Annotated in this window: 48 protein-coding genes (2 of these 48 only partly in view); 29 read left to right on the top strand and 19 right to left on the bottom strand. The window is 45.3% G+C overall.

The features are described 5' to 3' along the window. The 28 genes from NBH06_RS05685 to NBH06_RS05550 all read left to right on the top strand — a co-directional run. A protein-coding gene (locus NBH06_RS05685) for a glucose-6-phosphate isomerase family protein (protein ID WP_046412676.1) crosses the window boundary here: on the top strand, nt 1-261 show its final stretch. It extends 303 nt beyond the left edge of the window; the window shows 261 of its 564 coding nt (coding positions 304-564); its start codon lies beyond the left edge, outside the window; its stop codon occupies nt 259-261. A gap of 4 nt (nt 262-265) precedes the next feature. Further along, a complete protein-coding gene (locus NBH06_RS05680; RefSeq protein ID WP_195331484.1) occupies nt 266-1,243 on the top strand; it encodes an ROK family protein in 978 nt (325 codons plus the stop codon). Further along, nucleotides 1,221-2,999: a class I mannose-6-phosphate isomerase gene (locus NBH06_RS05675; RefSeq protein ID WP_195331483.1), complete on the top strand. Its 1,779-nt coding sequence runs from the start codon at nt 1,221-1,223 to the stop codon at nt 2,997-2,999. Before NBH06_RS05680 ends, NBH06_RS05675 begins: the two co-directional genes overlap by 23 nt. 6 nt (nt 3,000-3,005) lie before the next feature. After that, the gene (locus NBH06_RS05670; RefSeq protein ID WP_195331482.1) at nt 3,006-3,785 is read left to right on the top strand and encodes a glucose-6-phosphate isomerase family protein; all 780 of its coding nucleotides are present in this window, start codon (nt 3,006-3,008) and stop codon (nt 3,783-3,785) included. A gap of 27 nt (nt 3,786-3,812) precedes the next feature. Then, nucleotides 3,813-5,231: a sugar porter family MFS transporter gene (locus NBH06_RS05665; protein ID WP_040296073.1), complete on the top strand. Its 1,419-nt coding sequence runs from the start codon at nt 3,813-3,815 to the stop codon at nt 5,229-5,231. 187 nt (nt 5,232-5,418) lie between these two features. Continuing rightward, nucleotides 5,419-8,523: a SusC/RagA family TonB-linked outer membrane protein gene (locus tag NBH06_RS05660; RefSeq protein WP_250793238.1), complete on the top strand. Its 3,105-nt coding sequence runs from the start codon at nt 5,419-5,421 to the stop codon at nt 8,521-8,523. Between the two features lie 12 nt (nt 8,524-8,535). Then, the gene (locus tag NBH06_RS05655; protein ID WP_250793237.1) at nt 8,536-10,071 is read left to right on the top strand and encodes a RagB/SusD family nutrient uptake outer membrane protein; all 1,536 of its coding nucleotides are present in this window, start codon (nt 8,536-8,538) and stop codon (nt 10,069-10,071) included. 72 nt (nt 10,072-10,143) lie between these two features. Then, a complete protein-coding gene (locus NBH06_RS05650) occupies nt 10,144-13,329 on the top strand; it encodes an FG-GAP-like repeat-containing protein (RefSeq protein ID WP_250793236.1) in 3,186 nt (1,061 codons plus the stop codon). A gap of 29 nt (nt 13,330-13,358) precedes the next feature. Next, a complete protein-coding gene (locus tag NBH06_RS05645; protein WP_008861588.1) occupies nt 13,359-14,465 on the top strand; it encodes a T9SS type A sorting domain-containing protein in 1,107 nt (368 codons plus the stop codon). A gap of 15 nt (nt 14,466-14,480) precedes the next feature. Continuing rightward, complete coding sequence (locus tag NBH06_RS05640; RefSeq protein ID WP_250793235.1) at nt 14,481-17,168, top strand: alpha-L-rhamnosidase-related protein; 2,688 nt, start codon at nt 14,481-14,483, stop codon at nt 17,166-17,168. A 221-nt stretch (nt 17,169-17,389) separates the two neighbouring features. Then, entirely contained in the window at nt 17,390-17,917 is a 528-nt protein-coding gene (locus NBH06_RS05635; protein WP_250793234.1) for a hypothetical protein, read from the top strand. Nucleotides 17,918-18,019: 102 nt separating this feature from the next. After that, complete coding sequence (locus tag NBH06_RS05630; protein WP_250793233.1) at nt 18,020-20,452, top strand: hybrid sensor histidine kinase/response regulator; 2,433 nt, start codon at nt 18,020-18,022, stop codon at nt 20,450-20,452. 2 nt (nt 20,453-20,454) lie between these two features. After that, nucleotides 20,455-21,774 (top strand): sigma-54-dependent transcriptional regulator, encoded by a 1,320-nt coding sequence (locus NBH06_RS05625; RefSeq protein ID WP_250793232.1) that lies wholly within the window; start codon nt 20,455-20,457, stop codon nt 21,772-21,774. Nucleotides 21,775-22,065: 291 nt separating this feature from the next. Further along, nucleotides 22,066-22,392 (top strand): hypothetical protein, encoded by a 327-nt coding sequence (locus tag NBH06_RS05620; protein WP_021892676.1) that lies wholly within the window; start codon nt 22,066-22,068, stop codon nt 22,390-22,392. Nucleotides 22,393-22,744: 352 nt separating this feature from the next. Continuing rightward, a complete protein-coding gene (locus tag NBH06_RS05615) occupies nt 22,745-23,269 on the top strand; it encodes a UpxY family transcription antiterminator (RefSeq protein ID WP_021892675.1) in 525 nt (174 codons plus the stop codon). After that, nucleotides 23,266-24,414 (top strand): glycosyltransferase family protein, encoded by a 1,149-nt coding sequence (locus NBH06_RS13605; RefSeq protein ID WP_195491159.1) that lies wholly within the window; start codon nt 23,266-23,268, stop codon nt 24,412-24,414. The genes NBH06_RS05615 and NBH06_RS13605 overlap by 4 nt, the downstream gene beginning before the upstream one ends. Then, entirely contained in the window at nt 24,401-25,765 is a 1,365-nt protein-coding gene (locus NBH06_RS05605; RefSeq protein ID WP_046412657.1) for a lipopolysaccharide biosynthesis protein, read from the top strand. Before NBH06_RS13605 ends, NBH06_RS05605 begins: the two co-directional genes overlap by 14 nt. Beyond that, on the top strand, nt 25,758-27,008 hold the full coding sequence (locus tag NBH06_RS05600; protein WP_046414596.1) for a glycosyltransferase: 1,251 nt from the start codon (nt 25,758-25,760) through the stop codon (nt 27,006-27,008). Before NBH06_RS05605 ends, NBH06_RS05600 begins: the two co-directional genes overlap by 8 nt. Further along, on the top strand, nt 27,005-28,093 hold the full coding sequence (locus NBH06_RS05595) for an EpsG family protein (RefSeq protein WP_021892671.1): 1,089 nt from the start codon (nt 27,005-27,007) through the stop codon (nt 28,091-28,093). The genes NBH06_RS05600 and NBH06_RS05595 overlap by 4 nt, the downstream gene beginning before the upstream one ends. Nucleotides 28,094-28,127: 34 nt before the next feature. Next, entirely contained in the window at nt 28,128-29,360 is a 1,233-nt protein-coding gene (locus tag NBH06_RS05590; protein WP_021892670.1) for a glycosyltransferase, read from the top strand. 14 nt (nt 29,361-29,374) lie between these two features. After that, on the top strand, nt 29,375-30,397 hold the full coding sequence (locus NBH06_RS05585) for a polysaccharide biosynthesis protein (protein WP_008861603.1): 1,023 nt from the start codon (nt 29,375-29,377) through the stop codon (nt 30,395-30,397). 11 nt (nt 30,398-30,408) lie between these two features. Then, on the top strand, nt 30,409-31,557 hold the full coding sequence (locus NBH06_RS05580; protein ID WP_250793230.1) for a polysaccharide biosynthesis C-terminal domain-containing protein: 1,149 nt from the start codon (nt 30,409-30,411) through the stop codon (nt 31,555-31,557). Nucleotides 31,558-31,576: 19 nt separating this feature from the next. After that, nucleotides 31,577-32,710: a non-hydrolyzing UDP-N-acetylglucosamine 2-epimerase gene (gene wecB / locus NBH06_RS05575; protein WP_250793228.1), complete on the top strand. Its 1,134-nt coding sequence runs from the start codon at nt 31,577-31,579 to the stop codon at nt 32,708-32,710. Beyond that, nucleotides 32,679-33,932 (top strand): glycosyltransferase family 4 protein, encoded by a 1,254-nt coding sequence (locus NBH06_RS05570; protein ID WP_008861606.1) that lies wholly within the window; start codon nt 32,679-32,681, stop codon nt 33,930-33,932. Before wecB ends, NBH06_RS05570 begins: the two co-directional genes overlap by 32 nt. Continuing rightward, on the top strand, nt 33,925-34,326 hold the full coding sequence (locus NBH06_RS05565) for a WbuC family cupin fold metalloprotein (RefSeq protein ID WP_250793226.1): 402 nt from the start codon (nt 33,925-33,927) through the stop codon (nt 34,324-34,326). The genes NBH06_RS05570 and NBH06_RS05565 overlap by 8 nt, the downstream gene beginning before the upstream one ends. Nucleotides 34,327-34,680: 354 nt before the next feature. Continuing rightward, nucleotides 34,681-35,250 carry an RNA polymerase sigma factor gene (locus NBH06_RS05560; RefSeq protein WP_250793224.1) on the top strand — a complete coding sequence of 190 codons (570 nt, stop codon included), beginning with the start codon at nt 34,681-34,683 and terminating at the stop codon, nt 35,248-35,250. Nucleotides 35,251-35,308: 58 nt separating this feature from the next. Continuing rightward, nucleotides 35,309-36,274, top strand: a complete 966-nt coding sequence (locus NBH06_RS05555; protein ID WP_195632484.1) for a FecR family protein — start codon at nt 35,309-35,311, stop codon at nt 36,272-36,274. A 370-nt stretch (nt 36,275-36,644) separates the two neighbouring features. After that, the gene (locus NBH06_RS05550) at nt 36,645-38,411 is read left to right on the top strand and encodes a SusC/RagA family TonB-linked outer membrane protein (protein ID WP_250793221.1); all 1,767 of its coding nucleotides are present in this window, start codon (nt 36,645-36,647) and stop codon (nt 38,409-38,411) included. Between the two features lie 235 nt (nt 38,412-38,646). On the opposite strand, the gene NBH06_RS05545 is transcribed toward NBH06_RS05550, so the two are convergent. From NBH06_RS05545 to NBH06_RS05455, 19 genes are all read right to left on the bottom strand, one after another. After that, nucleotides 38,647-39,510 (bottom strand): DNA adenine methylase, encoded by an 864-nt coding sequence (locus NBH06_RS05545; protein WP_250793219.1) that lies wholly within the window; start codon nt 39,508-39,510, stop codon nt 38,647-38,649. After that, nucleotides 39,507-40,145, bottom strand: coding sequence for a thymidylate synthase (locus NBH06_RS05540; protein ID WP_250793217.1), 639 nt, complete (start codon nt 40,143-40,145; stop codon nt 39,507-39,509). Before NBH06_RS05540 ends, NBH06_RS05545 begins: the two co-directional genes overlap by 4 nt. Before the next feature lie 66 nt (nt 40,146-40,211). Then, complete coding sequence (locus tag NBH06_RS05535; protein WP_250793214.1) at nt 40,212-40,454, bottom strand: hypothetical protein; 243 nt, start codon at nt 40,452-40,454, stop codon at nt 40,212-40,214. A gap of 196 nt (nt 40,455-40,650) precedes the next feature. Then, complete coding sequence (locus NBH06_RS05530; protein ID WP_250793212.1) at nt 40,651-40,839, bottom strand: hypothetical protein; 189 nt, start codon at nt 40,837-40,839, stop codon at nt 40,651-40,653. A gap of 17 nt (nt 40,840-40,856) precedes the next feature. Continuing rightward, nucleotides 40,857-42,305 (bottom strand): hypothetical protein, encoded by a 1,449-nt coding sequence (locus tag NBH06_RS05525; protein ID WP_250793209.1) that lies wholly within the window; start codon nt 42,303-42,305, stop codon nt 40,857-40,859. Nucleotides 42,306-42,308: 3 nt separating this feature from the next. Further along, on the bottom strand, nt 42,309-42,656 hold the full coding sequence (locus NBH06_RS05520) for a hypothetical protein (RefSeq protein ID WP_250793207.1): 348 nt from the start codon (nt 42,654-42,656) through the stop codon (nt 42,309-42,311). Beyond that, nucleotides 42,640-42,879, bottom strand: a complete 240-nt coding sequence (locus NBH06_RS05515; RefSeq protein ID WP_250793205.1) for a hypothetical protein — start codon at nt 42,877-42,879, stop codon at nt 42,640-42,642. The genes NBH06_RS05520 and NBH06_RS05515 overlap by 17 nt, the downstream gene beginning before the upstream one ends. Nucleotides 42,880-42,898: 19 nt before the next feature. Further along, nucleotides 42,899-44,179, bottom strand: a complete 1,281-nt coding sequence (locus NBH06_RS05510; RefSeq protein ID WP_250793203.1) for a hypothetical protein — start codon at nt 44,177-44,179, stop codon at nt 42,899-42,901. Nucleotides 44,180-44,183: 4 nt separating this feature from the next. Further along, nucleotides 44,184-48,647 (bottom strand): tail fiber domain-containing protein, encoded by a 4,464-nt coding sequence (locus NBH06_RS05505; RefSeq protein ID WP_502800946.1) that lies wholly within the window; start codon nt 48,645-48,647, stop codon nt 44,184-44,186. Between the two features lie 45 nt (nt 48,648-48,692). Continuing rightward, nucleotides 48,693-49,157: a hypothetical protein gene (locus tag NBH06_RS05495; protein ID WP_250793197.1), complete on the bottom strand. Its 465-nt coding sequence runs from the start codon at nt 49,155-49,157 to the stop codon at nt 48,693-48,695. A 2-nt stretch (nt 49,158-49,159) separates the two neighbouring features. After that, nucleotides 49,160-52,906 carry a viral A-type inclusion protein gene (locus NBH06_RS05490; protein ID WP_250793196.1) on the bottom strand — a complete coding sequence of 1,249 codons (3,747 nt, stop codon included), beginning with the start codon at nt 52,904-52,906 and terminating at the stop codon, nt 49,160-49,162. Nucleotides 52,907-52,913: 7 nt separating this feature from the next. Continuing rightward, nucleotides 52,914-53,045: a hypothetical protein gene (locus tag NBH06_RS13525; RefSeq protein WP_284703182.1), complete on the bottom strand. Its 132-nt coding sequence runs from the start codon at nt 53,043-53,045 to the stop codon at nt 52,914-52,916. 92 nt (nt 53,046-53,137) lie between these two features. After that, entirely contained in the window at nt 53,138-53,626 is a 489-nt protein-coding gene (locus NBH06_RS05485) for a hypothetical protein (RefSeq protein WP_250793195.1), read from the bottom strand. A gap of 3 nt (nt 53,627-53,629) precedes the next feature. After that, nucleotides 53,630-54,121 carry a hypothetical protein gene (locus tag NBH06_RS05480; protein ID WP_250793194.1) on the bottom strand — a complete coding sequence of 164 codons (492 nt, stop codon included), beginning with the start codon at nt 54,119-54,121 and terminating at the stop codon, nt 53,630-53,632. Further along, entirely contained in the window at nt 54,111-54,446 is a 336-nt protein-coding gene (locus NBH06_RS05475; protein WP_250793193.1) for a hypothetical protein, read from the bottom strand. Before NBH06_RS05475 ends, NBH06_RS05480 begins: the two co-directional genes overlap by 11 nt. Continuing rightward, nucleotides 54,418-54,915 carry a hypothetical protein gene (locus NBH06_RS05470; protein WP_350449410.1) on the bottom strand — a complete coding sequence of 166 codons (498 nt, stop codon included), beginning with the start codon at nt 54,913-54,915 and terminating at the stop codon, nt 54,418-54,420. The genes NBH06_RS05475 and NBH06_RS05470 overlap by 29 nt, the downstream gene beginning before the upstream one ends. Before the next feature lie 10 nt (nt 54,916-54,925). After that, a complete protein-coding gene (locus NBH06_RS05465) occupies nt 54,926-55,387 on the bottom strand; it encodes an N-acetylmuramoyl-L-alanine amidase (RefSeq protein WP_250793191.1) in 462 nt (153 codons plus the stop codon). A gap of 3 nt (nt 55,388-55,390) precedes the next feature. Next, a complete protein-coding gene (locus NBH06_RS05460; RefSeq protein WP_250793189.1) occupies nt 55,391-56,446 on the bottom strand; it encodes a phage major capsid protein in 1,056 nt (351 codons plus the stop codon). A gap of 26 nt (nt 56,447-56,472) precedes the next feature. Further along, nucleotides 56,473-57,411 carry an HK97 family phage prohead protease gene (locus NBH06_RS05455; protein WP_250793187.1) on the bottom strand — a complete coding sequence of 313 codons (939 nt, stop codon included), beginning with the start codon at nt 57,409-57,411 and terminating at the stop codon, nt 56,473-56,475. A gap of 212 nt (nt 57,412-57,623) precedes the next feature. Here NBH06_RS05455 and NBH06_RS05450 point away from each other — a divergent pair, with 212 nt between their 5' ends. Further along, a protein-coding gene (locus NBH06_RS05450; RefSeq protein ID WP_250793185.1) for a terminase gpP N-terminus-related DNA-binding protein crosses the window boundary here: on the top strand, nt 57,624-57,671 show its 5' portion. The gene runs 417 nt beyond the window's last position; only the first 48 of its 465 coding nucleotides appear in the window; its start codon is at nt 57,624-57,626; its stop codon lies beyond the right edge, outside the window.

Below are 57,671 nucleotides of genomic sequence, written 5' to 3'. Positions count from 1 at the left end.
TATTGGGGGCTTGAAGGAGAGGGTATGTTGATTTTGATGGACCAGTTGCGTCGAGTGTGGGCCGAACGGGTTTTTCCCGGGAGCCTACATTATATACCGGGTGGTGTGGCTCACCGTATGGCAAATACGGGAAATACTTTATTTTCTTTTGCAGCTTGTTGGCCGTCTGATGCAGGGCATAATTATCGGGAAATTGCCGATCATGGCTTTGCAGCCAGATTGTTGGAGGTCGATGGGAAGCCTCAATTGATAGGAGTATAAGGTTATGGGGGAAAATTATAGCGTCGCAATAGATTTGGGAGGAACTATCATAAAGATAGGTTTGATATTGGATTCTGAGATTGTTCGGTTTACCACAATCTCTTCGGATTCGGTGAAGGGTTTATCTCACATGCTTCCCAAGATGGAGCATGCAATTGATTCATTGTTGTCTGAGGAAGGAATATCTTCGACGGATTTGGCATCTATCGGATTGGCGTTTCCGGGTATGGTGAATCCTGTCGAATGCAGAGTGATTTCTACCAACGACAAGTATGATGATGCTTGTGATATCGATCTCTGTCATTGGGCCGATAGTCGTTGGGGCGTTCCTTTCGTATTGGAAAACGATGCCCGTCTTGCTGTCATCGGAGAGTGGCTCTACGGTGCAGCGAAAGGTACGGGAAATGTGGTAATGATGACTATCGGTACAGGAATAGGAACAGGTGTTATATTAGATAGCAAACCGTTGGTGGGTCATCATCATCAAGCTGGTTCCTTAGGAGGGCACATAGTTGTCGATTATCGTGGAAGACGTTGCAGCTGTGGAAATATAGGTTGTGTAGAGGCTATGGCTTCTTCATTTTTCTTGCCGGATATTATTCGGTCTAACGAACGTGTATCGCCAGATTTTAAGATTGCGGCATCCGATATGGATTTTAAACAACTGTTCGGTTTAATGAGACAAGGCGATGAGAATGCTATTATTATTTGTGAAGAGTGTATGAATGTATGGGCAGCAGCCATTGTCTCTTACATTCATGCTTATGACCCTGAGGTGGTTGTTCTGGGTGGCGGAATCATGAGAAGTGCGGATATTATTTTGCCTTATATCAATAAGTGGGTCGAGGATCGAGCTTGGACTCCTATCGACCGGGTGCATATTGTGCTTTCCGAATTAGGAGACAATGCCGCTTTATTGGGATTGAATTATTATTTGACAAGTGTAAAGAGGAGAAGAAATGAAAAAGTATTCAAATTATAAATCTAATTATGATAAGTATCCGGTCGTACAAGTATCGGAAACATCTGAAAATGTTTGTTGGCAAGGTTGGCCGGAAATTGTATCGCAGTTGAACAAGTCGTTGGAAAACGTTCATAAACCGGTGAAGGTATTGGTTGTCGAATGTTATCAAGGTGTTTATGACGAGGAGGTAAAATCGGCGTTGAAGGGACAACTTCCCCATACATTATGGTTGGATGCTTCTTCGGCCATGAAAACTTCGGAAGAGATCAATTCGTTTTTGAAGTCCGATATAACCGATGATGAGATTTTCGGTTATATGACTCGCTATCATATGGATTGTTATTTCGATGAAAAGAAGGTTGCCGAGCTGCGTGAAAAGGTTGCCGGTATATCTGCCGGTGTTGTAATCGTATATGGAGTAGGGGCTGCTTACGTGATGCCCGAAAGCGATGTATTGGTATATGCCGATATGGCTCGTTGGGAAATACAGATGCGTTTTCGGAGAAACGAAATTTCGAATGTCGGTGTAGATAATCGCATGGAACGGGCTTCGTTGCAATATAAAAGAGGCTTTTTCGTAGATTGGCGCATTTGCGACCGTTTTAAGAAAACGTTGATGAACAAATGGGATTATGTCTTGGATACGAATGTGATGGGCGATCCTAAGATGGCGACTGCGGCAATCGTGGATGCTGGTTTGAAAAAGGCTTCGAAATCTCCTTTTCGAGTAGTTCCGTTTTTCGATCCGGGTCCGTGGGGCGGTCAATGGATGAAGGAAATATGCGATTTGGATCGTGAAACTCCCAATTTTGCATGGTGTTTCGATTGTGTTCCTGAGGAGAATAGTTTGTATTTGGGCTTCGGAGAAGTCCGTTTCGAAATACCGTCTATCGATTTGGTATTTTCTTATCCGCGTGAGTTGTTGGGTAATCCGGTTTACGGACGTTTCGGGGACGAGTTCCCTATTCGGTTCGACTTCTTGGATACGATGGACGGCGGTAATTTGAGCTTACAGGTGCACCCGCTGACACAATATATACAAGAAAAGTTCGGTATGCATTATACCCAAGACGAGAGCTATTACATTCTCGATGCCGAAGAAGATGCTTCGGTTTATTTGGGAGTGAAGGAAGGTATCGTACCGGAGGAGATGATAAATGCCTTGACCGAAGCACAACATACAGGGCATTTCGATGCAGAAAAGTATGTCGGGAATTATCCAGTGAAAAAGCACGACCATGTACTTATACCTGCGGGTACTGTTCATTGTTCGGGGCGTAACAGTATGGTTCTCGAAATCAGTGCTACTCCTTATATTTTCACTTTCAAGTTGTGGGATTGGGGGCGTTTGGGATTGGACGGCCGTCCCCGACCAATCAATATTGGGCATGGCAAACATGTGATCCAATGGAATCGTACGGAGCCGTGGGTTCGCCGTGAAATTTATAATAAGATAGATAAAGTGGCCGAAGGAGACGGTTGGATTGAAGAACATACCGGTTTGCATGAATGTGAGTTTATAGAAACTCGTCGGCATTGGTTTACCAAGCCAGTTCTTCACAAAACAGATGGAAGTGTGAATGTGCTGAATCTTGTCGAGGGACGTGAAGCTATCGTTGAAAGTCCCACCGGCGAATTTGATCCGTTTGTCGTACATTATGCCGAGACATTTATTATACCGGAATCGGTGAAACAGTATACGATACGGCCTTATGGAGAGTCGGAAGGAAAACAGTGCGCTACAATAAAAGCTTTTGTTAAACATAATGTATGAAAAGATATGGAATTCAATCCCGGTTTTGATATAATTCCTACTGTAAATCCTATGGGATTTAAATATGGTGCAGATGTGTTCGGTCCCCAAGTGGAGAATCGTTATTTGCGAGATATTCGGGGAAGTTTATCCGACCCTCAGTGCGATGGCCCTGAAATCGTTTATTCCATAGCTATGGACGTGGGGAAATGTAAACACAGAGAAATGCTCGAACGGATGCATTTGCTTTATGGGGTCGTGACCTATGCTGCCGGTCGATTGGGTAAAGAGCCTATTCGCAGTCAAGGTCATATCCATTGGGTTTCTAAATATAGCGGTTGGTCTACTCCTGAGGTTTACGAAATATGGACAGGAGAGGCTATCATTTACATGCAGGAATATGCCGAAGATAATCCCGGTCGTTGTTTTGCCGTGTATGCTAAGGCCGGCGATGTGGTTATCGTTCCTCCATATTGGGCTCATGCGACTATTAGTGCTAATCCTGATAAACCTCTTACTTTCGGAGCGTGGTGCGATAGGGAGTATGGTTTCGAGTATGATGGCGTGCGTCGCCATAAGGGAATTGCTTGGTTCCCGGTTTTTAATGATGCAGGAAAGATCGAATGGCAGGCGAATCCTTGTTATCAGCCCTCGGAACTTATTTGTAAATCTCCGGCCGAATACCCGGAACTGGGTATTGTAAAAGGGGAGTCTATTTACCGAACTTTCGAGAAGTCGCCAGATACGTTTTTATATGTTCCGAACCCCGGATTGAAAGAAGAGGTTTGGAAGAATTATGAACCTTGATTTTAGAATAAATTAAAATTGGATATGATGAAAAATACAATTATTTATGTAATAGCTGTTATCGCTGCGACCGGAGGCCTGTTGTTCGGATTCGATACCGGTGTTATATCGGGGGCTATACCTTTTTTCCAAAAAGATTTCGGTTTGGATAATTCCATGGTGGAATTAGTTACTTCGGCGGGATTGGTGGGTGCTATTCTTGGCGCTTTGTTTTGTGGAAAGATAACCGATATATTGGGACGTAAGGTAGTTATCTTAGCTTCGGCGGTTATTTTTACGATCGGTGCTCTTTGGTCGGGATTTGCTCCCAGTATCGAGCAGTTGATTATAGCCCGTTTATTTTTGGGAATAGCGATCGGGGTATCGTCTTTTGCAGTACCTCTTTATATAGCCGAGATTTCACCGGCTAATAAACGGGGCAGTTTGGTCTCGATGTTTCAATTAATGATCACGATAGGAGTGTTGGCATCCTATTTATCGGATTTGATGTTTGCCGATGAAGGCGATATGTCGTGCTGGCGTCCTATGTTTTATATCGGAGTCGTTCCGGCTTTAATTCTGTTGATAGGTATGGCATTTATGCCAGAGAGTCCACGCTGGTTGATAAGCCGGGGTCGAGATGAAGAGGGAAAATCGGTGTTGGCTCGTATCGAAGGGAATGAGGCAATGGAAGATTCGTACAAAACCATCAAGAATGAGCTGATAAAAAGTGAAAAAGATAAGTCGGGTATTAAAGAATTGATGAAACCGTGGCTGCGTAATGCCGTAATTATCGGTGTGGGGATTATGTTCTTTCAACAATTCGTAGGTATCAATACGGTTATCTATTATAGTCCCAAGATATTCTTGATGGCCGGTTTCGATGGGGCGGTTTCGGCTATTTGGGCGGCGGTCGGTGTTGGGGTCGTCAATCTGTTGTTCACTATTGTTTCGGTCTATTTTGTCGATCGCTTGGGCCGAAGAAAACTATATTTTACAGGTTTGACAGGTATTTTTGTCTCTCTTCTTTTACTCGGTATCTGTTTTACTCATTTTTCTTATCTCGGAGAGATGGGCAAATGGTTGTCTATTATTCTCGTGTTCGTCTACGTCGCTTTTTATGCGATCAGTATCGGCCCGCTCGGTTGGCTCATTATTTCAGAAGTATTTCCTCAGAAGGTAAGAGGTCTCGGTTCCTCTTTGGGCTCGTTATCGGTTTGGGTGTTCAATACAGTGGTAACGTTTACATTCTTCAAAATAGTGAAGGCGTTCACTGTAGAAGGTACTGAAATTTATTTGGACGGAGAAAACTTGGGGAATCCGGCAGGTGCTTTTTGGTTTTATGCGATAGTAGCTCTTGCCGCAATCATATGGGGATATTTCTATGTTCCCGAAACCAAAGGCGTGACATTGGAGAAGATAGAGGAGTATTGGAGAAAAGGAGGAAAGCCCCGTCATTTGAGATAAAAAATAATGGTAAATATCCAAAAAATAGATTGGTTTGATTTATTATGGTAAGATACCATAATTCTTGGCTAATATGTTGGAAAGGCAGTATTACCAGAACATCTAATTTAGCATCACATAAGGATATTTCTTAACCCAATACCATTTTTGCAAAATGAAAAAATAACATAGAGAAAAACACGTTGCTATGACAAGGAAAAAACAAAGTAAAAGAGGTTTGAGAGTATGTTGCCTCATGGGGTGTATGGTACTCTTGTTTTCCCAACCGTTTGGGATTTCTGCACAGCAGACAGAGCAGGGCGGTCCCGGCAAAGTTTCGGCCGCTGATTCGCAACAGTTTATTTCGGGAAAGGTTATAGATGCTTCGGGTGTACCTATTATAGGTGCGACAGTCCATTTGAAAGATTGTAAAAATGTGGCTGTGACCGACATGGACGGTAATTTCTCGATAAAATCGGATCAAAAAAATCCAATACTTAGAGTTTCTTATATCGGTTATGATGCCGTGGAAACGAGTGTTAAAGGGAATAAACCTGTACGTATCGTTTTGAAAGAAAATACCAAAGCACTCGATGAGGTTGTCGTTGTAGGTTATGGAACGATGAGACGTTCAGATGTTACGGGTTCTATATCTTCTGTAAAGGGAAGCGAACTCGTAAAGAATTCGACTTCTAATGTGGTACAATCTTTGGCCGGAAAAATGTCGGGTGTACAGGTGGTTCAAAATTCCGGAGCTCCCGGCGGAGATGTTTCTATTTTGATTCGCGGTGTCGGTACGATTAACGATGCGTCTCCTTTGTATGTTATCGATGGGGTTCCCGTAAATGGCGGTATGTGGTATATAAATCCGGCAGATGTAGAGTCTATCGATGTCCTTAAAGATGCTTCCGCCACTGCTATTTACGGTTCGCGAGGTGCAAACGGTGTAGTTATGGTTACTACTCGTCAAGCCAAAGAGGGAAGAACAGAAATTAATTTAGATTATAGTTTCGGTATTCAACAATCTGCAAAGATGTTCGATATGCTGAATGCATCACAATATGCTGCTTTACATAATGAAATGAGGTCGAATGCGGGTTTATCGTTGAATCCGTTGTTTGCCGACCCTGAATCTCTCGGTGCTGGTACGGATTGGCTTTCTCCGTTATTCCGTACGGCTCCGATGCATAAAGTGAATCTTTCTATTTTGGGCGGTAATTCCAAGATTAATCATGCGACATCGGTGGGTTATTATGCACAAGACGGTATTATGAAAAATTCGGAATTTAATCGACTGAATCTTCAATCCAATATATCGTCACAAATATTGAGCAATGTAAAGGTAAGAGCAAACGTAAACCTAAGTGCCGAGAATCGCCGTACTCAGCCTATATCGACTGTTATTCAGAATGCCATGCGCATGTTGCCTTCCATTTCTATTTATGACGACGAAGGTAATTATAACGGTCCTACCGGGAATGCCGAGTTGAATGGAGATGCTTTGAACCCTGTGGCTATCGTAAACGAACAAAAGTATCGTATGAAAGGATTCAGAATGTTATCCAATATTTCGGCCGAGTGGGAGATCATCGACGGTTTGGTTGCTAAAACTACCGGAGGTGCGGAACTGGGATATGAGTATAATAACAATTATATACCTAAATACAAATGGGGTAATAAAGAGCAGACCAATACCTCGCAATCATTGTCTTCGGCTTATGAAGAGTTGTATTTGTGGGATAATTCACTTACTTATGACAAGGTATTCGGCAAACATAAATTGAATGCCATGATAGGAACGTCTTACCAAGAGTATAAGAAGGAATGGATGTCTGCTGCCGGTACGGGACGTGCCAGCGAGATGACGACGGAATTGGATAATGCGACGAAAGCTACTGATGTGGGCGGTAATTCTTATTCTTGGGCGTTGATGTCGTATATGGGACGTGTTCATTATTCGTATGACAACCGATATTTCTTGACGGCAACTTTCCGAGCCGATGGTTCTTCCAAGTTCGGAGCCGATAATCGATTCGGGTATTTCCCTTCGTTTTCAACAGCATGGAATGTGTCTAATGAAAGCTTCATGCAAGATGTCCCCTGGATATCGATGTTGAAATTGCGCTTAGGGTATGGATTGACCGGTAACCAGAATATCGATGCGTATGCATTTGCCGATAAGCTGGAAGTGAACGGCGTTTATAATTTCGGTTCGCAACGAGGATTTGAGTCGGAACAAGTATCGCTTATATATCCGTACAAACTATCCAATCCGTCTATTAAGTGGGAGTCTGTCGAACAATACAATGTCGGGTTGGATATAGGTTTCTTGAATGACCGAATTGTCGCTAATGTCGATTTCTATTTAAAGAATACTAACGATATGCTTACCAAGAAGCCTGTGCCTCAAACTAGTGGAACATCTTTGGAACAAGCCGATTGGCCTCCTGTGAACATCGGTAAGGTGAGGAATAAGGGTATCGAGTTTAATTTGAATACTCGCAATTTTGTCGGAGAATTTACTTGGGAAACCAACTTAAATATGACTTTCAATAAGAATGAGGTTTTGAAATTGGGTGGTCCCGAAATCCTCAGCGGTGTAAGTTTGATTCGGGAAGGTCTGCCTATCAACTCTTTCTATGGTTATAAGATGGGTGGTATCTATCAGACGCTGGACGAAGTCTTTGCGGGTGTTCCTATGGAAAACCGCGCTCCTGATAAAGCATCGCATAATTCTCAGGTCAATACGTCACCGGGCGATATTTGGTTTGTCAATGTGAATGGTGATGATGTAATCAATGATTTTGATCGAACAGTTATCGGTAATCCTCAACCTGATTTTATTTTTGGGTTTAACAATCAATTCGGATATAAGAATTTTGATTTGAGTATATTTTTCCAGGGTTCGTACGGGAATGATATATGGAATGGCGTAAGAGTGTCTCATGAGGGCATGGAGAGTACTTATAACCAATTTACCTCTACATTGAATCGATGGAATGGGAAAGGATCCAGCAATACAATGCCTCGTGCCATTTATGCCGATCCGAACCGAAATAACAGAGCTTCGACTCGTTGGGTAGAAGACGGTTCTTATCTGAGGTTGAAAAATCTTACTTTCGGTTATCGTTTTACTCAGGATTGGTTGAAAAAGATCGGGGCCAAATCATTACGGTTGTATTTGAGTTTCGATAATTTGTGGACCTTGACCAATTATTCGGGTCTTGACCCCGAGGTGGGTCTTTGGGGATTGGATTATGGAATTTATCCTACTTCCCGAGTCTATATGTTTGGAGCATCTGTAAAATTCTAAATCTTTCGAATCATGAAAAGGACAATTATATCTACTATATCTGTTGTCGTTCTTTCGACTGTCTTGTCGGGCTGTATGGATAAACTCGAAATATTGCCGAACGACCAAATCATTACCGAAAACTTTTTCGAGGAGGGTTCTCCCGAAGAGATAGAGAGTGGTGTCAATTCTATGTATCAGCGGTTACAGAGTTCGTATATGTATAATTTGCGAATGTGGACATTGGATATTGTCGCCGGAGAGGGCCGTGTTGGAAATGAAGCCGGTGGAAACGGTCTTGAAACGACGCAGTTGTCTAACTTCACAGCGACCAGCGATAACTCCGGGGCTAAGGAATTATGGCGCGGACCCTGGGCGGGAATCAGTCGAACGAATTGGATTTTGACGAATATCGATAAATCTCCGAAGATTTCTGATGCAAAGAAAACCCAATACAAGGGAGAGGCTCATTTTTTAAGAGGGTTGTATTATTTCAATCTGGTACGGTTGTTCGGCGATGTGCCCTGGATAGACAAGCAACAGACTGCAAGCGATGATTTGCAGGTGTCGAGAACATCGAAAGATATAGTTTACCAGCACATCATTGATGATTTTTCTGATGCGGCATCGATGTTACCGGCTGTTTATGAAAATACGACCGACATAGGACGTGCGACGAAAGGGGCTGCATTCGGGTTACTCGCAAAAGTTTATTTGACATTGAAACGGTATAACGAAACTTTGGTTGCTATCGACTCGGTGACGAATCTTGGAGTTTATTCTCTTAATCGGAAATATGAATGGAATTTCAGCGATTTGCGCGAAAACGGTCCAGAGAGTTTATTTGAGGTTCAGTATGAAAAAGATGTGACAGCATACAGTGAATTTGATATATTGGGACAAGGAGGGTGGCATCACGAGTATATGGCTCCTTTGGCAAGTATCAATATCGGAGGACCGTGGGGAAATTTCGGTTGGTTTGCTGTTTATCCCGAATTTGTAGAAAGTTATGAACCAGGCGATTTGCGTAAGTCGGTTTCTGTTTGGTGTGAAGGAGATGTCTATCAAGGCTGGTCTTATGATCCTACTTGTTCGCAGACGGGGCATAACGTGAAAAAGTTCTTGTGTGAAAATATAGGTGTCGACCGGGCGATGGATAGCCCACTTAATTTCCCGGTATTGCGATTTGCCGATGTTTTGTTGATGCAAGCAGAAGCGTTAAATGAGTTGGGGCGTTCGTCCGAAGCGGCTGCTCTGGCATCTTCCGAGAATGATGGCGGTCCGTTGAATCGAGTACGCGTGAGAGCTGGTTTGCCTAATGTGACCACTACCGACCAAGTAGAATTGAGAGAAATTATCAGGCATGAACGTCGTATGGAATTAGCGTTCGAGGGTGGACACCGATGGTTCGATTTAGTTCGATACGATAACGATGGCGAGTATGCAAAGACATTTTTCCAAAGTATAGGTAAAACTAATTTTACTACACCTAAGCATTTGCTGTTGCCAGTACCTATCGACGATATAGATGCCAATCCTAATTTGTTGCCTAATAATCCGGGGTACTAAAATCGGGATTAGTTTTCCCACAGAGAGAAAAAGTATTGAGTGAAAAGCTTGTTTGATGTAAAAATGTAAATCATGAAAATACGAATTCTAACATTATTGTTTTCTGCTTTTATCGTAGGAGCGAGTTATGCTCATGACGATCTTGTGTATAGAACCGCTTCGGAGTGGAGCTTCGATGCTGGAAATCAGTCGACTATTTCGGAAACGTACGGTTCGGTATTCTTGGGCGGGGCGGTGGTTGCCGATTATAATGGCGACGGAATTCCCGACATTTGTGAGATAGATACATCGGGCGAAGAGATACGTTGGATATGGAAACTGGGTAACGGCGATAATGAATGGAGCGAGATTGAGGCTATAACGTTTGGAGAAACAGCTACCGATAAATGTGCGGTAGGTGATTTTAACGGTGACGGGAAAGCCGATATTGCCGTGATGAGATCAGGCTCTTCTTTGGCTACGTGGTATATAGATTATGCTCCATGTGACGGACAGTTCGATGAAAAGGGGAGATTCGGTTTATCGGGCGATATTCCGTTGTCGGGCGATTTCAATGCCGATGGAGTAGATGATATTTGCGTATATCGCCCCTCTTCCGGTACTTGGTATGTTTGTTTCGCCGATATATCGGGGTATCCAGAGTTCGAGAGCCATTTGGCTATTAATGGAGTTTTGTTCGGAACGTCGGGCGATATTCCTTTTGTGGGCGATTTTGATGGCGATGGGTATGACGATATGGCTTTGTTACGAGCATCGGAGAACCGCGTATTGGTTAATCTATATGATCGAAAGAAACCTAAATATGAACATTATGCCGATCTGAACGGTGTCGGAGTTTCTGATTTGGAGATTACTGTTCCAGTACAGAATGTAGTGGCTGTTTCGGCGGCAGACATTGATTTGTCCCGTCCTAAATCATTGCCTTTGGCTACGCAGGAAGAGGTGGGATCAGAGGTAAATCTGCGACATGGCTGGACTTGTATTTTCGATAATTCTCTTGATGTGGATAAATGGGCTGCTGCGTTGCAATATGCGGGTATCAATACATTGGAATATCACCCGTGGATGAGAGCTCATGAGGAGGTTGCACCGGAGACCGAAACATGGAATACGTATGTCGGTGATGACCGTTTGTGGACCAGCAAGGCTATGATGAAACAGAAAGTAGAGAAGTTTCGATCGATAGGAGGGCGTTCAATTTGTTATACAGGTATTTATGCCAGTACGTCAGCTTTTGCTCTTGCACACCCCAGTTGGGCCATGAAAAATGAGGCTGATAAAAGTTTCATGACATACGGGGGATCTTATCTGTATTTAATGTCTACTAACGAGAATGTGAACGCTCCTTATGAGGTGAACGGAAAGAATTATAAGAGCTTTAATGAATATTTCATAGCGCAGGCCGTCGCTGCTCAACAGGAATATAATTATGACGGTTATCGTTGGGACTGGTATGGTTTGCCTGAAACGTATGTTTGTGACGGATTGGCCGGTACGGGAAATTTTTCTTATGAAATGGCACAATTTGTCACCCAATTGGATATTGCTGTTAAGGAAGTAAGGAGTGATGTTACGACTACGGCATTGCAACTTCCTTCGACTAGTGGAAATGTGCCCCATTTGACGACGGGAGCGGTAGTTAATCATCAGTTTATGGAACTTTGGCCGTATGGTACGGGAACAAAATATAGTGACCTGTATCGTGATATTTATGATGCTAAATCGCGTTATCCCGATAAACCTGTGTTCGCTAATTTTTATCCTCCGACGGAAATGAATTTATCGACCAGTTGGCCGGTTGAAAACATAGATTATCAATTCGCTACCTGTCTTTCGGCAGGAGGATACCCGTCTGCGCAGGTGGTCGACGGTGTTGCCGGATTTACCGATCCTGTACCGTTTCATGCCGTAAATTATCCGGCAAGCGTACTCGAACGTATCGCCCAGTGGAATAAATTTGTCGCTGCTTATGGTGCTTATTTCTATTATTCGAACCCTGCTTATCTTATTACCGATTATGTCCGGGGAGACTTTACGGTTTCGGGGAGTAATAGCGGAGTGCTCGGGACGTTGAAAAAGCGTTATGATAAAAGGACACGTGAGATAGATGCTTTTGTCGTGGATCTTGTGAACTATGGTAACAGCCGAGATTTACGTTGGGACGAAGTTAATACAGTTCCTTCTTCTACACAGGTTTCGGTTTCATTTACTTTACCCGATGGTTTTGTCGCAGATAAACTGTATTGCATTACTATCGACGGAAGAAACGAAGTTCCCTATTCCTTGAACGGCAATAAAGTGGAGGTTTCTCTTCCATCGGTGTCGGTATTTGCTTCGTTGGTACTGACTTCGACAAAATCGCAAGAGCTCCCTTCGGAACCGAGCGGGGTAGGAAGTATGCCAGAATTGTTTACATTCGGTTATGATGCGAAAGTCGAGACTTTAAATAAAGATGAGGCTACCTATATCTCTGTTATGCAAGAGGGGAAACCTTATGTAGTAGCCAGCGAGTTCGGCGGGAATGTGGCCGAGTGGTATGAAATCACAGATGCTTATCAGGGAGAATCCGCTATTCGCGTGACTGCCGGTGATATTCGGTTCAATACGACGGACAACGGAGCAATTCGGATTCCTATCGAAAAATTCAACCGGTTCAAACTTGCTGTTCGTTCGAATAATACGACTACCTCATGGTTCGGATTCCGGCTATTGAAACCGTCTGAAACATCGTCTGTGTGGGAATCGAGGGACTTGTATTATCGCATAGGTTATAGTCAGCCTAATATCGCTTATATCACATTGACTCCTGTGAAACCGCAGAACGGAGTATGGGTAGAATATGAGCGGGATATTTTGAGCGATGTGATTGGTCTGTGGGGTGCGGAATGGGCAAATGCGATCGTAACCGATGTGCATTACGGACCGGTAGATAGAAATAGTGCAGACTATGATAACTTGATTTTTATGTCGCCCGATTATAACAGTGGAATCGATAATCAAAAAAAAAACGATAAAATAAAGTGTTGGACTGAAAACGGCAGAATATGCATTGAGGTTTCCGATTTTTATCGGGGGAAAGAGTTCCGTCTACAAATTACCGATTTGTCGGGGCGGGTAATTGGTATGGAAGACTGCATTGTAGATAGTTATCGATTATTATCCGAGACGATACTTTCGATGCCGGGTGCATATTTTATACAGGTCATAGATAAAGAAACTGATGTGACGGTGCTGCAGATCCGTTGCATCGCAAATTAAAATAATGTATAACAATAAAAGTGATTACCATGAGAAAAATTGTCTTTTTATTAACAGCTTTATGCTTATCCATGAGTGCATGGAGTCAGGACGGATTGGTATATTGGTCGCAAGCCGACGGTTACAAATTCGATTTTGATTTAGATGGAACGGTAGATTTTTCGTTACCGACACAAACGACTGATAAAGCTATTTCGCAAGTATTTGTGTTCGATGCGAATGGCGATGGGTATTTCGACCTTTGTGAGCTCGATTTAAACGATAATCTCATTAATTGGATTTTTTATTATAATGATGGGAATAATAACTTCGTAGACCCTCAAACAGTCATATATGGCATGTCGGAAGGAGATAAAAAATTGGCCGGAGATTTTAATGGTGACGGTATCGGCGATGTGGGTATCCGTCGCGATAATGAGTTTGGCCTTTGGTGGCTGATTACGTTCCAAGCGATGGCTCCTGATGTAAACCAACAGTTCGGAATTAGCGATAAAGACTTATTGGTTGCCGGAGATATGAATGGAGACGGGCAGGACGATATAGTGTGCTATGATAAGGGTTCTTGGTTATGCTCTTTTACTCCGTCAGATACGGAATATAAGACTCCCGATTTTGTCTCAAAAGATGTGCAGGTGACTTTCGGTACATCGTACGATATACCTGTGTTGTGCGACGTGGACGGTGACGGGTATGCCGATATGGGGTTGTGTTCTGTCGATGACGAGGAAGTTAGTTTTAATCTCCATAGTGCGACGAAAACTGCAAATAACGGATATAGCAGCGATAATGGTCGAGGTACTTTCGATAAGGTTGTACTTATGCCTTCGGGTATAAATCCTACTTGTGTATGTGCTGTAAAGAGTAAAGGAACGACCGGCATCGAATCGGAGCATGCCGTGGCAAATGTCAGTGTATATCCTACCTTAGTACGGGCTGGGGATTCTTTTACCGTGAAAGGTAACGATGTGACGAAAGTGAAAATATACGGTATGATGGGACAACTTGTTAAGGAAATCGATACCGACGGTAGCATGTCGACGGTTGTCGTTTCGGTCGATGGTTGGGCTCAGGGAACATATTTTGTTTGTTGCGAAAGTGAAGGTGCCGTTTCTTCGTCTAAATTAATCGTTCAATAAGTGAATTGAGTCTGTATGAAAATCTATTTGAAATATATATTTCTGTTTCTTATTGCCGGGAGTATCTTTTCTTCGTGTAACCAAAAAGATGAGAAGGTGTATTCTTTTTGGGCACTTCAAAATAGGGCGACGGGAGAATATTTGTATGAAGACGACGGCGAATGTAAATTCAGCCGTGAAAAGCAAGGCGATAAGTCTTTGTGGAAAATAGCGGCTGCTGAGGGCGATCATGTTTGTATCGTAAATAAGAAGAGTGGTAGATATTTGTCTCTCGATAATGGGCAGGTCGTTTGTTCTGTGGTCGATCAACCGGTTACCGAATCTGCCGAATGGTACTACGGGAATTTCGATTTTGTTACTCAAACTAATAGCGGCTGGTACACAATTTCGAATCGTTCGGCCGAGTCGAATTTGCATTTGGTGGAAAAAGATGGTACACTTTGCATGCAGGATAACGCAAACAGAAATACCGATTTTTCTGCCCATTGGACTTGGGTGAGAGAAGAGGGTACTCCTTTGCCTTATTCTTTTACTCCCGATGGAGTTACGGATGCTTCTTTTTTGGGAATACGAACGGCTAAGGCTATTTCTCCAACCGAGATACACTCCGATTATCACGGAGAGAAAGTATGGAAATTATCTCAGGATATTTCGTCTTTTCCGAAATTTTCCACTGAAAACAATTTGTTGATAGAGGCTCTGTACAATATGGCATTGGAAGAGATGTTGATGGATGTGCGCAGCGACAGCACATTTAGGGCCGGCGCTCTTTGGCCCGATACATGGACTCGTGATGCCGTGTACAGTATATGGTTCAGCTATGCATGGATTATGCCGGAAGTGTCTCGGAAAACTCTCGATAAGCAGACTCTTCGTAATCCTCGCGAGGCCTTGCAGGACACAGGTAGCGGAGGTTCATGGCCTATATCGACCGACCGTGTGGTGTGGGCACTCGCTGCTTGGGAGTACTATCTGTACACAGGAGATAGTTCGTGGCTCGAAGGTGCTTATGAAGGTTTGAGCTATACGGCTCGAAAGGACATTCATGTAGCATTCGATAAACGCATAGGGCTGTTCAAAGGGGAGACTTGTTCGATGGACTGGCGTACCCATACTTATCCGAATTGGTTTACCAATGTGACGATAGGCAGTTCGTTTTCTTGTGGAACAAATGCGCTGCACATGTTCATGTATGAGTTTTTGTCGAAGACGGCCGGCATACTCGGTAAACCAGAAAGTGAGAAAACATATTGGGAAAGTTTCAGGAATGTGTTGAAGGATTCGATAAACAAACATTTCTGGAACGAAGACAAAGGTTTATACGAGTGTTACTTGTATCCCGAAATTTCGGGGTATAAGGCTTCGGAACGGGTCGGTGTCATGTCGAACGGACTGTGTGCTGTTTTGGGAGCGAGCACCGATGAGCAAATTCGCCGTATGGTCGGTAATTTCCCGCTATATCCATACGGGGCTGCTGTTCTTTATCCTTCTATTCCCGACGATTTTGCATACCACAATAAAAGTGTTTGGCCGGTTTGGCAAACACCGTATATGTATGCGGCTCGTCAGGTGGGCAATATATCGGCAGTGGAACACATGGCGGCTTCTTTAACGAGAGCTTCGGCTCTTTTCCTGACACATAAGGAGAATATGACTTACGACACCGGATATGATCGGGGTACAGCTTTGAATTCGGATAGGCAACTGTGGTCGGTTTCTTCCTATATCAGTTTGGTGTATAGAGTTTTGTTCGGCATGAATTTGACGGAACGAGGAATCGCATTTAATCCTGTCGTACCCGATATAGTGAACGGCTGGCTTTCTTTGTCGGATTTCCGCTATCGCGATGCGACGATAGATATAAAGGTATCTGGAAAGGGAAATCGGGTGAAATCGTTGAAAGTCAATGGCGAGAAACAAGCATTGCCTTTTGTCCTTCCAGCCGATAGTAAGGGGGAATATTCGATCGAGATAGAAATGATGATCGATGAACCGAAAGGCAAAATAAATTTGGTGAAGGCCGGACCCGGGAAATGTTGGTCGCCGGTAGAACCTGTTTTGGTATTGAACGGTTCGACTCTAAGTTGGAAGGAAGAGGAAAATATGAAGTACTACCTTCATTCCAATTTTTCTGAGGTGGATAAACTGGTAACCTCTCCTTACGATTTAATTGGGGCTCCCGATGGATTTTATTCGGTTTATGCTGTCGATGAAAAAGGATTTGCATCGGATATGTCCAATGCGGTTGTTTATTCTACTTGGCAATCGGTTTGTGAAGCGGAGCAGAGCTCTCATTCAGGAACGGTTTCTAATCTTCACAAAGGATTTTCGGGGAGTGGCTTTGTTATCGATTTGTTTGCACGTCCGGCTAATGTGAAGTTTCAGGTACAAGTCCCCGAGGCCGGCGATTATGCCATAGCCCTTCGGGGTGCTAACGGACACGGGCCGCATGGTACATGGTGCGCCATACGTTCGGTGGCAGTGGACGGAAACGACGCCGGTACATTCATTTTGGAAGCAACAGGCGATTGGAAACAATGGTTGGATTCCAATTATATTGTTCTTCGAGGGTTGAATGCCGGAGAACATACGGTGTCGCTTTCTATCGATCCTGAGAAGAAAGGATATGACTTTAATATGTCGCATGGACGGGAAGACGCTAATGATTGCCATATCGATTGTTTAAAGTTGATTCGACTTTAATAAAGTCTTATTGTTTATTTAGGAAAGAGAATATCTTGCTATGCAGGGTATTCTCTTTCTGTTTTTAACGGACTTTTTATGATCCTGCCAAAAATCTATTTGTCGGCGGTTTAATCATTGGAAGAATAAGAAAGAATATTTTTAAATTTAAGAAAATAATTCCTATATTTGACTAATAGATTGTTCGAATAGGTCTTAGTAGTGATAATAAAAATTTCAATATGGAAATGAGAAGAATATTTTCGGTCGTTGTCTGTGCGGTGGGAATTTTTTTCTCCATGACAGCCGGGAGCAAAGACGAGTGCTTGAACAGTTACGTATCGGCAGACAGTTTGCTTCTGTACGAATATTACGAAACGTATGTTATGATTCGGCCTTTGAATTATCCTCGGATATTTCCAGAGCAGAAAGCTGTTGCGCCTGACTGGTTTCATTATCGGGATAGGGTGATAGAGACCCGTGTCTTTGCGCTGAGGAAGCAGATTAGGGAGGAGTATTTGCGAGATTATCCTTTGGAGAGAGGATCCGTACGTGTGTGGCTCGTTTTTTCTCTTCGTACGGGTGAGTTGGAAACTGTGGAGGTAATGTTTAGAAAGGGGATATTAGAAGATGCCGACAGTTTCCCCGCACGGGAGATTATTGCGATGTGCATGAATTCCGATTGGAGTGGAAGCACGTATATAATGGAGCATGAACCGGATAAATATGATAGCATGTACACGGAGTATTTTTTTTCGCTATATTATTAGCGTGAAGAATAGGAGTAAGTCTCGTAATTGCATAAAAAATTGAAGGACGAGTGTGAATAGGTTTTGTGAAAATGTTTTATCTTCACCGCCAAATAATGAATTATGGCATCTTATTCCAGAAAATCGACCCGTAATAAAGCTCTTTGGGGATATCTGTTGCTTATTGCCGTTTTGTTGTCATCTTCGTGGTTTGTGTATCATGAGATAAATTTGCTAGTATCGATAAAAGCGGTCGAGGCGGATATGAGGCTGAAACGTCAGGAGATGTCTTCCGCTTTATCGGCTCTGTATAGAGCGGAGACGGTGGGACAATCGCTCGTTTGGGGACAGTTTTCGGATTATCCGGTATATAGGAGAGTGACGAATGATGCCGTAACATGTGTGGATTCGTTACGTCGTATTACATCGGACTCTGTCCAGCTGTCCCGAATCGATAGTATTATCGGTCTGCTGAATCGGAAAAATGCGGTTATACGGCGATTGATGGGAACCACGATTGATGTGGCCAAGGAGCAAAACCGGAAAATAGAGGATATGATGAAACAGCAAGATTCGTTGATCCTTATTCAGAATCGTCAGCAAAGATTGGTTCGACAGAGCGATTCGCTGATAGAGAAACGCCGCTGTAAAAATGTGTTCGGACGAATAGCCGATGCTATTTCGGGAAAATCACCTACTCGGTTAGATAGCATTCGGATAGAATCGAAACGTATAGGAGCGTTGAGCGATTCGTTGGCTGCCGATTTGAAAGCGATGGAAAGCGGTTATAACGAGATCCGGGAGTTGTCTCAACAGGCTCTCGAACGGGAGCGGTGGCGATTGAGAAACGATAATCAACGGTTGAACGGTCAGATCAATCGTCTGATGAATAGCTTTGAACGAGAGCAACTTATTGTATCGGAGAAGATACAAGAACGAAATGAACAGATTCGTCAGGAGTCTATGAGAGCTTTGGTCGCTGTGGCTTCCGGTGCTATTTTATTGGCGGTTATTTTTGGGGTATTGGTTTGGAAAGGTTGGTTAAGGGACGATCGTTTTCGTAGGGCATTGGAAGAAGCTCGGAGACGAGCCGAAGATTTGTTGGAGGCTCGGGAAAAGTTGATGCTGACGATAACGCACGATTTTAAGGCTCCGCTCGGTTCTATTATCGGATATGTGGAGTTGATGATGAGGCTGGATAATACCGAACGGCAAAAGTTCTATTTGCAAAACATGAAGGCATCATCGGATCATTTGCTTTCGCTGGTAAGCGATTTGCTCGATTTTCACCGTTTGGAGTCGCATAAATTGGATATAAATCATATTGCTTTCAGCCCCAAAGTATTATTCGATAAAATAGTATCTGCTATGCAACCTGTGGCGGATAAGAAACAACTGAATCTGGTATTGAAAGTTGAGAAATCGGCCGATGCCAATTTTTCGGGCGATCCGTTAAGGATTAAGCAAATTGTCGATAATTTGTTGTCCAATGCTTTGAAGTTTACAGCCCGGGGTACGGTGACGATTCATGTGTTTGTGCGTGTTCGATATCTTGTTTTTTCGGTTAGCGATACGGGACGGGGAATAGCCCGAGATGATTTGGAACATATATTTCAGGCTTTTACACGGCTTTCTTCGGCACAGGGAGTCGAGGGATTCGGATTGGGGTTGGCTATTACTCGACAGCTCGTCGATTTGATGGGCGGGCGTATAGATGTCCGCAGTGTGGAGGGTGTTGGCAGTACGTTTACCGTGGAAATTCCATTGGAAGAAGTCTCGGAGAAGACCGGCGATACGAAGGCTTTTTCGGGGAAACGTTGCCTATTGCTCGATGACGATAAATTACAATTGACACTTTTTGAGAATCAGTTGAAACAATTGGGTATAGAATCGGTTGCCTGCATGAAGGCCGAGGAGATTTTGGGTTATCTGGAACATGAGCATTTCGATGCTTTGTTTACCGATATGCAGATGCCGGAAATGGACGGAGTGAGTTTTTTGAAATTTTTGAGGGAGTCTCATATCGCTCTGGCGAGAAAGCTTCCGGTTGTAATGGTTACGGCGAGGAGCGATGCAGACCAATTCCTTTCGGAAGGTTTTTCGGGAATTTTACACAAGCCTTTTTCGTTGGCGCAATTATCTTTTTGTTTATCGGGGATTTGGAATGAAGAGGCAACTCCCCGTGAGATAGAAGATGAGGGTGAAAGAGGAGAGGCTCCGTATGATTTTGCGGCTCTTACGGCTTTTGCCGAAGATGATGCGAAGGCTCGCCGGAAAATATTGGAGACATTCTTTCAGGAGATAAATAGCCAGATAGAGGAGTTGAAAGGGGCCGCGGCTCGTCGCGATGGGATTGTGGTATCACGTATTGCTCATAAGTGGCAACCGATTTTCGCCATGTTGAAAATTTCGGATATGTTGCCGGTGTTGTCTCGATTGGAAGAGGAAGGTGCGCATAAGTGGACCGATGAGCTGTCTCGAAATCTTGATAAGTTGTTGGTCTGTGCTGAGAAAATACGTACAGGCCTTAAATTGGTATTGGCAAAGGAGGAATAATTATGAAGCATATTCTCATTGTAGAAGACGATACGACATTTGCTGTTATGTTGCAGACGTGGCTTTCCAAGAAAAAATTTTCGGTAGCATCTGTTTCGGGAATTGCAGCAGCGAAAAAAACTCTTATTGAAAGTTCGGTCGATTTGGTGCTTTGCGACTTACGTTTGCCTGATGGAGACGGCATCGATTTGTTGGAATGGGTGAGCAATCGGAGTGTAAATGTCCCTTTGATCGTAATGACGAGCTACGCGGCTATCCCGTCGGCTGTTCAGGCGATGAAACTCGGTGCGAGAGATTATATATCTAAGCCGGTGAATCCGGAAGATTTATTGCAAAAGATAAACGAGGTTTTTAATGCGGGTGTCAAGACTGGGAAACAGATTCCTGTGTCTGAATCTGTACCGGAAGAAACAAATTATTTAGAGGGGCAGAGTGAAGCTGCCCGTCAATTGTATACTTATGTGAAGTTAGTGGCTCCGACCTCTATGTCTGTGCTGATCAATGGGGCCAGTGGGACAGGAAAGGAATATGTGGCTAAACGGATACATCAATTAAGTAAACGTTCGGAGAAACCGTTTGTCGCCATCGATTGTGGAGCCATTCCGAAAGAATTGGCTGCTTCTGAATTTTTCGGGCATAAGAAAGGTTCGTTTACAGGAGCGATTGAGGATAAAGTCGGTGCTTTTATAGAAGCTGATGGGGGAACGATTTTTCTTGATGAAATAGGAAATCTGAGTTACGATGTTCAGGTACAGTTGCTACGTGTGTTGCAAGAACGCAGAGTGAAGCCCATTGGGACTACAACGGAAGTAAAAGTCGATGTGAGGTTGATTGCTGCGACAAATGAAGACTTGAAGGCGGCTATAAAATCAGGTGCATTTAGGGAAGATTTGTATCATCGAATCAATGAATTTACGATCTATATGCCGCATTTGTGCGAACGAGGTGAGGATATACCGTTGTTTGCTAATTTCTTTTTGGATCAAGCCAATCGAGAACTCGAAAAGCCTGTTCCCGGATTTTTGCCGGAAGCGATGGAACGGATTTCTCAATATACTTGGCCGGGAAATTTAAGAGAAATGCGTAATACTGTTATGAGGGCGGCTTTACTTGCTCAGGGGAATCCCATACGTGTGGAACATTTGGGCATAGACATGAATATAGACAAGTCGATAAATATTTTACACGATCCGGATAGTGAGCGGACTAAGATTGTATCGGCATTACAGAAATGTTCGGGTAATAAAAGTAAAGCGGCTGCAATGTTAGGCATAGATAGAAAGACATTGTATAACAAGTTGAAATTGTATCAAATCGAGTAACTTATATATTTGTAGAATATAGGATACGGTTCGTCATAGTCAAGTCGGAAATCTTATTTTCGCTTGCCTTTGCACTTATCTCTCACTGTATTTGAGGATAAAAGGGTGTGGAATTTTTCCACACCCTTTTTCTTTTTATTCTACAAATTTCCACATAAGATTTTTGTATTCTATTTATTTAATTTATTTATAATCAGTTGTTTGTGTATTCTTTGGAAGTGTTGGCATAACGATTGTTGTTTTATAGTCGAAGAATGGAATATAGAATGTATAACTAAAAAAGTTAGAATTATGAAAAAGTTAATGTTATCAGTAGCTGTGTTCATGATGGGAGTATCTACTCTTGGTTTGTATGCACAAGATTCCAATGTAGAGCCTGTAAAGAAAGATAGTGTCCCAACCGAAGAACCTAAGAAAGAGGAGCCTAAATCAGAGGCAGCTTGGGTTTGTATGAGCGAAGAACCTGCTAAGACAGACAGTGTGCCGTCTCAGGAACCCAAGAAAGAAGAACCCAAGACTTCATCGGTTTATATGAATGAAGAACCGGCTAAAACCGATAGTGTGCCTTCGCAGGAGCCTAAAAAAGAAGACGTTCAAAAGATATTTTCTATCAGATAACTTTTGTGAAAGATATTTTATAGGCTAACCCTAAAAAACGTTCTTATTTTTTATCTGTTTTAGTGAAGATGATGATGGTCCCGATATCTCCTATAAGGAGGTATCGGGATTTAATTTTCTAATATTTAGTTAGATAGATAGAATGTCGTGAATATATAATATGATTAGTAATAATAACTAAATAAATAATTCTAAATAATCCATGCATTTTACATATATTTGTACAATAGAATTTGTATTTTATAACTCTGTTTAAGAGGAAGAAGTGCAAAAGTTCGAGGGAGAGGCTGATTTTATCGAGGATAACGTATTGTTGTCTGGAAGCTTAGGCTTTGCCTAAACTAAAATAGCAATGGTGGAAAACGACAGTATCGGGTGGTATGTAGCGAAAACGTATCGGCAGGAACGTAAGATCAAAGACCTTCTTGCCCGTATGGGTATAGAGCATTTTGTACCTTTCCATCAAGTCGTAAAGGAGATTAACGGGAAGCGAAAAAAAGTAGAAGAGCCTTTTGTGAACGGGTTGATATTTGTTCGAGGAAATAAAAAAAGTTGCATTGAGTTGATTAACGAATATGGGTATCCTATGAGATATTTGCGGGATTTTTCCACTCGTTCGCTTTTACGTGTACCCGATAAGCAAATGGAGGATTTTATCTATTTGGTAGACCGTCATGAAAATGAGATAGAATTGTTTCCCCATGATTTAAAACGAGGAGATCGGGTACGTGTGGTCGCAGGGACTTTTGCCGGAATCGAAGGGGAGTTAATCCGCATTGCAGGCCATCGTCGAGTGGTGGTTCGTCTCGAAAATTTATTTTCAATCGCTACGGTTTTTATACCGGGGGGATATTTGGAAAAGATATGCGACCGGTGATTAAATATATTTCATTTTATGATTTTGCCGATTCTGGGATAGCGCGGAATTATAGCGTTGCTGCGGCTAATAAAATGGATTATATCATTGAATCTCTTGTAAGAATCGGATATGACGTAGAGGTAGTTTCGGCATCGGCATGTATAGAAAGCGGGACGTTTCGATGGTATAAGTCTCGGGTTGAAGAGAGACAGCCTCATGTGAAAACGAGATTTTTCTCGTCGTTTCGTTGTCGATCTAAAATATTAGTCTTGTTGCGACTTATTTGGGGGGTATTGCAATTATTGAGTTATCTTCTTTTTTGTGTTAAAAAAGGAGAGTCTATATGGGTATACCATTCTTTGTATTATTACAATGTGATTTTGCTGGCAAAAAAAATAAAGAAATTCAAACTGATTCTCGAAGTAGAAGAGATTTATCAAGATGTTTCTCCTGTTCCTCGGTATATGGAACGTTGGGAATGCAAGATGATAGACGTTGCGGATAAGTTTGTGTTTTCGACCGATCTTCTGAATGATAAAGTAAACAGGCAAAAGAAGCCTCATTTAGTTATTTATGGGACTTATCGGTGTGTGCCTGTGATGAGCGAACGGCACGGAGACAATAAGGTGCATGTTGTCTATTCTGGTACACTTGATCCCAATAAAGGCGGAGCTATGGCGGCTGCGGGTGTGGCGGCGTCCTTGCCGTCTACATATAGAGTTCATATACTTGGATTTGGGAATCCGGGAGAGATACAGGCGATTAAAGAGCTGTGTGAAGAGATGTCGGGCAAAGGCGGTGCGGTAGTCTCCTATGATGGGGTACTGAAAGGGAGTGCATATATAGATTTTTTACAGACGTGTCAGATTGGCCTGAGCACGCAGAATCCTGATGCGGCGTTTAATAATACCTCGTTTCCGTCGAAAATATTATCTTATATGTCGAATGGTTTGCAAGTCGTTTCTGCCGATATAGAAGCGGTACGGCGAGCTTATGGAATTTCGGGTTATATTTATTATTATCAGAAACAAGAACCCAGCGATATAGCAAATGCCATATTGAATGTGGATTTGGATAATCCTTTTGACACGCGGGCGGTGGTACAGTCTTTGGATAATAGGTTTGTAGAACAATTGAGTTTGTTTCTCCGTGATAGAGTTTAGTGATATAAAAGGGAAATACATAGGTAATAAGAACCTAATTAACAATGTACTGGGCTCTTTCCTTGTTCGAGGGTTCGGCTTTTTGGTTTCTTTTGCCTTGTTTCCTCTTTATCTGAACTATTTCGATGACAATACCGTATTAGGGTGCTGGTTCACGATGTGCTCTGTTTTATCATGGATACAAGTCTTTGATTTGGGAATAGGCAATGGCTTGCGGAATCATTTGACGGCCGATTTGAGTTTGAAAAACTATGAAAGTGCCCGGCAATATATATCATCTTCTTACATTTTGATGGGAGGTGTCACTGTATTTATTTCGTTTTTAGCATTTATAATAAGCCGATATATAGATTGGAATTCGGTTTTCAATATTTCGGAACAAAGCATATCGCCAGAGAGTTTGCGTAAAGGGGTTGTTATCGCTTTATGTGGCGTATTGTGTTTTTTCTTTCTGAAATTGATTATCTCTATTTTGTATGCCTTGCAGAAATCGGCGCTACCTAATTTCTTGAATCTGCTTTCTACCGTTTTATTATTGATTTTTCTGTGGGTATATGATCCGACCGGAGATGTCGAACGAGATTTTGTAACGATTTCTTGGGTGCAGGCTGTTACAGGGTGTTTGCCGTTATTGGTAGCGACAATAATTGTTTTTGCAAAAGACCTGAAAGAATGTTTGCCATCGTTCAAGTACTTTCGGTGGGATAAAGCCACTGGTGTTTTGTCGTTGGGAATTTTGTTCCTTGTCTTGCAGTTGTTATACATGATAATTACTGTAACCAACGAGTTTTTTATATCCTACTTTTTCGATCCGTCTTTCGTTGTAGAATATCAGATATATATAAAGATATTTTCAATCGCCGGTACATTTGTGTCTTTGGCTCTGATTCCGGTATGGTCGGCTGTGACGAAAGCATTTGTAGAAAAACGTTACGATTGGATAATCAAGTTGGTCCGTTTTCTGTATTTTGTCGCTGGTATTGCTGTATTGTTTCAATTGGCTATCATTCCATTTCTTGACCCGATATTGGAATTTTGGTTAGGCGAGAAGGCTATCGAGGTGAATTTGTCCGCTGCATTGCTGTTTGCCCTATTGGGGTGTGTGATGATTTGGGTATCGGTTTTGACGAGTGTCGTTAATGGTTTAGGCACGCTTAAATGCCAGTTGTATGGTTTTTTATGGGCTGTACTCTTCAAAGTCGTAGCTATCGTTTTATTTTCTTCGTGGATTCCGTGGACGATTGTAATCACAGCTACGATTGTAGGTTTATTGCCCTACTGTGTCTGGCAACCTATGGTGATGAACAGGCAGTTGAAAATGTTGAATAAAGAGGCGTTTCAAAATGGGTAAGAAACTGTTGATCGTCAATACTTATGCCAATTTGTGGTCAACCGGCAGGATTGCGGCCGAGATAGGGGAGATTGCGGTAAAACATGGTTGGCAGTGCTATTTTGCATACGCAAGCGAATCGAATCTTTGCTCATGTGAGGAGATTAGAATTAATAAAAGCGTTATATCGTATATTATACATACCTATTTGTTTTCCCGTATTCTCAATTTGAAAGGATTCGGTTCTTGGATTGAGACGAAGTTATTTATCAGAAAAATAAAGAAAATAGCTCCCGATATAATTCATTTGCATAATATTCATCAGAATTTTTTGAATTTGCCACTTCTTTTCTCTTTTTTGAAAAAAGCGGGTATTCCGGTTATTTGGACCCTTCACGACTGTTGGGCCGTGACTGGGGGGTGTACTCATTTCGTGTACAATAAATGCGAAAATTGGAAAACGGGTTGCTATCGATGTCCGAGATGTGGTAATAGCGATACGGGCGGGGAATTAAAAGGGGTGTTCCGTACTATGCCGTGGGTGTTAAGAAAGAAAGAAGCATATATAACTTCTGTTCCGAATCTGACTTTTGTTACAGTCTCGGAGTGGCTGTCGGGCGTAGTGAGAAGTTCGGTTGTCGGTTCTGTACCTGTACAGGTTATTTCCAACGGAGTGGACAGTACTCGATTCTATCCTCGTACCGATATACAAGCCATTAAACAAAAGTATGGTTGTGGCAACCGCTTCATGATTGTGGGGGTAAGTTCTCATTGGAGTGCGTCAAAGGGATTATATGATTATTATAAACTGAGGGAATTATTGCCGGCCGATCAGTTCGTGGTCGTTTTGGTGGGGATAACCTCTGAGCAGAAAAACAATATACCCGATGGTATCATCGGGGTAGAGCGAACAGAGAATCTTGATGAACTGGCTCTTATTTATTCGGCGGCAGATGTGGTGACGAGTTTGTCGTACCAAGAGACTTTCGGACTTACTATTGTGGAAGGGTTCGCTTGTGGTACACCGGCGGTGGTCTATGACAATACGGCGTTGCCTGAATTGGTAGACTCTGATACGGGCTTAGTTGTAGAAACCGGAAATATGGAGCGACTGGCCGAGGCGATAAGACAGGTTTGTAAGACGGGTAAATCGTTTTATTCGCAGGCGTGTCGGGAAGTGGCGCAAACCCGGTATGATAAATTTTGCCAGTATGAGAAATATGTCGAATTATATGAACAGGCGCTTGTTCCGAAAAAGGTATGATTGAGACGATCGTTATTGGTTTAATATGTGTGTTTTTGGCCTATTTGGGGCGTTACAGACGATTGAGCTGGGGCTTTGGCGCAGCGATGACCATATTATTCGTTTTCCTTGCGATACGCTATGAATGGGGAAACGACTATCGTCAATATATAGACAAATTTACAGTATATAATTCGATCGATGAATTTAATTATTCAGATCCTAACGAACGATGGGAAGTCGGTTGGATATTCTTGTATCGGATATTCAAACCATTCGGCTTTTTTTCATTAGTCATTGTCCTTACTGCATTTGAAATATCTGTTTATTATTGGTTTATCAAGAAATATATACCGAAAGAATGGTATTGGTTCGCTGTATTTATTTATGTATTTAATCCTAATTTCATGCTTACGCAATCGTCTATGATGCGTCAGACTTTGGCTATGTGCATAGTTTTGTTGTCCATTCCTTATATTTATAAAAAGAAGGTCATCATTGCAGCGTTATTTATTTTATTTGCCTCATTGTTTCACAGTAGCGCCAAAATATTGTTACCGATAGTTTTTCTTGGATTTGTGAATTGGAGAATGGGTAAGAAGGGGGTGATTATTGGCGTTGTTCTCTTTTTTGCTATTCTGTTGTTCAAGAATATTGTTACATCTATAATTGAAAATACTCTTTCTGTAACGGGTTTGGGAAAATATACCTATTATCTGGAAGAAGGGAAAGAAGAATCGAAATTAGAGTCGGGAATAGGCTTTGTTTATCAGATTATCATCATGAGCATGATATTGTATTATGAAAAAAGACAAGATCGAAAGGACGGATTGATTTTCAAAATAACCGCCCTTTCTTTTCTTTTCGTTCCGTTAGGTTTTATCGCTCAACTTATTGCTCGGATAGGTATGTATTTGCAAGTGTCAATGATAGCAACTTATCCGCTGATGATTCGTACGATCAATAATAGAATTGTACGGGCAGGAACACTGTTTGTAATTATGTTTTTCACTATTTATGACTTCTTCTCATTTTTCAATTCCGAAATTTGGAGAGATTCGTTCATAGAATATCATACTATTTTTGAATCTTTTATTTGGCGATAATTTGTGAGAAAGGCAAATTATTCCTTGTCAAAGTATGAGAGTCGCTTTTTTAATGGGGTTATTCCCGAAGGATAATCGGAATGAGATTATAAAGAATAGCCGGGGGCCGATACAATTCGCTGCGGATGCCTTAGAATGGGGTTATGTGAAAGGAATCAGTGAGCAAAATATTAAATGCGAGTTGTTTAATGCTCCGTTTATAGGCTCTTATCCTAAACGTTATGGAAAACCGTTCTATACATCGTATTCAAATGAAAAAATCTCGAAATGGGTAAATTTGACGAATGTCGGTTTTTGCAATTATACTGGATATAAATTGATTAGCCGATGGATTTGTATGAAGAGGTCGATAAGGAGGTGGTATGGTTCGTCCTACGGAGATACGACAGTTTTGATTGTGTATAGTATTCATACTCCTTTTCTGAAAGCAGCGGTAGATATTAAACGTAAATATAAGAATACTAAGGTTGTACTTATTGTTCCAGATTTGCCTGAATACATGGACTCTAAAAAATCGTTTATCCAATCGATTTTCCATCATATAAACAGGAGAATACAAAATAAGTTGTATGAAGATGTGGACGGTTATGTGTTATTGAGTAAATATATGCAGGAACGATTACCGGTAAAAGGTAAGGCCGTTTCGGTTATAGAAGGTATGTATTATTCGGAGTTCGACAACCATTTTCTCGACGGTGGGATTTGTATGGAACAAAGCGATGAAAAAATTCTTCTTTATACAGGGACGTTAGATGCTCGGTATGGTATAGTGACTTTATTGAGAGCCTTTATGATGTTAAAAAATCCTAGTTATCGGTTGGTCATTTGCGGTGACGGGGATTCTCGAAATACCGTTTTAGAATGTGTGAAGATGGATAATAGAGTTTCTTATAAGGGGCAGTTACCTCGGGAAGAGATTCTTGTGTTACAGCAAAAGGCGACACTATTAGTTAATCCTCGTACTTCCGAAGGGGAATTTACCAAATATTCGTTTCCCTCGAAAACTATTGAATATTTAGCTTCCGGTACGCCAGTTCTGTTGTATAAGCTCGCTGGTATTCCAGATGAATATTATGAATATTGTTTTACGGTGGAAGATAACTCGGACGAAGCATTGTCTAAAAAGATTGATGAGATACTGAATATGGATAGAGCGGTTTTGCGTTCATTAGGAATGAGGGCTCGAAAATTTATCTTGACAGAAAAGTCACCTAAGAATCAATGTAAAAAATTGGTCGATTTAATAGAAAGAATAGTCGAATCTTAATTTAATATATAATCATGTCTATTTTTAAAGATAAGATATTGCTTATTACCGGAGGAACAGGATCCTTTGGCAATGCTGTGTTAAAGCGGTTTTTGGATAGCGATGTCGGTGAAATACGCATATTTAGCCGTGATGAGAAAAAACAAGACGATATGCGGCATCGATTACAGAACCCGAAGGTTAAGTTTTATATCGGTGACGTGCGGGATAAGCGTAGTGTAGATAGCGCTATGAGTGGGGTCGATTATGTGTTTTCGGCAGCTGCCTTGAAACAGGTTCCTTCATGTGAATTTTTCCCTATGCAGGCTGTGCGTACGAATGTGTTTGGCACGGAGAACGTATTGGATTCGGCCGTGGAGCATGGTGTGAAAAATGTTGTTGTATTGTCTACCGATAAAGCGGCCTATCCCATCAATGCTATGGGAATAAGTAAAGCCATGATGGAAAAAGTGGCGATTGCCAAAGGACGCCAGTTGGGTGATTCTGCGACAACGACAATTTGTTGTACTCGTTATGGAAATGTGATGGCGAGTCGGGGATCTGTGATTCCGCTATGGATCGAGCAGATGAAAAACAATGCGGTAATAACGATCACGGATCCCAACATGACACGGTTTATGATGACGCTCGATGATGCTGTCGACTTGGTAGTTTATGCGTTTGAGCATGGCCGTAATGGCGATTTATTCGTACAGAAGGCTCCGGCGGCTACGCTGGTTACTTTGGCTACTGCGTTGAAAGAATTGTATGGCAAAGATACTCCCGTGAAAATTATCGGTACACGGCATGGGGAGAAGCTCTATGAAACTTTGGTTACTCGCGAGGAGATGGCGAGGGCAGAGGATATGGATAATTATTATCGTATTCCATGCGATAGTCGAGATTTGAATTACGATAAATTTTTTGTCGAAGGTAGCGAGGTAGTCTCTCAAATAGAAGACTATCATTCGCACAATACTCACAGACTCGATGTAGAAGAAATGAAACAATTATTGTTGAAGCTCGATATCGTACGGGAAGATTTGAATCTCAATTAGTGGATAGAATTATGATAAAGGTAGGCATTACCGGGCAGTCTGGGTTTGTCGGTACTCATTTATATAATACGTTGGGACTTTATCCCGGAGAATTTGAGAGAGTTCCATTCGAAGATGATTATTTTGTCGATGTAGAACGTCTGAAAACGTTTGTAAAGAGTTGTGATGTTATTGTACATTTGGCGGCGGTAAACCGTCATACTGATGCGCATGTTTTGTACGAGACGAATATGCGATTGGTAAAACAGCTAATCGAGGCTATGGAAGCGACAAATTCTCGTCCTTATGTTTTATTTTCGTCGAGCATACAAGAGGAACGGGATAATGAGTATGGCCGTAGTAAGAGTGATGGTCGTAAATTGTTGGAAGAATGGGCTGTGCGTAATGGGTCATCTTTTACAGGAATGGTAGTTCCCAATGTTTTCGGTCCGTTTGGGAAGCCTAATTATAATTCGTTCATAGCCACGTTCGGGTATAAATTGACTCACGGAGACTCTCCTACGGTATTACAAGACAATGAGGTAAATTTGATTTATGTGGGCAGTTTATGCCGTCATATTTGTGATAAAATAAGGGAAATGGGAGGTCGCACCATACCCTCGCTTGTCGAGCGGGACGATGTAGCCTGCGATTTCGAGATGAAGGTGAGTGAAGTTCTCGGTTTGTTTGAAAATTTCAAAAAATTGTATTTCGAGCAGGGAATTATTCCTCCTTTGAATAATATCCATGAAATGAATTTGTTTAATACATTTCGTAGCTATATTGATATGGAAAGCTATTTCCCGGTGAAATTGGTTCAACATACCGATGTACGAGGTAGTTTCGTCGAGACCGTAAAAATCGGGGTGGGTGGCCAAGTAAGTTTTTCTACCACCGTTCCCGGTGTTACAAGGGGAAATCATTATCACACTCGCAAGATGGAGCGGTTTGTAGTGATTAAAGGAAAAGCGAGAATTCAGCTCCGGAAGGTTGGAACAGACGAAGTACTGGATTATTATCTTAACGGGGAAGAACCGGCTTATGTGGATATGCCGGTGTGGTACACACATAGTATATCGAATATCGGCGATGAGATTTTATATGCTCAGTTTTGGATAAACGAATGGTATGATCCTACCGATAGCGATACTTATTTCGACCCGGTAGTGAAAGACGAGTGAAAAATCAAAATATAGATTTATGGAGCGATTGAAAGTCCTTTCGGTAGTAGGGACAAGACCCGAAATAATCAGATTGTCATGTGTATTGCAAAAATTAGATGCCAGTCCAGCCATAGAGCACGTATTGGTACACACAGGACAAAATTACGATTATGAATTAAACGAAATATTTTTTCAGGATTTAGGTCTACGGAAACCTGATTATTTTTTGAATGCGGCAGGTAATAATGCGACGACGACTGCCGGGCAGATATTGATTAATATAGATCCGGTTCTGGAAGAAGTTCGTCCGGATGCATTTCTTGTATTGGGCGACACGAATTCTTGCTTGTGTGCGATAGCGGCTAAAAAACGTCATATCCCTATTTTCCATATGGAGGCTGGAAATCGCTGTTTCGACCAGCGTGTTCCCGAAGAGAGTAATCGTAAGATTGTCGACCATATATCGGATATTAATTTGCCGTACAGCTCTATTGCCCGTGAATATTTGTTGAGCGAGGGAATCCCTTCCGATCGGGTTATCAAAACCGGAAGCCCCATGTATGAGGTGCTGAACAGGTATTTGCCTCAGATAAATGCCTCGTCTATTTTAGAGAATCTGGGATTGGAGAAGGGCAAATACTTTGTCGTGTCGGCCCATCGGGAAGAGAATATATCGAGCGAACGCAACTTCGGGAATTTGGTTAAGATTTTGAACGACATAGCTCAAACGTATGGTTTTCCCGTGATTGTGTCGACACACCCCCGTACTCGCAAGAAAATAGAAAGTGATGGCGTTGAATTTCAATCACTTATACGGATAATGAAACCGATGGGTTTTAGCGATTATAATAAATTGCAAATTAATGCCAAAACGGTAATCTCGGATAGTGGAACCATCAGCGAGGAGTCGTCTATTCTTAATTTTAAGGCTCTGAATATACGTGAAGCTCACGAGCGTCCCGAGGCGATGGAGGAAGCTTCGGTGATGATGGTAGGGCTTAACCCCGAACGGGTGATGCAGGGTTTGTCCGAATTGCAGAATCAGAATCTCGAAACTCGTAATTTTCGTCCGGTCGCAGACTATTCTATACCGAATGTTAGCGACAAAGTCGTACGAATTATTCTTTCTTACACCGATTATGTCAAAAGAGTCGTCTGGGGTGAAAGGTAAACGATGCTTGTTTTTGACCAATTATTTTTATCCCGAAGTTTTTCGAGGTAACGATATCGCTTTTGAAATGGTAAAACGAGGATATGAAGTTACTGTAATTACATGTATTCCCAATTATCCTCAGGGCCATTTTTACGAGGGATACGGATTGCGGAGCAGGCGGAGAGAAGTCGTCAATGGGGTAAATGTCATTCGTGTGCCGGTGATTCCTCGTGGAGACGGTAGGGCGATAAGAATGGTGCTCAATTATTTATCGAGTTTATTATTTTCTTGTATATACACATTAAGTATCGTTTGTCGTAAGAGATTCGACTTTATTTTTGTACAGGAATTGTCCCCGGCGTTTATCGGTATACCGGCAGTGCTTGCGAAAAAAATACGACGAATTCCTATTTATTTCTGGTTACTTGATGTTTGGCCAGAAAGTTTGGCTGCCGGAGGTATAACTAATAAATATATCGTTAAAATAGTTGATCGTATCATGCGTTACATTTACCGGCATTGTCGCAAAATTTTCATAGCGGCATCGGGCGTGAGGACATTGTTACAGCAACGAGGGGTAAAAAATGATTGTATAGAAGATTTACCCAATTGGGGAGAAGATGAACTTCGAAAATGTACTGTTGATGACGATGAACTGCCACATTTGCCAGATGGTTTTAAAATTATGTTTGCCGGAAATTTAGGTGAGGCGCAAAATCTTGAAAATGTGATGAGAGTAGCCGAACGTTTGAAAAATAATAAACATATACAGTGGATTTTTATCGGTGACGGGCGAAAGAAAAAATGGGTTATGTCGTTCGTTCAGAGTCGGGAGATGGGTGATACTGTACATTTTTATGACCGTTATCCCATTGAATATATGCCGGCATTTTTCAGAAAAGCCGATATTATGTTGCTTCCTCTTTGTGACAATAGCGCATTCAATGTGACGTTACCAGCGAAGATACAGGCTTATATGCTCAGTTCCAAACCTATTTTAGTCATGGCGAATGGTGAAGTACAAACGGTTGTAAAGAATGCTCGTTGCGGATATTATACAGGTGCAGATTCTATTGACAAGATGGTTCGTTTAGTCCTTTCCATTTCGAATTATTCAAATCAAGAATTGGAAGAAAAGGGTAGAAACGGATATAATTATTACCAGCGGCATTTTAAGAAAGAAAAATGTATGAACAATTTATTCGAAATTATTGAGAAGGGAGAACGAAGTAATGTCTGAGATATTGATTGATCATGTTTTACTCGATAGGGTGACAAAGGATGCAAAGGAAAGTCCTAGATTGCGTATGAATTATAACTTTCACGAATCGTTGTCGTCTCCTTCGCAACGTCTGCTTAATGCCCTTGAACCGGGAACCATTTTACCGATACATCGTCATAGGCATACGGCCGAAACTTATGTATTATTGCGAGGGCGTATGAGAGTTCTCTTTTACGATGACGACAAGAAGGAAATTAATCGCTATGAACTCGACCCGGCGGAGGGTACTTATGGGGTAAACATACCCCGGGGACAATGGCATACAATTGAGGTGGTATGTGCTGGTACTGTTATTTTTGAGGTGAAAGATGGTCCGTATATACCTATTGCTCCTAATGATATGTTAGAATAGACGGTCTAATTTTTAGAAAGGAAAACAAAAAGCCAACTTCAAAAGTTGGCTTTTTGTTTAATAAAGTATTTTGATTTTTAATTGATAAAATATTTTGTATTAAATAGTTATTTTTTATTTCTACTAATGATTCAATGTGAAAGTAGAATTTTTAGAGCTTGATATTAGAAAATTTTTAACAGTTGGGTATATATTTATCTTTATGAAAATAACTATCTTCGCTAAATAAGATCAATGATATTTATAAATAGAGATTGTTCAATTATAGTGTTGTGATTCGAAAGGATAGTTTTTATAGAGCAGCATGAAGGATTGAAAATATAGATTAAGAGGAGGCTGTAATTTGGTTATACCATGAATGAGGAGGAACTTGTATATCAATTAAAACAGGAATCTCAAGATGCATTTAATAGAATATATAATATGTATTCGGCTCGGTTATATGCATATTGTATGCAGTATGTTAAGTCGAGAGAAGATACCGAAGAAATTGTACAAGATGTATTTATTAAATTATGGATAAATAGACATAGTATTATACATGGCGAGCTCCTCAGCGCTTTTATTTTTAAAATAGCAAAGAATCAGATTATCAATAGGTATAAATCACGAATTAATTCATATGTTTTTGAAGAATATGTGAATTATTATAATGAAGAACAATGTTCTGTGAGCGATACTTCAGCTATTGTGGAATATGACGATTTCTGTAAATCTCTGAAAAAGGCTATGAAAAATTTGTCTAGTACTCAGAGGGAAGTGATTGAGTGTGTCAAATTAAACCAGATGTCTGTTAAAGAGACGGCTGTAAAACTTAGACTTAAAGAACAAACCGTAAAGAATGCTCTTTCAGCCGGATTGAAGGTTTTAAAGGAAATATTGAAGAAAAGTCTTGTTTTAATTCTTTTCTTTGTGTTAAAATAATTGAAATATTGATATAAAAAGACGTTTTTGTTGTCTTTATATAAACAGAGCGAGTTATATGGATTATTTAGAAGAAAAGTATAAAAGAAATTGTCTGACTCCGAAAGAATTGGAGGAACTTCAAAGGAAGGTAAGAGAAATGTCGGACGGGCAACTCGAAGATCGGTTATTTAAAGGCTGGCAAGAGGATATACTAGATGATAGTTCCGTTTCTGCTGAACGTTTAGCTATACTAAAACGCAAAGTAGATAAAAGCATTTTTCCAAAATATCGTACTAAAATGTTGATATCGTGGGGACGAATAGCAGCTGCAATCCTACTTCCAATCTTTGTTTTTGCTACATTTTATTTTTATCAAGAAACGCGTTCTTTGTCAAGTGGGGACGTTTTATTTTCTACATTTGCGGAAGAACATGCTAACTTGACTTTGCCAGACGGGACTAAGGTGACGATGAATTCGAATAGTTCCTTGACATATTCTCCCAAAGATTTTAATCGAGATGAGCGATGTGTGGATTTTAATGGAGAAGCCTATTTTAATGTAGCTAAAAATAAATCGGTTCCATTTGTTATTACTACAAAGGATTTAACCGTAAGAGTATTGGGGACTAAATTCAATTTACATGCATATGCTGGAAATGAAACTATGGAGGTTACATTGGAAGAGGGAGAGATATTAGTATCATCTCGAAAGGAAGAGAAGAAGTTGTTACCTAACCAAAAGGCTGTATTGAATTGTCAAGACGGTAGTATATTAGTATTAGAAGAGAAGAGGCCGGAGGATGCATCTGTATGGAAAAATAACGAACTAGTTTTTATTGACGAACAGTTGGAGAATGTAATAGTAGCTCTTGAAGAAAATTATAATATTAGTATTCATATAAAGGGGTTAAATATAGACAGTGATTTGTTTACTGGAAAAGTGCCTTCTAACGATTTGCTTAATGCATTGGAAATATTGAAATATTCTTATCACATGGATTATCGTGTCGATGCGAAAGATATTTATTTTTCCAAGAAATAATTCTTGGAAAGTTTCGATTCGTTCGGATATTGTTATTTATGCTCCTCTGTTTTGATAGTTCCTTTTTAGGAACTACGAAATGAAGAGAATACCCGATTCAAATTTTTGAATCGGGTATTCTCTTTTTAGTATAAACTCGAAATATTGCAAATATTTATATGTAAAAATAATACCATTAATGAGATAGGAGTCTCGACCAATACTAGAACTTGATTACAACGCAAGAATAAAGTATAATATTTGTTTTGGATATTTTTTTTCTTCTGGTAAAACATGTTTTTAAACATGCTTTTTTAAAAGTACTTTTTTATTAGCGTGTTGTCTTTCTATATAAATATTAAGAAAAACCATAAAAAACAATTCAAGGTTTATGAAAAAAATCATAAAACATCGATTAAGACAGTTTATCTTATTATTCTTTTTTATAGGTAATGTAGGTATGCTGGCTGCTCAGAGTCAAAGAGTGACTATTGAGCTGAAAAATGCAACTCTAAAAGAGTTATTTTCTATTGTTGAAAAACAAACTTCGTACAGGTTTGCTTATAGAAATGTAGTGCTTGACGAGAGTAATGATGTTTCTATCTCTGTCAAGAATAAGAGTGTTCCAGAAGTTTTAGACGAAGTTTTTAAAAACAAGGGTTTGGATTATAATATAGTATCGGATAAATCGATTGTTGTTTTCGATAAGCGTCCGAACTTAGGTAAAAGCAGTCGTGAGCAGGTGACTGTCAAGGGGATTGTTTATGACGAAACAGAAGTTCCTGTAATTGGAGCTAATATCGTTGTGAAAGGTGCTAATGTGGGTACTGTTTCGAATATCGATGGAAAATTTTCTATCAATGCTCCAGCCGATGGTGTCTTGGAGGTTTCATATGTGGGATATAATAAAGAGGAGGTGGAAATCAACGGTCGTACGTCGTTGCGCATAGATATTCGTCCCGTTGTGCTGGACGAGGTCGTTGTAGTGGCTTATGGTACACAGAAAAAGTCCAGTGTGACAGGTGCGATTGATGTTATTTCTTCGAAAACGATTGAGCAAGTCCCGGTTTCTAATATAGCTTATTCTCTTCAAGGAACGGTTCCCGGATTGATTATCACGGATAATGGGGGTAAACCTGGATCTACTCCTTCGCTGAATATTCGTGCAATAGGAACTATGAGTTCTACCGAACCATTGGTTATTATAGATGGTGTTCCAGCTGGATTAGGGGACTTTTATGCATTGAACTCCACGGATGTGGAATCCGTTTCTGTTTTGAAAGATGCTTCTTCTGCAGCTATTTATGGGTCGAGAGCATCCAATGGCGTTTTATTGGTAACGACAAAGAAGGGTAATAAGGATAAAAATCCGACGGTAGATATTTCATATACAGCCTCAATGCAGACTCCGACAAAAGTTCCTGAGTTAAATAATTCGTGGGATTATGCTATGTTGGTTAATGAGTCTTACGTTCAGGCTGGTGGAAATCCTTTATATACCGATGAAGAAATACAAATGATGCGAGATGGCAGTAACCCGGATTATTATGCTAATACGAATTGGTGGAAATCGGCAGTAAAGTCCAATGACAGTATGCATCAAGCTAATGTGCGGGTAAGTGGTGGAACTGCAAAATCTGCTTATATGATTTCTGGCGGTTATACTTCGCAACAAGGGTTGGTTCAGTTTACCGATTTTTCCAAATATAATGCCAGAGCCAATGTAAGTACTCAGATTGTGGATAATTTTGACGTTATGGCTGGTGTATCCTATTATAGAAGCAATAGTAAAGAGCCTGATCATTATAGCGATTTTTTTGAAGCTGTTTTAAATATGCCTCCTTATTTACCAGTTAAGCGGGCGAATGGAGATTGGGGACATTTAAACAATGAAGATACGAACCCGGTTGCTTGGATTACAGAGGGAGGACATACCAAAAGTTATGATAATAATCTTCTTATGAATGGTATGGCGAATTGGGAGATTATTCCCGGACTTCGTGCTAAGGCTCAGTTTTCGTGGAATTTATGGGAGGTAGGTAGTTCTAGTATTTACAAAACTATTACGTTTGTTAATGAAGATGGTAGCCATAAATATAGTAATGATCCGAATAGTGTGAGTCGTTCAATGACAGAAAGAAGCCAGACTACTTTATAATCCGCAAAACGAAATGTTCCAGCGTTTTAAAACAAAATGTTCTTTTCTACAAAACGAAGCGTACCTCTGTAAATCTTTTTTCCTACCCTAATTGGCACAAAAAAGCACCGAAGAAATATGTTTTTTTCGGTGCTTTTTATTGCTCAGTCTTTTGGCTATCTCACCAAAAATCACTAACTTTAAACAAATATATCATATTCGGTTTTAATGCTATTTTAATACCGTTAAAACGACGTTATATTATACCGCCGGAATCGTGGGCGCGGCATCGCTTATATAGCATTATGTCCGTATACGTGGCGTTGTAGTTTATGTGTGCGTTAAACTCAGATTTCATGCAACCTTTAAATGGATTGCCGAGGCTTTGGTTCTTTCCGATCCACTCGCATAGTTCGAGTATGGAGGATTTATTGGAGGTAAAATAGATGAAGGAATGGCCGGTAAGAACCGTCAGCACGTCGAGGTAATCGGAGAGCTTCCAGTACATCGTATAGGTACCCACTTCGGTGGAGAGATAAGGCGGGTCGACCAGAAACACCGCACCGGGCGTATCCTTGTACTCATTGAACACCTCCCGATAATCCCGAGAGGTGATTTCCAGCCCTTCCAAATAATCGGGACATTCCGGATAATCGTTTTTGCGGATATTGTTATAGAGGGTGTCTTTCCGCATCTCTGAGACGCTCAGCTTATACTTCATCGAAAACATAATGGAGGCAGAGAGCGTGATAAAATCGACATACCCATTTTCGCGCTCCTCTTGCGATATGCGTTCAAAGATGCGCTCCCGAATCTCGCCGGTAATCGCCTTACCCCGGGGCACGGCGTCACCGACAATCGCCCGAATATCGGCGATCAATCGATTGGTGCGCAGTATGTTTTCAAGCCGCTTTCGGTAGTTGTCGAAATCGTTGTACACCACGGTGGCGTTCGGCTTGCACCGCTTGGCGATGTGGGAGAGCAGGCCGGAACCTCCGAACAGGTCGACGAATGTGGCATCGTCGGGAAACTGTTTCAGAACTTTTATAAACTCGCGCGCGAACATGCGCTTCTGCCCTACGAACGGGAGCGGGGCCGATAGATACATTTTCTTTTTCATACGTTCAGGTCAAATTTGATATTTTCGTTGCCGGCGAGCAAATCCCGTGTACGGGCGATGTTATTGTCGTAGATGTGCACGTTGCCGAGGTTGAGGGTGACAGATTGCAGGGGCAAATCGATTTGCCGGGACATCAGGTACAGGTGGTATATGTCGGCCGGAAGTCCGAGGTTGGCATCGGAACTGCGCTGGTAGGCTGACAGCACCAGCTCGCCGCCGTCGATTTGAAATTGTACGAGGCTGAGGCACGGGGCTTGATTGGTCTCCGCGCCGGTGGATCCAAGGAACAGCACATAGTTTTTGCTGCTGCGCTTCTCCCGGTTGATTCTGTCGATGAGTGGCGGCAGCTTCTCGAAGTAGGTGGGGTAACTGTTCACCAGCGTATGGCCGCAGTAATCCCACCAGCTGATACCCGCCTCCCGGTATTTCTCCACACTACGCTCACCGTTCATAAAGAGCCGCAGTTCGTCCCTGAGCTTGCGCCGGGCGATATTATGCCCCTCGAAGATGTCGAGCAGGTCGGCCGGAGTCAGCGAGAGCGACTCGTTAAGCAGGTAGCGGCTCGTGCCTTTCCTGCCGGTTTGCGTCTTGCCGTCGATGAGGATTCTGTCCAGTAACCGATAATATTTGTTCATGGCGTGTCATTTTTTGCCGGCAAAGGTATCGCTCCGCCCCCGCCATGCCATGAGAAGAGCGGCGCTTCACACTGCAAGGAGGTTACACTCCGCCTTCAATCGCCGGATAAGGTCATATACCGTTCGCTCGCACACCCCGTACTTATCGGAGAGCGCGGCCACAATATAGGTGATTTTCTCGCCATCGGCCAGCAGCCGGTTGTAGTCGTTGAACAAGTCGATATATCGGATATCATCAAGACGAATGCCCGCATCGCAACAGAATTTCAATAGTTCCCGGTTTAATTTCAGTATCTCAATTACTTTCATTCTCCAAAAAAATAGTACATTTGCAATATCTCACTTACATACACATACAAAACAGCCACAAGTGTAGTCTGGGTATTTGCCCCCGGCTACGCACTTGTGGCGTGTATGTGTTAATATGTAGGTGAGATGACTATTGACAGGCCGGGGGCTTTCTTTTTTATCCCCGTCCTCTTTCTTGACTTTCCGTGCTTTATTCCTACGTATCCATATTAGTATCCTTTTTCTCGTTAAACACTCGTTCCAATTCTCTTGCCTCCGCCTCGGGGAGTTCCTCCCAACCGCTCAGGTCGGCGCCGTCCGGAGCGGAAACCCGGTCAGTAACGGAAAGGGAGCCTTCTTTTCGGGACACTAACAGATATCCCTCTTTCGCTTTTTTCGTTTGCATGTATCTCTCTATTTGCTTTACCCTACGATTATCCAGTTTTTATCCGTGGCGATCTGCCGTTCCTCTTCCGTCAGTTCCTCCGCGCCGGGATTCCCTGTGATGTCGATTTGGCGAGTCGTCCCTCCCGAGAAGTCAGGCAGTAGCTCGAACAGTTCCACCAGTCCTTTCCGCTCGAATCGGCAATATTTGATATTGATATGATTCGCATCGCCTTTCAGGTCGAACGGGCTGTCCGGGTGAAACACCAACCGGCTTATCGGTACCCTGCGACGGGTATCCGTGCCGGGAAAGCTGACCCTACGCATCTTCGCATACGGGAAATTCACCTCTGTCAGGCGTAGCGAATAGCACCCTGAGAAGATGTCCCAGCAGTCCACATTCTCCACATTCTTGCCCAAGTCTCCCGGAAAGTTCTCCACTTCTTCCAACAGGGTACAGCTAATGGCGAATCGGATTATGTTTTTACAGTTCGCCAGACTGTCACCCGGCTGAAATTCTATCCGCCGAATATTCGAATACGAAATAAAATCGGTCATTTGAGTACATCGGTCGTACAATTTCGGCATGCGCAACACTTCCAAGAACCTCGTGTTGTTCGCTATGCTACTGATACCGGTACGGTTCGGATTCGAATTGTAATTCGTACTACTCAACTCGCAAGTGCTGAAATCCAACACTTCCCGGTCGATTCTCGAATTGCCCAGATACGAGACATTGGCAAAATACCGACAACGTTCAATCCGAAACGGGAAATCGAAATACGAAGCCGGGACAGGGCTTCCGATCAGATATTCCACTCTCGCCTTCTCGTTGTACCTCACCTTTTTGACCGAGTAAATCAAGCCGAAACTTACAGGCTTCCACACTTCGTCGCCCTTCACCCGCACATATTCGAGCAGCGGATGGATATATTCCTCCGATACGGTCACTTGGAATTTCAAACCTTCCCCTATGCAAAGTGCGACGATCCCGTTTCGCCCGTCGATGTCCAATGTATTGTAGCTATTGTTCCCGTATCGGGAAAATGTGAGCCCGCCATATATATCGGAAGTGGTATCGGCATCTATATCCACCAGCCAGAACTCCCGGCCCCGGCTGTCCGGACGACCAGTTCCCCGAACGAACTTGTGGTGCGAGGCTCTTCCCCACCGGTTTAAAATATCCTCGCTCTCGCCATCTCCCCAGTCCACTTTTCCCTCCACATAGGTTTGGGAAAAACAGATATCGTAATCTCCTTCGTCAAAGCTGTAACAGACGGCCCAGATATGCCCTGCCGGGCAAGATTCCAAATCCGGCCACAAAGGGTCGGGGTGATACGCCGGCATCCGCTTTATGCGCACCTCCACCGGCACGCTTACCGTCTCTTTCACCGCGACGGCCTCCGGCACGACGATTTGCTCTTTTACCGCGACGACATCCGGCACAATTATCCGCTCTTTCACCATCACGTAATCGCACTTCTCCATACCTCATACGATTTTAATATTCGTTTCGTCCTCACCGCCATACTCCCAGACTCCGCTCGCGAAATCGGAGTCGGTACGGCAATAATGCCTTTCTACGGTAAGGATTCCCTTGCGGAAAGTGTTCGGCTCGAATACGGCTATCAGCTCGCCGTCTCGAAGGACACAATTCACCCGCTTGTCACCCTCCTGCGAGACTTCGCACGTCCGGCCGTATTGATCCCGATAGATGAAGCGGAATTTCAGTCCCTCCACATCGATGGGGGAACCATTCATATCTGAAAACTCCAAACCGGCCTTAATACCTTCCCACGAGTATTTCTCTTCGTACTTTTTGTCACTCATCGCTGCCATCGGATAATGCGTTGAACATTTTTTCCACCAGAGCTTTCGTTTCCTCGACCGTGGAGGTCATGGAATATACATTCATGTTAAAACTGCCTTGCCCGACAGTGACATGGCCTTTTTCCGCACCGTTTTCCATAATTCGGTAATTGACCGCTTGCAGGGTTTCCACAGTCTCTTTTCCGTTGAACGAACGGCTGATGTTTTCGCTGATTTTGACTAATTCAATCATGATGCTTGTATTTATAGGATTATAATATGGTTACTTTCACTTCTGTCTCGGGCAACGAATCCATGACCTTGTCGACCACCTGTCCGGTAGAATCGACAGGGCGCACCCTTGCGTACACGGTATATGTATATGTTCCGGGCAGTGGCCGTGAGGCGGTCAACTCCTGTATGGTCACATTGATTTGAAACACAAGATTCGACCGGTACGTGAATACATATTTATATGAGCCGCCACCTTTCATGACAATCTCGAATTCGTATTTCGAACCGGCAGGAGGATTCCCGTTCGGAAAGCTGAAACGAAGAGCGATGGCGGCTGTTTGGTAAGTCCCGTGCAATCCGGCCAATCCGATGAGCTTGCAATATACATATTCACTGCTGACCTCGGCTGTCATGGCTATCGATGTGGGTATGGGGAAATAATCCGCCACGGTGATCTGTTTGTCGACCCCTGTCCAGTATTCGAACGACTTCTTATCGATAAGGAACAACGTCACCTTCAAGTTCACCCCTACTGAATCCTCCCCCGGAAATGTGTCGCTTTGTCCGACAGGAAGTATCGGCGGAGTAGTACTGTCACTGAAAAATTTTACCTTGAAAGCAGAGTACCACACATTGCCCACCCGCAAGGTGGTTACGGTGTTTGTAGAGGTATTTGTCAGCAATCGGGCGAAACTGCTTCCATTTCCATCGGTTGCCAAAATGGCCGGATAATAATCGCCGATACTCTTGTCGGAGGCCAGCGACAACCATGATTCGACGGGTACGCCGGTAGGATTCACCGAAGTATCGTAATAGTTGATGTCGACAAAAAGATACGGCACGTCCGCACTGATTTCGTCAATTTTACTTCCGGTAAGATTAGGTTCCGCATTGTAGTCGTAGCCGTCGAAATCGCTCAGGCGGCAAAAATCCGTCCCCGGGTGCGGATAGGCGACATAATCGAAAGAGGTGTCATGGATAGCGACGATATTCGTGCCGTGCGGTATCGTGGCTTTCAAGCCATAGCGTATGCCTTGATTCTTATCCGTTTCGCTTCCTTCCCACTGGTCGATATATGTCGTGACCCCGCCGGATTGCTGAGGATAGTTGTCGGATAGCGGCGCGGCCTGCGGATAGCGCACGGGTTTATGACGACTCCATTTGTTGATACGTCCCGGACGGCCACCCTGCAACAGGGGGCGTTCGAGAGCAACGATGTCGGCCACGTCCCATACCCCGTTTGCCGGGTATATTCCCAGCAGGTTATAGGGGTCGGTTATCGCTACTGGGGCTACGATCTTGTTTTTATCGATGGACATACGCTCATTCTCCTCCTTTCCCTTTTAATTCGGACAATTCCTTTTTCAATCGTTCTATATCTCCCATAAGGGCTTTAACCAGACGGGCTGTCTCCTGCGTCGCACCGGCGATGGTGTTGATATAGTCGGGCGACAGGTAGTTCAGAGCCCCGTAACCGTCCCCCGTTTCGTAGGCCATCGATGGCAATACCTCTTTCACCTTTTGATAGATCAGACCCGTATGGGCTTCCCCGTCCACACCGCCCTTGTTACGCTTCCGTGCTTTTTCGGTGTATCGGAAATCGCATACCCTGCCCATCGCCAAGAGGCGGTCGGTATAACTTCGGGTATAGTCGAAATCCCACTTCAAACGCATGTCCGAAGTCGTTAGAGCGGTGACCGAGCCTTGTGCCGAGATATTGCCTTGCGACGATATATCCCCCTTGGCTGTTATGATACCGTCCGACGTGACACTCTCCTTTGACCTTATGTTATTTGTCGCCACAATCCTTCCGGCGGAAATGGATACAGACTTACTACCGGTCGAAAGGTTTATACTCGTAGCCCTGATTACATTCGCTCCATCGATGTCTCCATCCATCGTTATATCCCGAACTCCCGACAGACTTCCGGACACATCGTTCGTTCCGTTAAATGGATTTCCCCAAAACAGGCGATAGTTCTTGAGCCTGTCAGCTGCGATGGAATCGTTATCCGTCAAGGCGACAGACGGGGTAACCACGGTCAGCTTGCTTACGCCGACTGCCGGCATGGGAGACAACGATATGCTATCCACACAGTTCTCGCAAGTCCCGTTCAATGCCCCGTATGTGTTATAGACGAATATGGAGCAGGTCTGGTAATCCGTCTTGGCCGAAACCCAAAAACACACGTGTCCCCCGTACAAGAACACCTTCACGTCACCCAAATCGTCACCGAAATGCGTACCGGCCGTAGCCGTAAACTCGACATCATTCGGGGCATAATTGTACGCCTGTACGATCGTATTGATAATTCGTCGGCTATAATATCCATTTCCAATCAAATGCAACGTCAACATAGCCGCCTCGGCCTCCTCGACTTTCGTGCGAATCAGCCACCCGTTTCCGGTGGCTGTCTCATACATGCCGCCCCTTTTATACAGGAAAGCCCCGTTGTCAAGCCCGTTCAACTTTTTCGCATTGTCCGATTCGACCGAACGCCCGACTGTCAGCCCCGTATATGTACCGCTCACGTTGTTTATCTCCGAGAGCGAATAAGTTGGCTTGTTCGGCTGCCGCACCCAATCGTACAGGGTTATGCCTTTGGTGACAACGATGTTACCGCCCGTTTTGCTGACGGCCGTCACCACATTGCCTGTACCTATCGTAGATGCGCCGGCGTTGGCGAGTTCCCAAATCTCGTTGATGGTGTAGGCGTTGAAAGTCTCCGTCATCGTGGTGTTGTCGAACACCCCGCCCAGATCGTCGAACCCATGAACGAGCTTGATAAGCCCTTCTCCGCCACCGCCTCCCCCTTCGAGGCTGCCGAGACCGAGAGCCGAGAGGCTGCCGGTGGTATAGAGGCTTATCGGTTCCCCGTTTTTCGAGTCGTACACTTTAATGGCCTTGTTGGCGGCGTCCCATACCAGCGTCGCCCCGCCGATGGTAACGCTATGGTTGACATCGATGTCGGTCATGGGCACGAGGGGCGTGACATCGAGCAGTTTCCCGCTCTCCGAATCTTCATTAAGCTGAAAGATGTTGAGATAGGCGTCGATGAGTTTGTCGCCGAAGTAGAATGCCCCGAGGTTGGTGTCGATTTTCCCTTTCTTGTCCCACCGGATATTGCCGGCGGCCAGATAGCCCGTGCCGTCCATGCGGATCAGGGCCGTGGCCTCGTTGCCGGCAAGGCCCTCCTTTTCGACGTATTTCCCGGATTCCTCGTCATAGACAAAGCGGTCAACGGGGTCTCCGCCCGCCCAATAGGAGATACTGCCGGTTCCCCGGTCGAGACCGCTCACGCCGCTCATGACGACATACTCGCCTTCGGGAGTGCGGTAGCCGAGCTGCACGAGACTCGTGGCGATGACCCCCCCGTCGATGGCGGTGTCGTTACGGAAGGCTTCTTTGAGGTATTCGCGCTCTTCGAGGGCCTTGTCGAGGTCGTCGTAGTGCTCGGTAATGAATTTGCCCTTGATTCGGAGAGTTTTGGTTGTCGAATCGTAGAGCAGATAGGTGCTTTGGTCGGGGACACCGACGGCAAAGTCTCCGAGGACTTTGAGGAAAGCCCGGGCGGTGGTCTTGTCGAATCCCTGACTGATGACCTCCTTGCCCTGCAAGGTGTAGGAGTCGATACCCTGCAACAGCTTGATGCCGGGGGAGTCGATGGCGACAGAGGAGATGATGACGGCGTTCTGTCGCCCGGGCTCCTCGCTGCCGCCCACCACCGGGTCGTACCCCAGCTGGATAAGGGCGTCCCCGGCTACGGGGATATCCGAGCCGGTATCGGCATCCGTCTTGGAGAGGTCGACGTAGTTGTCGCCGACCCCGACCACCTTTCGCCAGTAGTAGCGGGGCTTTAATGCCTCCGTCCGGTCGACCGCCCGGCAGATGGCCATATCCCCCACGATGAAGTCGTTTTCCGAATCGATTTCACCATCGTCCGCATAACAGCGGTAATACGTTTCGAACTCCTCTACCCGGAAAAGGTGGGCGAAGGAGGCAGAACTGACGATATACTCCCCGGCAATATGGGTGACCTGGTTGACCTGCGTCTCCTGTATGGTCGCCTTCTTTCGGATAAAGATGTTGTCCGCTTCGATATAGGTGTTGCCCTGTTCATCGGTTCTGAACGTTCCGCCGCTTACGAGGGAGGAGTAAACTCCGATGTCCAGCCCCTTGGCGAAGGTGATTTTCTCCTGGGCGGTGTCGGGCCGCAGGCGGCTGAGGGCCTCTTTCAACGTCCGACGGGCGCTGAACACGTTGTTGTCGGTGGGCAGGGTGTTGTCCCAACTCCGTATGAGGTCAGGGAACGAGCCCGCCGTGGCCTCCCGCACATAATTCTCCACGGCGGTGATGTTGTCGTTGATGGTCGTCATCGCGCCGGTGCTCGTGGCGTCGCTGATCTCGAGGTCCATCTGCGAGGGGAGGTTCACCTTCCGGGTGATTTTGGTGATACGGCTGCTGCGGAAACCGGTCTCGGGGAAATATTTGTCGCTTTCGAGCCTCACCCGGCGCCCCACATAGAGGTCGATGGCGTGATCTTCGATATAGACATGGTCGGTCGGTGCCTTGTAGCGACTCACGTCGACGGCATTCTCTTCGTTATACTTATCGACGGCCTCTTTAAACTCCTGTTCGGCCAGCGGGTAATACTCGTCCGGCATGCGGATATTCCACAAGATGTACTTGTCGCCCGCCTTGGGACACAGCGTGTCGTTGGGGAGTTGGGTGTCGTCGTCATAGGGCCAGATGGTGATGATCTCGAACTCCTTATTGTCGCTGTCGTAGTTAACTTCGAAGTAATAGGTCCCGTCCTCCTCGTCGCCCAGCCCCGCCAGTTCCGAGCCCTCCTGAAAGGACACCCGCTTGACCAATTGGGGTAGTTCGTAGTCGTTTGGGTCGAAGTCGAGTGAGTCGTCCTTGAAATACCAGATTGTAAATGGATTGCCTTCCTCGTCTTTCGTCTCTTCCTTGCGCACCGAGCTCACGGTACCGACGCGTCTGGGATAGATGTCGGCGAAGGCGTCGGCCTCGTAGTGATGCCACACGCCGTATTTGTCGACATTCACATCGACATGCTTTGCACCGCCGGGGAGTTGAAGGCGGGAGTGTCCGTATTTCTCCGGGTCGATGTTGCGGGTGCTGCCCACCGGGTAGAGCCGGGTGTAGAACTTGGCGTTGTCGGCCATGTCGCCGCTCAGCGAGAGCAAGCCCTTGCCGTAGGCCAGCGTCACCTCTTCGCCCTGCTCGCAGCGGCAGATGTTGACGGTCTGTCCCTCGACCCACCATTCGGCGCGGTGTCCGACTTTCTCGGCCACCTCTTTGAGCGCCTCGTCGCAATATTTCCCGAAATAGTCGATGACGATGTTGTCGGTACCCTCTACCGTGCCCACCTTCCAGTCGGTTGTCCCCATGCCGTTGTTGATGCTCTTGACAATCAGGGCAACGTGGTCTCGCGGCGGGGCGGTCAAGGTAAAGACCGGCTCGTCGTCGCCGTCCGTGTCGTTGATGACCAGGAATCGCTTTACCAGGCTTTCGATGCCGTAGAGCTTGATGGCATATTTCCACTCGACTGTCGACGTTTGCTCGGGGTGATAACGCTCCATAAGCCAGTACCGCCGCCCCATGAACTCGGCGTAGTCGTTGACGTCCAGCGCTACATGTTCGTATAGGACGAACGACAGGTTGAGCACGTTGTCGCCCTGCAACTCCATCTCCTGCGTCGAGTTGTCGTCGCAGGGAACCTGCGCCTTCGCTATGCCGTCGCTGCCATAAATCGTTATCATCTCGTATGCTGTTTTAAGGTCGTTTTAATGCTGTTATAAGTTCATTCAAATAGCCGGGGAAGGCTCGCGGAATGTCACATAGAACCGGCTGGCCTGCTTGCCCACCTTCCAGAGATAAGTGAGCGGCTCGTAATCGCTCGCCTCCTTGTAAAAGACGCGAAGAGTCATGTCAAGGTCGGGAAAATTGATGTCGAGCCAGCCATCGTCGCCCTGCTTCAGCATGGAGATGAACGCCCGGTACTGCGACAACCAGGCTTCCCGGGTATTGGCATAGAGGGCAAAGTAGAGCTTCACATCGCGCGCCTGGTTTTTTACGTCGAGTACAGCCGAGTATTTCTCACCATTCTCCTCGCGTATATCTACTGCCACATGGGTTTTCGTTTTGGCCGGTGCCATGATGGCTTTCAGGTTGTTGCGGTCGCCCCGCTTCTTCTCGACCAGGAAAGCGCCATACTCTTTCCAAATGTCGACCCCGTTAATAATGACCTTACCTCCCAATATTGCGTCCATACTTATTTCATTTTAAGCCCGTCTCTCACGATCTTCTTGATGTCCTCCTTTATCTCTCCCAGGTGCCTGGCACTGGTACCGGTGTTCTCCTCGATGCGTCGCAAGTGGTCCACGGCTGCGCCCATCTGCTCGCTCACATCGCTCATCTTGTCGTCCATGCTCGACCAGTGCATCTGCCCGGATACAAAGAGCCCTTCGAGCTTGGAGCCCTGTTCTTGGCTCATGGCGGCGAACCCGCCCGGTTTCCCGCTCTGTGTCGTTCCGCCGTCGTCCCCGGTATAGCCGGTAGCTTCCGATATGCTGTCGCGGATATGGAGGCCTTTTTTCACAAGTTCCTCCCACTGTTTGTTCAAGTCCTCGATTTCTTCATCGGTCAGCTCTCCATTGGACATGGCCCTTCCGAAGGTGGCGTACCAATCCTCCATATCCGTTTTAAGCAATTCGTCCAGCTTGGTCTTCAACAGGGCGCGCATCAGATACTCGCTCATGTCGTCGGAAAAATCCTCCCAGTCTGACGACATGTCCATCAGCATGTCGATAAAACTGTCGTACACGCTGTCGAAGGAGACCTGCGTGATACTCTCGTAATAGGCCTGTTCCAACTCCTTCCGCTGTTCGGCGAAAGCGATATAGTCGTCCATATACCGGGCGGCATCCTTGTAGCCCGCATCGGCATAGTCCTTGATTTTCGCATAAAGGTCGGGCGCTTCCCGGGCGACCTTCGCCATCTCCTCGCTCGACAGGTTCCAGAAATCGGCGGCCTCGCCGATCGTCCTTCCGACCACCTCGCTGATACGCTGCCAGTCGTTACCGCTCATGGCATCGTCTATTTTTTTGTTGGAGGACTTTTTGCCGCCTATGCCCCAAAGCCCGTTGCTGTAAGCGGAAGCGCTCCGCTGCATTTGTTCCCGCGTATGGGCTTCCGCCTCGTCCAGACGGGCCATCTGCTTTTCATAGAGCTCCGTGGCTTGTTGGCCGGAGGAGCCCTTTATCTCATCGGTCAACGACTCGATGGCGGCGATCAAGGCTTCGTTCGTCAAGCTCAGGCGCTCCATGTCCTCCTCCAAATGGGGGTCGCTGTCCCCGTTCCCCACCAGTTTGCCCAAGCCCCCGAACGATAACGCGTCGAGGATATTGGCCGCCCCTTTCAACAGGGACTCGCCGATTTGTTGGAAAAGCTCCAACGAAAAGATATTGTCGATAATGCCGCTGACAGCGCCGAGCACGGTGTCTGTCAACCCCGCGACGATACCCCCGATACCCTCCGTTGCCAATTCGTCCAAGATGGAGAGTATGGCGGAAATAATGGAGCCGGCCAATCCCGAATTGCCCAAGCCTTCCGCGAGGGCTTGGGTGACGCTGCTGTCCCCGAAGATTTTCTCGAATCCTTCCGCGAGGGAGCCGCCGAGTTTTTCGGTCAGCTTCCCGCCGTTAAACAGCTTGTCGAGTTGCATGACACCTTGTCCTATGCCTTTCAGGTTCCCCGACGAAAGGTTTCTCAGCCCTGATTCGAGATTGCGGAACATGCCGGCTGCCTGTTCCGAGGACTCCCGGAGGCTGGTAGTGGTGCTCTGCACCTGCGTCCCGAACATCTGCACGTCCCGCGATGCCTTGTCCAGATTCTTCGCGGCCTCTCCCACGTAGAGCTCGGCCGCCTCTATGCTGCGGGCATCACCGCTTCCTTCCGCTTCTTTCAGCGTTTGCTTGGCACGGGCCAGCTCTTCGGTCGCCTCGATTTCCCGCTGCTGCGCGGCCATGTAGCCCCGCATGGCGTTTTGATAAGAGACGAGGTCGTCGTTGATTTGCCGGAAAATCTCCCCGTTCCACATCGTCTCCGACTGTTGCAGGCTGGAAATCAAGCCATACAGGGCTTCCATTTCGTCGACGTCGGCGGAGGTTTGGAACTCCGGGCTTCGGGCGATCGTTTTCAGCCGGTCGATGGTCGGCTGCACCTGTTCGCGGAACATCACCCCGAAATTGCCAAATACGTTTCCCCAGTCGATTTGCTGCCGGATCGCCGACAGTTCCAGCCGGTTGACGGCCGAGTCCCGCTCTTTTTCGAGCGAGAGCCGTTCGCCTTCCGATTGTGCCCGTCGTATTTTCTCGGCATACTCCTCGGCGATGGCCAGTTTCTGCTGCTGATAGGAGCCGTACTCTTTTAGGTAGTCGCGCATGGCAACAGCCTCTTCCCGGTAAACCGCCGTGCGCTCTTTTTCTCGTGTATCTTCGGCAAGGGTATTAGCGCGGTCGATTTCGGTCTGTTGCTCCCCGGTCAGCCCGGCGGCGTTGGTGCCGGTGATGCCCGCCTTTCGGTTCAGCTCGGCCAGTTCCCGCACCTTCTTTTCGATCTCGGCTTTCTGCCGGGCATAGTCGGCGTCTATCCGAGCCAGTTTCTTCTGCGTGCCTTCCTCCTGCAAGTCGAGCCAATCCTGCTGGTTCTGTTGTTCCAGAGCCAGCAACTCGTCATTCAGTTTCTGTCGGGCCTGTTTCCGCTTTTCTTCCTCTGTCTTGGCGGTGTCGTCATCAGTCTCGATGGTCCGGTAATCGGAGAGTCCCGCTTCCTTGAAGATTCTGGTTGCCTCTTTCTGGAACCATTCGACCTCATTCAGGTAATGTTGTTTTTTATTTTCCTCCTCTTGCAGGGCTTTGTTAAAGGCTGTCTCTGCCGGATCGCTTCCATATTGGCCGATGTTGTCCCCGCCAAAAAACATGTTGAGCTTTCCGCCGGCGCCCCAGAACGGGCGGTACTCTTCCTTGCCCTTGCTGCGGATTTCGTTCGCTTTCTCGTCGGCTTCTATGGCTTTTTTAATATAGGACTGAGCCTTTGCCTGCATGAACAGGGACTCGACATAGGCATTCCCTTTTTGTATGAGTGTGTCATACCACTCGGTCAGGGACTTGTAAGTGCCGAACGTGTCGCCGTATTTCCTGTTCAACTCGTCGACCTTGTTCTTCTCCTGCTCTTTCGTGCCGATAAAGTCTCTCAACTCGCGGAGGGTGTTGTCCAGCTCGGCACGGGTGCGTATGGAAACGGCATGTCCTTCTTTCTCTACCTCGTTTTTCTCCTGCAGGGCTTTTTTCAAGGCGTCGACTCCGTCTTTGGCGCTGAACAGCCCTTTTACCCAGCCTACCAGTTCGTCGCCGTACATGACCAGCAGCATGATGCCTGTCGTCAGGGCGGTCTGCCACGAAAATAAAGAGGAAAGTATTTGTTTCCATACCGGCACGCCCTTTTCCCCGGATTTCACCAGATTGTCATATTCGACCCGCGCCCTTTTTACCTCGTCCGCGAAAATGGGCAGGTTGTTGGAGATGGCGAGGAAAAACATCTGGGGACCCATAGCCAGAGAGGGCATTTCCCGGGCGATCTGTTGGATACTCATGTGCAGGCCGTTGAATTGCTGCTTGGCGGCGGGCAGTTCCGGGGGGACTGTCTGTGTGGCTTCTGCGGTTGCACCCAGCTGCTTTAACCGGGATTCCAATTCGGCGATTTGCTTTTCGAGCGCTTCGATACCGGCCATGTTTTCACTCTGGTCGAGGTTCGGGGAGGCGTTTTGTCCGACCCTGCGCAATTCTTCCATTTGCTCCGTGAGTCCGGCTATGGCGGTACGCAACCTTTGGGCTTGACTGTCCATTTCCGACGATGCGGCGGTCGCCTTGCCTTTCATCTCGTCCACCTTGCGGCCGGCCTTGTCGAGAGCCCCCGACAGGCGGTCCTTCATCAATATCTCTACTTCTACCGGTTTCATTGCCATGTTATCTCTTCAAATTGCTTTGGAAAAATCCCACGATGTCGGCGGCCTCGTCCTCCGCGCTCTTCTCCTCCTGTTTCTTTCGGATATAGCGGGGCGCGTCTGCCAGCATCATAATCAAGGTCTGGAAGTTCACACCTTCCAGTATGTACTTTACCTTCCAGCCGGTGGCGTCGGCCACCTGCCAGACAAATCCGAAGGGGCTATGGGAAGGCTCGAATACCGTCTTTAACTCCCCTTGTCTCTTTGGCTCAGTCTCAGCTTCATCGGGTTCGTCCTCTCGGCTGATCTGATAATATTTGTAAAAGGGTCGGTGCCCAACAGGAACACGAAGCTGCGCATGGCGGCCGAGACATACTCGGTGTCTATCCAGTTGCGAACCAGCCATGCCGTTGCCCCGACCAGCAGCCGGCGGCTGATCCAGCCGCGACACAGCGTGTAGGCCACCATGCGGCTCACCTGTTTGCCGTGGGTCACCAAAAAGGCCATTTCCTCCTCCTTCGTAAACTTGTTCATCTGTTCCGCCGTCACCCCTAACGAGAGGTACACCCGGGCCAAGCGAATAAGCCCGCCCAGCCGGGGGCGGCGCATGACGACCCGCAGGCGCAGGGGTTTGCGGAACGGGAGGCGGATATCCTTCAAGGGGACGGACACGCCCCGGTCCAACAGGGCGGCCGCCCCCTCGCGCTGTATGAGGCGTGCGACTTTCTCGTCCATACGTTAATCCGATGGGGTGTCGTTGATTTCGTAAGGAGCGGTATCCGCTTCCTCCGGCTTGTTCACTTTCAGCTGGCACTCTATCTTGGAAACCTCGGTCAGCGTCAGCTTGCCTCCCAAGTTGGCCATAATGGTACCGTTGGGAATCTTCATGGTCTGACCTGAGACGAACTTGATTTCCCACGGGCCGCGAAGTTCCACCAAGTCGGTGGGAGCTTTCCAGCCGGTGTACGACCCGGTACTGCCTACCAACGTACCGCCCAGAACGGCCTGTATGTTTTCATAATCCAGTTGAATGAGATTGAACGTGGGAGCGATGGTTGCATTTTTGTTAGCCAGCGTCAGCACGGGGGCATCGGGCACCTGTTCGGCTTCAATATCGGTACTTTCGGCTTTTGTGCCGCCCCAATCCCAACTACCTTTTTCGATGTAGCCGATTTCCTTTTGATTAAACTTTACGACGGCTATGCCGTAGATGAATTTCTTAGTTGCCATTCTTCAATTTGTTTTTGATGATTATCATTCCTAATATCGTTATCGCTATCCCGGCGACGAGCCCTGTGAAAAAGGTTTTAACGGGGTTCGAACGCTGTTTTAATTCCGCTTCGTACAGGTCGGCCATGCCTTCATAGCGCTCGCGCCATACCGAGGAGGATTTCTCGTAATACTCACACTGTCGCTGCAGACTGTCGCAAGAGGCATAGACCACGATGGTTCCGGGTTCCTTCCCCTTGCCGATGTCGAGACGGGCCTGTCCGCTCTTGGCATGAAACGACGAGCCCTCCGGCAGTTTAAGGAGGCTGTCCGTCGGTATCTCCATTCTCACCTCCGACATCGGTACCGTTTCCGTCCGTATCCGGCGAACTTCTCGCGCGAGGCTGTCCCGTTGCTCCGTCTCCACCGTCCGCACCTTTTCCCGCGCTGCCTCTCGTGAGGTCGCGCAGCTTGAAAATAACAGGGCAGTCAGCACGAAACTTGCAACTGTTAGCCGTCTCGATGGCTTTACGGAAGCGGGCCATCTCCCGCTTGGTCGAGCCAAGCTCCTTTTTCGCTTCCCGCAAATCTTCTCTGGTTTCACTCAGTTCCTTTTTTAAGGGTTCGACAATGTTCTCTATCAATATCCGGGTGGCCTGTTCAGTGTTGCCTATCCGGACTGTTTCGGCTTCCGCCTTCGCTTTCTCCGCTTCGGCATTCGCCTTGCGGACGGTCGCTTTCAGAGTCAGAAGTCCGACAACCGCCGCCAACAGGCCGCCGCCCAGTATCCAGTTAAGCATTTCACTGAACTCCATAATATACCTCTTATCGATTAATGCCTATGGACTTCAACCAAGCCCGCACGTCGAACGAGGGGCAGGCTTTCGCCGCCAGCTGGTTGTGGCCGACAATCTCCACGTCGGGGAAGTGACGATGAAAATCCTTCACGTAGGTTTCCATCGCTTTCCGCTGTGCGAGGGTGCGGGTGTCCACGGGAGTCTTGCCGTCGGCGGCGACACCGCCCACGTACACAACGTGCCGGGCTGTCGTGTTGTACCCTTTTGCCCCGTTGGTAATCTCCCATGAATCGACCTGCGCATCCTCGTTGTTGTCCACCAGCCTCTCCACACGGCCGTCGAGGTGTATCATATCGGTGTATCCTACCTGCTTCCAACCCCGCCCGACAGGGGGTGCGGAGGTGTGCCAGCGACGGATCTCGTCAGCCGTCACCTCACGCCCTTCGGGGGTGGCGGTGCAATGCAGGACCAGATATTTCAACTTTCCCATGACTTACTCAGCTTGATAGCCACTGGCCATAACGACACCCGCATCCGCTTTCTTGAACATACAGATGAAGTAATGGCGGAAATTGACTTTGTTACGTTGGTACTCGGGGTCGTTCTCGGCCGGACTCCAATACATCTTGGTAGAGCCGGTGGCCTTGAACACCCGCGGCGTATAGAACGCGAACGAACACTGGAATTCTCCGGTAGAGGCCGTGGCTCCCACAGCTTTCTTTTTGCCGGCAGTGGTGTACAGCGGGTTGTTGGCGTATTCGTAGATATCGAATCCAAACATTCTGCCCACCTTGCCTTCACCCCGGTTGATATTGTATTGCTCTTTAAAGTTTTGGTCGGTATCGAGCAGGTCGTTCACGTGATCCGGACAGAGAACCAGACGCCGATTGGTTGTGGGGACTTTCAACTTGTCGATAGCCGCTTTCATTCGTATCACATCGCTGATTGTCAATTTCAAACGCCCCGTCTTTTCATCCCGGCTTCCGGTCGTCGTCAAAACGGGAGTGGTCGCAGTGTCTTCATTCGCACACAGGGCATGGGCCGACTTGGCGAATTTACTGTCGTTTATCGCGTTGGCATGGCTTTCTTTCACCCGTGCGATCTTGTCGTAACTCAGCGCATACAACTCGTCGTCGGTAATGGGGGTTACCTTCGTCTGGAATTTGTCAAGACTGATGGAGATATCCCCGTCTTTCAATTCCTGCAAGGTAATGGGATAAGTCGTGTTGTTGATCAGCACGTCTGGGTCGACACCTACATCGACGAGATGGATTACATCGTTATTCACTACCGACGAGCTGTCGGGCACGCCATCGAGCCATGTGCCTTCAAGGCCGGCCCGCAACGACTTGACCAGTTCTCCGGTCCAGATTTCCGTTAATACGCCTTCGCGGAGCGTACCGGCGGGAAGAGCTCCTCCGATTACGCCGGAAACGATATTCATTCCTATGGCGCCGGTCAGCGGAGAGAGTCCGACAGCCGCGCCCAGCAAAGCTCCTGTAACTGCGTTGAACAGGAGCGAAAAAAGAATCGTTACGATTTTGCTCATTGTTATTTCGTTTTTAAGGTTGATACTCAAATTTCGCACTCCATGCCATACTCGGCTCTGTATAGGCGTCTGTATTCGTCAGGCTGCTCTTTTCTCAGTTCCAACAGCTTGTCGGCAGGTACTTCGCTAAGTTTCGCATATTTTCCCGGATCTTCCACTTTTCCCGTGCCTTGATGGCCGAGAACAGTCGAGAGCTTCACATGCGGCGACATGGCCGAGAATATCGACGACAGTTTTTCCGCACCGATCTCTTTGCCGAGGTTGACAAACTCCTCTTTCTTGTCCGCGGAGATTCGTTTCTCACCGATGGCCGTATTTACAAGGGCCGTGATACTGGCGAGGGTCAGCTCATCTTTTTCCCGTTTGAGTCGCACATTCTCCTCCTGGGCTGCATGGAGTTCGCCGAGTTTTTCGGTGATTTCGGCCTCGGTCGCCGTTTCCGGCAGCCCTAACTGCAAGGCTAATTTTTTTTGTTCCATTTGTTCCTGTTTTATAGGGTTAGTATTCAAGATGGGCAGCGGGCATTCGCCGTCCTTGCCCAATGTTATTTGTTTTCCGTCTTTTTTGAGCACGAGGGCATCGTCGTTGGCCCCGATGTCCACGACCGATACCTCGAACAGTTTGCTTTTGACGATGGTCGGGCTGGTCTGTCCCACGACCAGGTATTCGCTGTCCTCGCTCATCTCTATGATGTCGAGCCCGGCGCTGACCATTTTCAGGCTCCCGAATTCGAATTGGCGCTTGCAGCGTTTGCTCAGTTCGGTCACCTCGTCAAAGACCAGCTCTCCGGTCACTTCGTCGTTTTCTATCCGTATGTCCTTTACGTAGCCTATGACACTTCCCCGCTCGTGCATATACAGCAGCACGGGGTTGCGCATATACTGCTCCACGTCCATACCGGCCGTCAATACCCGGGTGCCATAGCTGTTCAGGCTGTCGTTCGATATACGCACTCTTTTTCCCATTGAAATCTGTTTTTTGATTGTGATTGTGACTTTTTGATTGCGATTGTGACGCAATATTACAGGCTAAATATCTCATCTCCAAAAATGTATGAAACGGTTGCATACTTCTGTGAAACCATTTCACAGAAGTTTGGAAACGCGGCGAAAACCGACCAATTTTGCTCATGCAACGCGGTTGCAAACAACCGTTTCAATTCTATATTTTAAAGACTATGACAAAGGCCGAAACCGAAAAGAAAAAATCATTGGCGCGGACGCTG

Origin of the sequence: Barnesiella sp. B2-R-119, from assembly GCF_023656675.1 — a bacterium.
Classification (GTDB): Bacteria; Bacteroidota; Bacteroidia; order Bacteroidales; family Barnesiellaceae; genus Barnesiella; species Barnesiella intestinihominis.
The sequence above is the reverse complement of the archived record's forward strand: the minus strand, read 5'-3'. Positions and strand labels throughout refer to the sequence as shown.

Coding starts and splice junctions, on each gene's coding strand:
- NBH06_RS05680 (WP_195331484.1), top strand. CDS start 266: ATGGGGGAAAATTATAGCGTCGCAATAGATTTGGGAGGAACTATCATA.
- NBH06_RS05675 (WP_195331483.1), top strand. CDS start 1,221: ATGAAAAAGTATTCAAATTATAAATCTAATTATGATAAGTATCCGGTC.
- NBH06_RS05670 (WP_195331482.1), top strand. CDS start 3,006: ATGGAATTCAATCCCGGTTTTGATATAATTCCTACTGTAAATCCTATG.
- NBH06_RS05665 (WP_040296073.1), top strand. CDS start 3,813: ATGAAAAATACAATTATTTATGTAATAGCTGTTATCGCTGCGACCGGA.
- NBH06_RS05660 (WP_250793238.1), top strand. CDS start 5,419: ATGACAAGGAAAAAACAAAGTAAAAGAGGTTTGAGAGTATGTTGCCTC.
- NBH06_RS05655 (WP_250793237.1), top strand. CDS start 8,536: ATGAAAAGGACAATTATATCTACTATATCTGTTGTCGTTCTTTCGACT.
- NBH06_RS05650 (WP_250793236.1), top strand. CDS start 10,144: ATGAAAATACGAATTCTAACATTATTGTTTTCTGCTTTTATCGTAGGA.
- NBH06_RS05645 (WP_008861588.1), top strand. CDS start 13,359: ATGAGAAAAATTGTCTTTTTATTAACAGCTTTATGCTTATCCATGAGT.
- NBH06_RS05640 (WP_250793235.1), top strand. CDS start 14,481: ATGAAAATCTATTTGAAATATATATTTCTGTTTCTTATTGCCGGGAGT.
- NBH06_RS05635 (WP_250793234.1), top strand. CDS start 17,390: ATGGAAATGAGAAGAATATTTTCGGTCGTTGTCTGTGCGGTGGGAATT.
- NBH06_RS05630 (WP_250793233.1), top strand. CDS start 18,020: ATGGCATCTTATTCCAGAAAATCGACCCGTAATAAAGCTCTTTGGGGA.
- NBH06_RS05625 (WP_250793232.1), top strand. CDS start 20,455: ATGAAGCATATTCTCATTGTAGAAGACGATACGACATTTGCTGTTATG.
- NBH06_RS05620 (WP_021892676.1), top strand. CDS start 22,066: ATGAAAAAGTTAATGTTATCAGTAGCTGTGTTCATGATGGGAGTATCT.
- NBH06_RS05615 (WP_021892675.1), top strand. CDS start 22,745: ATGGTGGAAAACGACAGTATCGGGTGGTATGTAGCGAAAACGTATCGG.
- NBH06_RS05600 (WP_046414596.1), top strand. CDS start 25,758: ATGGGTAAGAAACTGTTGATCGTCAATACTTATGCCAATTTGTGGTCA.
- NBH06_RS05595 (WP_021892671.1), top strand. CDS start 27,005: ATGATTGAGACGATCGTTATTGGTTTAATATGTGTGTTTTTGGCCTAT.
- NBH06_RS05590 (WP_021892670.1), top strand. CDS start 28,128: ATGAGAGTCGCTTTTTTAATGGGGTTATTCCCGAAGGATAATCGGAAT.
- NBH06_RS05585 (WP_008861603.1), top strand. CDS start 29,375: ATGTCTATTTTTAAAGATAAGATATTGCTTATTACCGGAGGAACAGGA.
- NBH06_RS05580 (WP_250793230.1), top strand. CDS start 30,409: ATGATAAAGGTAGGCATTACCGGGCAGTCTGGGTTTGTCGGTACTCAT.
- wecB (WP_250793228.1), top strand. CDS start 31,577: ATGGAGCGATTGAAAGTCCTTTCGGTAGTAGGGACAAGACCCGAAATA.
- NBH06_RS05570 (WP_008861606.1), top strand. CDS start 32,679: ATGTCAAAAGAGTCGTCTGGGGTGAAAGGTAAACGATGCTTGTTTTTG.
- NBH06_RS05565 (WP_250793226.1), top strand. CDS start 33,925: ATGTCTGAGATATTGATTGATCATGTTTTACTCGATAGGGTGACAAAG.
- NBH06_RS05560 (WP_250793224.1), top strand. CDS start 34,681: ATGAATGAGGAGGAACTTGTATATCAATTAAAACAGGAATCTCAAGAT.
- NBH06_RS05555 (WP_195632484.1), top strand. CDS start 35,309: ATGGATTATTTAGAAGAAAAGTATAAAAGAAATTGTCTGACTCCGAAA.
- NBH06_RS05550 (WP_250793221.1), top strand. CDS start 36,645: ATGAAAAAAATCATAAAACATCGATTAAGACAGTTTATCTTATTATTC.
- NBH06_RS05545 (WP_250793219.1), bottom strand. CDS start 39,510: ATGAAAAAGAAAATGTATCTATCGGCCCCGCTCCCGTTCGTAGGGCAG.
- NBH06_RS05540 (WP_250793217.1), bottom strand. CDS start 40,145: ATGAACAAATATTATCGGTTACTGGACAGAATCCTCATCGACGGCAAG.
- NBH06_RS05535 (WP_250793214.1), bottom strand. CDS start 40,454: ATGAAAGTAATTGAGATACTGAAATTAAACCGGGAACTATTGAAATTC.
- NBH06_RS05530 (WP_250793212.1), bottom strand. CDS start 40,839: ATGCAAACGAAAAAAGCGAAAGAGGGATATCTGTTAGTGTCCCGAAAA.
- NBH06_RS05525 (WP_250793209.1), bottom strand. CDS start 42,305: ATGGAGAAGTGCGATTACGTGATGGTGAAAGAGCGGATAATTGTGCCG.
- NBH06_RS05520 (WP_250793207.1), bottom strand. CDS start 42,656: ATGGCAGCGATGAGTGACAAAAAGTACGAAGAGAAATACTCGTGGGAA.
- NBH06_RS05515 (WP_250793205.1), bottom strand. CDS start 42,879: ATGATTGAATTAGTCAAAATCAGCGAAAACATCAGCCGTTCGTTCAAC.
- NBH06_RS05510 (WP_250793203.1), bottom strand. CDS start 44,179: ATGTCCATCGATAAAAACAAGATCGTAGCCCCAGTAGCGATAACCGAC.
- NBH06_RS05505 (WP_502800946.1), bottom strand. CDS start 48,647: ATGATAACGATTTATGGCAGCGACGGCATAGCGAAGGCGCAGGTTCCC.
- NBH06_RS05495 (WP_250793197.1), bottom strand. CDS start 49,157: ATGGACGCAATATTGGGAGGTAAGGTCATTATTAACGGGGTCGACATT.
- NBH06_RS05490 (WP_250793196.1), bottom strand. CDS start 52,906: ATGAAACCGGTAGAAGTAGAGATATTGATGAAGGACCGCCTGTCGGGG.
- NBH06_RS05485 (WP_250793195.1), bottom strand. CDS start 53,626: ATGGACGAGAAAGTCGCACGCCTCATACAGCGCGAGGGGGCGGCCGCC.
- NBH06_RS05480 (WP_250793194.1), bottom strand. CDS start 54,121: ATGGCAACTAAGAAATTCATCTACGGCATAGCCGTCGTAAAGTTTAAT.
- NBH06_RS05475 (WP_250793193.1), bottom strand. CDS start 54,446: ATGGAGATACCGACGGACAGCCTCCTTAAACTGCCGGAGGGCTCGTCG.
- NBH06_RS05470 (WP_350449410.1), bottom strand. CDS start 54,915: ATGGAGTTCAGTGAAATGCTTAACTGGATACTGGGCGGCGGCCTGTTG.
- NBH06_RS05465 (WP_250793191.1), bottom strand. CDS start 55,387: ATGGGAAAGTTGAAATATCTGGTCCTGCATTGCACCGCCACCCCCGAA.
- NBH06_RS05460 (WP_250793189.1), bottom strand. CDS start 56,446: ATGAGCAAAATCGTAACGATTCTTTTTTCGCTCCTGTTCAACGCAGTT.
- NBH06_RS05455 (WP_250793187.1), bottom strand. CDS start 57,411: ATGGGAAAAAGAGTGCGTATATCGAACGACAGCCTGAACAGCTATGGC.